At 44.9% G+C, this 57671-nt stretch carries 54 protein-coding genes and 1 pseudogene (1 of these 55 cut by a window edge); 25 read left to right on the top strand and 30 right to left on the bottom strand.

The annotated features are described in order from the left end of the window. Positions 1 to 532, bottom strand: the beginning of a protein-coding gene (locus DFP75_RS09120; protein ID WP_110574828.1) for a Gfo/Idh/MocA family protein. 680 nt of this gene lie to the left of the window's left edge; the window shows 532 of its 1212 coding nt (coding positions 1-532); its start codon is at positions 530 to 532; its stop codon lies off the left edge, out of view. Positions 533 to 635: 103 nt separating this feature from the next. Here DFP75_RS09120 and DFP75_RS09115 point away from each other — a divergent pair, with 103 nt between their 5' ends. Then, a complete protein-coding gene (locus DFP75_RS09115; protein WP_110574826.1) occupies positions 636 to 1526 on the top strand; it encodes a LysR substrate-binding domain-containing protein in 891 nt (296 codons plus the stop codon). Between the two features lie 85 nt (positions 1527 to 1611). On the opposite strand, the gene DFP75_RS09110 is transcribed toward DFP75_RS09115, so the two are convergent. Further along, positions 1612 to 2682, bottom strand: a complete 1071-nt coding sequence (locus DFP75_RS09110; protein ID WP_110574825.1) for a TRAP transporter substrate-binding protein — start codon at positions 2680 to 2682, stop codon at positions 1612 to 1614. 238 nt (positions 2683 to 2920) lie between these two features. Between DFP75_RS09110 and DFP75_RS09105 the strand changes: the two genes are divergently transcribed. Continuing rightward, the gene (locus tag DFP75_RS09105; protein ID WP_110575107.1) at positions 2921 to 3658 is read left to right on the top strand and encodes a GntR family transcriptional regulator; all 738 of its coding nucleotides are present in this window, start codon (positions 2921 to 2923) and stop codon (positions 3656 to 3658) included. A 75-nt stretch (positions 3659 to 3733) separates the two neighbouring features. Here DFP75_RS09105 and DFP75_RS09100 read toward each other — a convergent pair whose 3' ends face one another. The 5 genes from DFP75_RS09100 to araD form a co-directional block, all read right to left on the bottom strand. Then, positions 3734 to 4486, bottom strand: coding sequence for a TSUP family transporter (locus DFP75_RS09100; protein WP_110574822.1), 753 nt, complete (start codon positions 4484 to 4486; stop codon positions 3734 to 3736). Positions 4487 to 4549: 63 nt separating this feature from the next. After that, positions 4550 to 5836, bottom strand: a complete 1287-nt coding sequence (locus tag DFP75_RS09095) for a TRAP transporter large permease (RefSeq protein ID WP_110574820.1) — start codon at positions 5834 to 5836, stop codon at positions 4550 to 4552. A 3-nt stretch (positions 5837 to 5839) separates the two neighbouring features. Next, positions 5840 to 6388: a TRAP transporter small permease gene (locus tag DFP75_RS09090; protein WP_110574818.1), complete on the bottom strand. Its 549-nt coding sequence runs from the start codon at positions 6386 to 6388 to the stop codon at positions 5840 to 5842. A gap of 10 nt (positions 6389 to 6398) precedes the next feature. Beyond that, positions 6399 to 7166, bottom strand: coding sequence for an HpcH/HpaI aldolase family protein (locus tag DFP75_RS09085; RefSeq protein WP_110574816.1), 768 nt, complete (start codon positions 7164 to 7166; stop codon positions 6399 to 6401). Next, positions 7167 to 8888: an L-arabinonate dehydratase gene (gene araD / locus DFP75_RS09080; RefSeq protein ID WP_110574814.1), complete on the bottom strand. Its 1722-nt coding sequence runs from the start codon at positions 8886 to 8888 to the stop codon at positions 7167 to 7169. It abuts the gene before it with no gap. Between the two features lie 241 nt (positions 8889 to 9129). On the opposite strand from araD, the gene DFP75_RS09075 reads away from it, so the two are divergent. Together DFP75_RS09075 and DFP75_RS09070 are read left to right on the top strand one after the other, a co-directional pair. Then, positions 9130 to 10590, top strand: coding sequence for an NAD-dependent succinate-semialdehyde dehydrogenase (locus DFP75_RS09075; protein ID WP_110574812.1), 1461 nt, complete (start codon positions 9130 to 9132; stop codon positions 10588 to 10590). A 74-nt stretch (positions 10591 to 10664) separates the two neighbouring features. Then, the gene (locus DFP75_RS09070; RefSeq protein ID WP_110574809.1) at positions 10665 to 11429 is read left to right on the top strand and encodes an SDR family NAD(P)-dependent oxidoreductase; all 765 of its coding nucleotides are present in this window, start codon (positions 10665 to 10667) and stop codon (positions 11427 to 11429) included. An 83-nt stretch (positions 11430 to 11512) separates the two neighbouring features. On the opposite strand, the gene DFP75_RS09065 is transcribed toward DFP75_RS09070, so the two are convergent. Beyond that, positions 11513 to 12682 (bottom strand): lactonase family protein, encoded by a 1170-nt coding sequence (locus DFP75_RS09065; protein WP_181417015.1) that lies wholly within the window; start codon positions 12680 to 12682, stop codon positions 11513 to 11515. 290 nt (positions 12683 to 12972) lie between these two features. On the opposite strand from DFP75_RS09065, the gene DFP75_RS09060 reads away from it, so the two are divergent. Next, positions 12973 to 13641, top strand: a complete 669-nt coding sequence (locus DFP75_RS09060; protein WP_110574805.1) for a DsbA family oxidoreductase — start codon at positions 12973 to 12975, stop codon at positions 13639 to 13641. Positions 13642 to 13728: 87 nt separating this feature from the next. On the opposite strand, the gene DFP75_RS09055 is transcribed toward DFP75_RS09060, so the two are convergent. Next, complete coding sequence (locus DFP75_RS09055) at positions 13729 to 15189, bottom strand: benzaldehyde dehydrogenase (RefSeq protein ID WP_110574803.1); 1461 nt, start codon at positions 15187 to 15189, stop codon at positions 13729 to 13731. 328 nt (positions 15190 to 15517) lie between these two features. Here DFP75_RS09055 and DFP75_RS09050 point away from each other — a divergent pair, with 328 nt between their 5' ends. After that, positions 15518 to 17281, top strand: coding sequence for a sigma-54-dependent Fis family transcriptional regulator (locus DFP75_RS09050; RefSeq protein ID WP_110574801.1), 1764 nt, complete (start codon positions 15518 to 15520; stop codon positions 17279 to 17281). Between the two features lie 92 nt (positions 17282 to 17373). Here the strand turns inward: DFP75_RS09050 and DFP75_RS09045 are convergent, their stop codons facing one another. From DFP75_RS09045 to DFP75_RS09025, 5 genes are all read right to left on the bottom strand, one after another. After that, positions 17374 to 18138, bottom strand: coding sequence for a coniferyl-alcohol dehydrogenase (locus DFP75_RS09045; protein ID WP_245927019.1), 765 nt, complete (start codon positions 18136 to 18138; stop codon positions 17374 to 17376). Between the two features lie 304 nt (positions 18139 to 18442). Beyond that, complete coding sequence (locus DFP75_RS09040) at positions 18443 to 19036, bottom strand: Crp/Fnr family transcriptional regulator (protein ID WP_110574797.1); 594 nt, start codon at positions 19034 to 19036, stop codon at positions 18443 to 18445. Continuing rightward, positions 19011 to 19985: a DMT family transporter gene (locus DFP75_RS09035; protein ID WP_110574795.1), complete on the bottom strand. Its 975-nt coding sequence runs from the start codon at positions 19983 to 19985 to the stop codon at positions 19011 to 19013. The genes DFP75_RS09040 and DFP75_RS09035 overlap by 26 nt, the downstream gene beginning before the upstream one ends. Continuing rightward, on the bottom strand, positions 19982 to 20827 hold the full coding sequence (locus tag DFP75_RS09030; protein ID WP_110574793.1) for an arylamine N-acetyltransferase family protein: 846 nt from the start codon (positions 20825 to 20827) through the stop codon (positions 19982 to 19984). Before DFP75_RS09030 ends, DFP75_RS09035 begins: the two co-directional genes overlap by 4 nt. A gap of 185 nt (positions 20828 to 21012) precedes the next feature. Continuing rightward, positions 21013 to 22287 (bottom strand): ABC transporter substrate-binding protein, encoded by a 1275-nt coding sequence (locus DFP75_RS09025; protein WP_110574791.1) that lies wholly within the window; start codon positions 22285 to 22287, stop codon positions 21013 to 21015. Between the two features lie 188 nt (positions 22288 to 22475). Between DFP75_RS09025 and DFP75_RS09020 the strand changes: the two genes are divergently transcribed. The 6 genes from DFP75_RS09020 (at position 22476) to DFP75_RS08995 (ending at position 30393) form a co-directional block, all read left to right on the top strand. Next, positions 22476 to 25007 carry a hypothetical protein gene (locus tag DFP75_RS09020; protein ID WP_110574789.1) on the top strand — a complete coding sequence of 844 codons (2532 nt, stop codon included), beginning with the start codon at positions 22476 to 22478 and terminating at the stop codon, positions 25005 to 25007. Between the two features lie 98 nt (positions 25008 to 25105). After that, positions 25106 to 26191 (top strand): beta-galactosidase BglB, encoded by a 1086-nt coding sequence (bglB, locus tag DFP75_RS09015; RefSeq protein ID WP_110574786.1) that lies wholly within the window; start codon positions 25106 to 25108, stop codon positions 26189 to 26191. Positions 26192 to 26243: 52 nt separating this feature from the next. Continuing rightward, positions 26244 to 27335: an ABC transporter ATP-binding protein gene (locus DFP75_RS09010; protein ID WP_110574784.1), complete on the top strand. Its 1092-nt coding sequence runs from the start codon at positions 26244 to 26246 to the stop codon at positions 27333 to 27335. Then, entirely contained in the window at positions 27332 to 28321 is a 990-nt protein-coding gene (locus DFP75_RS09005) for a carbohydrate ABC transporter permease (RefSeq protein WP_110574782.1), read from the top strand. Before DFP75_RS09010 ends, DFP75_RS09005 begins: the two co-directional genes overlap by 4 nt. Before the next feature lie 2 nt (positions 28322 to 28323). After that, the gene (locus DFP75_RS09000) at positions 28324 to 29367 is read left to right on the top strand and encodes a carbohydrate ABC transporter permease (protein WP_110574780.1); all 1044 of its coding nucleotides are present in this window, start codon (positions 28324 to 28326) and stop codon (positions 29365 to 29367) included. Positions 29368 to 29370: 3 nt separating this feature from the next. Then, positions 29371 to 30393, top strand: coding sequence for a LacI family DNA-binding transcriptional regulator (locus DFP75_RS08995; protein WP_110574778.1), 1023 nt, complete (start codon positions 29371 to 29373; stop codon positions 30391 to 30393). Between the two features lie 54 nt (positions 30394 to 30447). On the opposite strand, the gene DFP75_RS08990 is transcribed toward DFP75_RS08995, so the two are convergent. After that, entirely contained in the window at positions 30448 to 30957 is a 510-nt protein-coding gene (locus DFP75_RS08990) for a GNAT family N-acetyltransferase (RefSeq protein WP_110574776.1), read from the bottom strand. 3 nt (positions 30958 to 30960) lie between these two features. Beyond that, entirely contained in the window at positions 30961 to 31923 is a 963-nt protein-coding gene (locus DFP75_RS08985; protein WP_110574775.1) for a helix-turn-helix domain-containing protein, read from the bottom strand. Between the two features lie 226 nt (positions 31924 to 32149). Here DFP75_RS08985 and DFP75_RS08980 point away from each other — a divergent pair, with 226 nt between their 5' ends. From DFP75_RS08980 to eat, 3 genes are all read left to right on the top strand, one after another. Beyond that, complete coding sequence (locus DFP75_RS08980) at positions 32150 to 33586, top strand: ethanolamine ammonia-lyase subunit EutB (RefSeq protein WP_110574773.1); 1437 nt, start codon at positions 32150 to 32152, stop codon at positions 33584 to 33586. Beyond that, the gene (gene eutC / locus DFP75_RS08975; protein ID WP_110574770.1) at positions 33583 to 34437 is read left to right on the top strand and encodes an ethanolamine ammonia-lyase subunit EutC; all 855 of its coding nucleotides are present in this window, start codon (positions 33583 to 33585) and stop codon (positions 34435 to 34437) included. Before DFP75_RS08980 ends, eutC begins: the two co-directional genes overlap by 4 nt. 74 nt (positions 34438 to 34511) lie before the next feature. Further along, positions 34512 to 35918, top strand: coding sequence for an ethanolamine permease (gene eat, locus DFP75_RS08970; protein ID WP_110574768.1), 1407 nt, complete (start codon positions 34512 to 34514; stop codon positions 35916 to 35918). A gap of 89 nt (positions 35919 to 36007) precedes the next feature. On the opposite strand, the gene DFP75_RS08965 is transcribed toward eat, so the two are convergent. Then, positions 36008 to 37444: an NCS1 family nucleobase:cation symporter-1 gene (locus tag DFP75_RS08965; protein ID WP_110574766.1), complete on the bottom strand. Its 1437-nt coding sequence runs from the start codon at positions 37442 to 37444 to the stop codon at positions 36008 to 36010. Positions 37445 to 37708: 264 nt separating this feature from the next. Between DFP75_RS08965 and DFP75_RS08960 the strand changes: the two genes are divergently transcribed. Genes DFP75_RS08960 through puuE form a run of 3 tightly spaced genes read left to right on the top strand, consistent with a single transcriptional unit; the run spans position 37709 to position 40075 of the window. Then, the gene (locus tag DFP75_RS08960; protein ID WP_110574764.1) at positions 37709 to 38374 is read left to right on the top strand and encodes a GntR family transcriptional regulator; all 666 of its coding nucleotides are present in this window, start codon (positions 37709 to 37711) and stop codon (positions 38372 to 38374) included. 7 nt (positions 38375 to 38381) lie between these two features. Continuing rightward, on the top strand, positions 38382 to 39113 hold the full coding sequence (locus DFP75_RS08955) for an aspartate/glutamate racemase family protein (protein ID WP_110574762.1): 732 nt from the start codon (positions 38382 to 38384) through the stop codon (positions 39111 to 39113). Positions 39114 to 39151: 38 nt separating this feature from the next. Further along, positions 39152 to 40075, top strand: a complete 924-nt coding sequence (puuE, locus tag DFP75_RS08950; protein ID WP_110574760.1) for an allantoinase PuuE — start codon at positions 39152 to 39154, stop codon at positions 40073 to 40075. A gap of 57 nt (positions 40076 to 40132) precedes the next feature. Here the strand turns inward: puuE and DFP75_RS08945 are convergent, their stop codons facing one another. After that, entirely contained in the window at positions 40133 to 40498 is a 366-nt protein-coding gene (locus DFP75_RS08945) for a cupin domain-containing protein (protein ID WP_110574757.1), read from the bottom strand. A 309-nt stretch (positions 40499 to 40807) separates the two neighbouring features. Between DFP75_RS08945 and DFP75_RS18790 the strand changes: the two genes are divergently transcribed. Further along, positions 40808 to 40948, top strand: a complete 141-nt coding sequence (locus tag DFP75_RS18790; protein ID WP_110574755.1) for a hypothetical protein — start codon at positions 40808 to 40810, stop codon at positions 40946 to 40948. A 22-nt stretch (positions 40949 to 40970) separates the two neighbouring features. Here the strand turns inward: DFP75_RS18790 and DFP75_RS08935 are convergent, their stop codons facing one another. The 6 genes from DFP75_RS08935 to DFP75_RS08910 form a co-directional block, all read right to left on the bottom strand. Continuing rightward, positions 40971 to 42197 (bottom strand): allantoate amidohydrolase, encoded by a 1227-nt coding sequence (locus DFP75_RS08935; RefSeq protein ID WP_110574753.1) that lies wholly within the window; start codon positions 42195 to 42197, stop codon positions 40971 to 40973. Next, complete coding sequence (locus DFP75_RS08930) at positions 42197 to 43417, bottom strand: pyridoxal-phosphate-dependent aminotransferase family protein (RefSeq protein ID WP_110574751.1); 1221 nt, start codon at positions 43415 to 43417, stop codon at positions 42197 to 42199. The genes DFP75_RS08935 and DFP75_RS08930 overlap by 1 nt, the downstream gene beginning before the upstream one ends. Positions 43418 to 43426: 9 nt before the next feature. Continuing rightward, complete coding sequence (locus tag DFP75_RS08925; RefSeq protein WP_110574749.1) at positions 43427 to 44245, bottom strand: sulfite exporter TauE/SafE family protein; 819 nt, start codon at positions 44243 to 44245, stop codon at positions 43427 to 43429. 119 nt (positions 44246 to 44364) lie between these two features. After that, entirely contained in the window at positions 44365 to 45957 is a 1593-nt protein-coding gene (locus DFP75_RS08920) for a gamma-glutamyltransferase family protein (protein ID WP_110574747.1), read from the bottom strand. Between the two features lie 6 nt (positions 45958 to 45963). After that, entirely contained in the window at positions 45964 to 47166 is a 1203-nt protein-coding gene (locus tag DFP75_RS08915) for an amidase (protein WP_110574745.1), read from the bottom strand. 177 nt (positions 47167 to 47343) lie between these two features. Then, complete coding sequence (locus DFP75_RS08910) at positions 47344 to 48162, bottom strand: MurR/RpiR family transcriptional regulator (protein ID WP_110574743.1); 819 nt, start codon at positions 48160 to 48162, stop codon at positions 47344 to 47346. A 348-nt stretch (positions 48163 to 48510) separates the two neighbouring features. Between DFP75_RS08910 and DFP75_RS08905 the strand changes: the two genes are divergently transcribed. Genes DFP75_RS08905 through DFP75_RS08890 form a run of 4 tightly spaced genes read left to right on the top strand, consistent with a single transcriptional unit; the run spans position 48511 to position 51377 of the window. Continuing rightward, positions 48511 to 49302, top strand: a complete 792-nt coding sequence (locus DFP75_RS08905; protein ID WP_110574742.1) for a transporter substrate-binding domain-containing protein — start codon at positions 48511 to 48513, stop codon at positions 49300 to 49302. Between the two features lie 10 nt (positions 49303 to 49312). Continuing rightward, entirely contained in the window at positions 49313 to 49975 is a 663-nt protein-coding gene (locus DFP75_RS08900; RefSeq protein WP_110574740.1) for an amino acid ABC transporter permease, read from the top strand. A gap of 36 nt (positions 49976 to 50011) precedes the next feature. After that, positions 50012 to 50662 carry an amino acid ABC transporter permease gene (locus DFP75_RS08895; protein ID WP_110574738.1) on the top strand — a complete coding sequence of 217 codons (651 nt, stop codon included), beginning with the start codon at positions 50012 to 50014 and terminating at the stop codon, positions 50660 to 50662. Further along, on the top strand, positions 50649 to 51377 hold the full coding sequence (locus DFP75_RS08890; RefSeq protein WP_110574735.1) for an amino acid ABC transporter ATP-binding protein: 729 nt from the start codon (positions 50649 to 50651) through the stop codon (positions 51375 to 51377). The genes DFP75_RS08895 and DFP75_RS08890 overlap by 14 nt, the downstream gene beginning before the upstream one ends. A 90-nt stretch (positions 51378 to 51467) precedes the next feature. Here the strand turns inward: DFP75_RS08890 and DFP75_RS18785 are convergent, their stop codons facing one another. Beyond that, positions 51468 to 51743 carry a GNAT family N-acetyltransferase gene (locus tag DFP75_RS18785; RefSeq protein WP_425451218.1) on the bottom strand — a complete coding sequence of 92 codons (276 nt, stop codon included), beginning with the start codon at positions 51741 to 51743 and terminating at the stop codon, positions 51468 to 51470. Positions 51744 to 51787: 44 nt separating this feature from the next. Between DFP75_RS18785 and DFP75_RS08880 the strand changes: the two genes are divergently transcribed. Further along, positions 51788 to 52654 carry a LysR family transcriptional regulator gene (locus tag DFP75_RS08880; protein WP_181417013.1) on the top strand — a complete coding sequence of 289 codons (867 nt, stop codon included), beginning with the start codon at positions 51788 to 51790 and terminating at the stop codon, positions 52652 to 52654. A gap of 12 nt (positions 52655 to 52666) precedes the next feature. Here DFP75_RS08880 and ilvA read toward each other — a convergent pair whose 3' ends face one another. From ilvA to DFP75_RS08855, 5 genes are read right to left on the bottom strand one after another with little or no spacing between them, the layout of a single operon-like run. Beyond that, positions 52667 to 54169 carry a threonine ammonia-lyase, biosynthetic gene (ilvA, locus tag DFP75_RS08875; protein ID WP_110574729.1) on the bottom strand — a complete coding sequence of 501 codons (1503 nt, stop codon included), beginning with the start codon at positions 54167 to 54169 and terminating at the stop codon, positions 52667 to 52669. An 8-nt stretch (positions 54170 to 54177) separates the two neighbouring features. Beyond that, positions 54178 to 55311, bottom strand: a complete 1134-nt coding sequence (locus DFP75_RS08870; RefSeq protein ID WP_146219954.1) for a hypothetical protein — start codon at positions 55309 to 55311, stop codon at positions 54178 to 54180. A gap of 2 nt (positions 55312 to 55313) precedes the next feature. Beyond that, positions 55314 to 55565, bottom strand: coding sequence for a 2Fe-2S iron-sulfur cluster-binding protein (locus tag DFP75_RS08865; RefSeq protein ID WP_110574725.1), 252 nt, complete (start codon positions 55563 to 55565; stop codon positions 55314 to 55316). Beyond that, on the bottom strand, positions 55558 to 56454 hold the full coding sequence (locus tag DFP75_RS08860) for a DMT family transporter (protein ID WP_110574724.1): 897 nt from the start codon (positions 56452 to 56454) through the stop codon (positions 55558 to 55560). The genes DFP75_RS08865 and DFP75_RS08860 overlap by 8 nt, the downstream gene beginning before the upstream one ends. Position 56455: 1 nt before the next feature. After that, positions 56456 to 57169: a 2OG-Fe dioxygenase family protein gene (locus DFP75_RS08855; protein WP_110574722.1), complete on the bottom strand. Its 714-nt coding sequence runs from the start codon at positions 57167 to 57169 to the stop codon at positions 56456 to 56458. 296 nt (positions 57170 to 57465) lie between these two features. Here DFP75_RS08855 and DFP75_RS18735 point away from each other — a divergent pair. Then, positions 57466 to 57636: pseudogene (locus DFP75_RS18735) on the top strand (amino acid ABC transporter permease); the annotation flags it as partial. Positions 57637 to 57671: the final 35 nt, after the last annotated feature.

Here is a 57671-nt window from a genome sequence, read left to right as displayed (position 1 = left end):
GCTCTAGCACTTCATGAATCGCTTCGGAATAAATAGATTTATAGCGGTATTGCAAACCAATTTGTAAAACCGCGCCGTATTCTTTTGCCATCTTGGTAATTTCATAGGCATCTTCCAACTTGGTCGCCATCGGCTTTTCCATGAAGATGTGTTTACCAGATTTGATCGCGACTTTTAAAACATCAAGGTGTGTAAAGTTAGGTGTACAGATTAAAATACCGTCAACTTCTGGGTCATTACAGGCCGCTTCTAGCGTTTCGTAGACTTTGAAATCTTCATCGGTGATTTTGGCAAATTCTTCTTTGGCAACTTTAACGCTACGTTCGTTTAGATCGAACACACCATGAATAGCAGAACGACCAACGCGAGTCGCCACGCGCATGTGCTCCATGCCGATCATACCGCAACCAATCAGGTTCACACGAAACTGTGCTGGCTCTTTGGCGAAAAAGTGACGCTCCTCTTCGTTGATATAATGAAAAGCTGGGCCAGTGTAGCTAAATAGTTGTCCGTCGATTTTTTCTCTGCTCATGATGTCTCACCTAACTTAGATTTATTTTGTAAGGCTAAGATAGGAAAAGCGCATCATTATGTCTAATATATGTTAATCACACACTTAATATGAAAAAGATATCATGCGCTTTAGAAAACTGAATTATTTTATTACCGTAGCAGAAGAGCTGCATTTTGGACGCGCTGCGGCTCGCTTACATATTGCCCAGCCACCGTTGTCACAACAAATCAAAGCCATTGAAGACGAACTCGGTGCTGTACTGTTTGAACGCAGCAGCCAAAAAGTCTCACTGACCCCAGCAGGAGAAGCATTGCTACCTCAAGCAAGAGCGCTTTTACAGAACTGGGAAAAGATACAAGAACAAGTTCGCAGCATTGCCAACGGCACCGCAGGCAACCTATCGCTTGGGTTTGTTTGGGCCGCTGGCACGCCGCATTTTTCCAAAGGCATTGCGCAATTCAAACAAGACAATCATGGCGTGACACTCAATCTAGAAGAAATGACCACAACCCATGCCTTGGATGCACTCAGAAGCGAAAAAATTGATTTGGCGATGATCTTCCTCAACCCCTTGATGGACATCACAGATTTAGAACACCAAGGCTATGAAACACAAAAACACCTTCTTGCCTTGCCTGAGAACCACCCGCTCGCGCAAAAAGACAGCGTGCCACTGAGTGATTTACACCAGCTGCCGTTCATCTCGTTTGTTAGACAAGCCCATCCGTCTTTGTACGACCAAATAATGCATCACCTGCATGCTGCTGGCGTTGAGCCTGATATTGTACAAATCGCCCGGCTGACGCAAACCACTCGAACCCTAGTTGCCGCCGGCGTGGGTATCGCACTTGTCCCAGAATCCACACAATTCGATCAACGAGAAGGTCTCACCTATCGCCCAATTGATGGCGTTTTACCAGAACTCGATATCCATTTTGTATGGCGTAAAAACAGCCTAACACCCTTGATGGAAAGATTAATCGCCCACCTTCAAGCGCAAGTACCAAGATAATCTGTCCAGACAAATTCCAGGCAAAAAAAAGCCAGTGCGAGCACTGGCCTAACGGAAAATAACCATTCAGAAGAGTGTATTACGATCAGTTCTGTGCCATATAAGCTTCATTAATAGAGGCTTCACAGGATTTAACCGCGCTCTCTGTGGTTTCAACCCATTTCGCACCATATTCATTAACGAACCAATCACGTACTGGTTTTGCTGCTTCTTGGAACTGCGCTTTTTCTTCTGCAGTCGGAGCATAAACTGTGCCGCCAGATGCTTTGAACTCGTTATACGCTTCTATTTGACGACGTTTGGGCATCACGGTTGTGACTTCACGTAACGCATCAAAACCATCCATCATGATGTGCTGAAGGTCTTCTGGCATATCTTTCAGTGAGTCGTTATTCATCCACCACATAGACGCCATATAGCCATGACCATCTAGCGTCATGTATTTAATATGTTCGTTAAATTTCATACCCATGATGTCAGTAATGCCGTTTTTAGTACCTTCCACCAAGCCAGTTGCCAATGAGGTATACACTTCTGGCCAAGGCACGGCTGTTGGGCTGCCACCCATGGCTTTCACCAGCTGCATCTGAATAGGGGAATTGATCGTACGGATCTTCAAACCTTTCACATCGGCAGGCGTTTTAATCAATTTATTGGTTGTCGCAAAGTTACGCCAGCCACCCGTATTACCAATCGTCATTAAGCGCATAGTACCTGTTCGATCTAGCAACTCTTTACGAATTGGTCCGACCAACATTTCATTATTCAAGGCACATTCAGCAACACGGTCTGTTGGAAATATATAAGGAATATCCAGCGCTTGGATCTCAGGGAAAACATTCGACAAACCACCTGTCGTGGTATTAAACACTTGGATCAAGTTAGCTTGCAGCGCTTCAATACATTCTGTTGGGTTACCACATAACTGACCGCCAGAATAAATATTAACGTGAATACGACCGTTTGAGTGTGCTTCAACATAATCTTTCAACACGACAGCGCCGTCATAATCTTCATCGCTGGTATTAGAAAGATGAACAATATTGAAATCATAATCAGCCGACAGTGCAGGCATGGCAGCAAGAGATAAGCTCGCCGCCATCAATGTTGGAACAAAAGCAGCTGTGGTCTTTTTTAGTAAAGCGGTTTTTTTCATTTCGAAGGCTCCGTTTTTTTATTCTTGGATCACTTTTTTATTCTGAGTCACGCAAGTGCTAAACAAATAAACAGGTCATTCATAAGCGAGTCTCAAAGGAGATTACTTTTAGAAAATGCACTATTTTCTTGCCATGACTTGTTTTATATCTTATATAAGACATAAAGTGCAAGAAAATAACAGATTTTTTTATTACGTCTGGTATTCTAAATTGATTCGAGAGACAGCAGGGCCAACAATGACAACCAGCACATCGCAGCCATCACCAACCTTCAAACCTTTGTATAAACAGGTTCAAGAGTTAATTACGGAAAGAATTATCGAAGGTTCTTGGAAGCCCGGTGAGATTTTACCAAGTGAGTTTCAACTTGCAGACCTACTGGGTGTTAGCCAAGGCACAGTTCGAAAAGCTCTTAACGCATTAACCGAAGATAACGTATTATTTCGTCGCCAAGGCGTTGGCACCTTTGTATCCGAACACACACTGCAAAAAATGATGTTCCACTTTTTTCATTTCAAAAGTGATAACGGTGATATCCCCGAGCTGCCTTACGCTCAATTACTCGAAACACAATTAATCACACCGGATGAACACTTACGTACTGTATTTGATCTCACGTCAGATGAAAAAGTGATTGAAATCCATCGTGTGCGTTCAATTAACAATACCGCGTCTATCCGTGAATTGATCTACCTGCCCCATCGTTACTTTGCCGATTTACACAAAGAAGAAAAGCTACCACATTCCCTGTATCACTATTATCAGCAGCACTTCAATATTACGGTACACAAAGCCACGGATAGACTTAAAGCGGTATTGGCCGATGATCAAGACCAAAGCGTTTTAAATATCGCTGCAGGACAACCGCTATTAGAAGTAATCCGCACTGCTCGCGCATTGGACGGACGCACCGTGGAATATCGAATCAGCCGCGCCAACAGCGAAGACCTACATTATCTTGTCGAACTCAATTAACAAGTAGAATACTCCAAAAAAAGAGCGCATCGCCAACAAGGTGAATGCGCTCTTTTTTGTTTAATAAAAACCGATTTAAAAGCCCTGCCACATCAAGCTAATACCCGACAACAACAACAAAGTGAATGCCAAGAAACGCATTGCTCTCGCAGAGATAGGCGCTGGAAACTTTCTTGCCATTAAGGTTGATAGCACAACGACTGGAAAACCAAGCGCACACAATAGCCAAGTATCAATATCAACGCCTTGAGTCAGACTAACAGACCCCACACGCAAGGCTGCGGTACAACAAAAGATTCCTAATAAGGTCGCACGTATTCTGACGTGGTCGTCTGGCTGGCGATACATCATAAAGGTAATAGGTGGACCGAAGGTCGCAAACATGCCCCCCATCACACCGCCAATCACACCACTGACGGCAAAAGCCCCAGCAGAGGATGCCTTTCGTATCCTATTAGCTTGAAGCATCATCACCAAGCTACTGATGACAATGCACAAGCCTAAACTAAATTTGAGCCAGCCTAACGCATTCTCCCCAAGGTAACCCAGAAGCCATACACCAAGATATATTGCAGGTAGGCAAGGTAAAATAAATCCCCAAAATGCTCGAAGATTTATCTGTTTCCAATGCCCACCATAAAGCCCAATTCCCGCATTGATAAGACTTAATACGCTTACCGCAAACGCCGTTACCTCAATGGGCGCTAAGCCTAATGCCGACACGCTGCTCACGACAATCAACCCAAAAGCAAAACCCGTCGTCGCTTGAATGTAGCTACCTAGCGCAAAAAACAATAATAGAAGCAGGCTCGAACTATCCATAAGCATAAAAGCCTTCCTCGTCTCTTCTGTACTCAAACACACTTAAACTCGCCAGTGCTGCCCCCTTCATCAGGAGGCAAAACCGAGCAAGCGAGGCAAGGTCATCGTTAATGCTGGGATATACGTAATGAGCAAAATAACAAAGATATGCACCGCCAAATAAGGCAACATTTCACGGCTAATCGTCTCTACACGTTCGCCACTTACACTGGACGCAACAAACAACACCAAGCCCATGGGTGGCGTCGTCAAACCTATGGTTAAGTTGACACACATCACGATGGCAAAATGCAATGGATCAATACCAAACTGTGTCACGATCGGCCCAAGAATAGGACCCAAAATAAGAATCGCAGGGCCTGCATCTAGGAACATACCGACAAACAACAGTAGCAAGTTAATAATCAGCAGTAGCAACAATGGATTCTCAGTCAAAGAAACCATGATCGCAGCGACTTTTTGTGGCGCGCCAGATAGGCTGATCACCGAAGAAAACGCCACCGCACTGCCGACAAGGAACAAAATCACCGCGGACGATTTCGCCGTAGCGTAAAACAAACTAGGCAAATTACTAACCGTCATGGTTTTCGACAACAAGCTAACTATCAAGGCATACGCTGCCGCAACCGCTGCCGCTTCAGTTGGTGTAAACACGCCCGACAAAATACCGCCAAGCAAAATAACTGGCGTCAACAACGGCCAAAAAGCTTGCTTTACCGCTGCGCCACGCTCCGGCCAAGTTGCTTTTTCAGAAGCTACTTTATAGCCACGACGACGCGCCAAAAACCATGTCATAGCCATCAAGCTAATACCAACCAAAAAGCCAGGGACAAGACCCGCAGCAAACAAGCCACCAACCGACACGTTCATCACAAACGCATACAGAATCATGATGCCACTTGGTGGAATAATCGGCCCAATCACCGACGATGCCGCCGTTACGGCCGCGGCAAAACGACGCGAGTAGCCGTTCTTTTCCATCGCTGGAATCAGCATTTTCCCCAACGCAGAACAATCCGCCACCGCAGAACCACTAAGGCCAGCAAACAACATGGAAGACAAAATATTGATTTGTGCCAAACCACCACGCAAATGGCCAATAAAGGCTTGGCTTACTTGCACAAGCGACAAGGTAATACCACTGCGGTTCATCACCTCACCCGCCAGCATGAAAAACGGAATCGCCATCAATGGAAAGCTATCAATACCGTTGTACAAACGCTGTGTCAGCAAGAGGTAGAACATCTCCTTGCCTTCTAGGAATAAACTGAGACCTGGCGCAAACAACAAGGCAAACGCAACAGGCATCCCCAAAAACATCACAGAAAGCAAAATCCAGAAAAATGAAATGCCCATGGATTACCCCTCGCTCTCGCTATCAGACAACACAAAATGGTCGTCATTGGATTCATTAAAAAGACGCGCAATACCAATTAGGAACAGCTCGAGATAGACCAACATCATGACGCCAAAACCAATCGGCATCGCCATGTAGGACCAAGCTTTGGTTATAGGCAGCGCTGTAGCCAACATGCGCGTTCCTTTTAGGGCGAAATCTAGGCTTTTATTAAACGCGTAATACAAAACAATCCCGACCAACACATACAACACCAACTCCAGCAGCAAGCTTAATCGTCTTGGTAAAGAGCCCAGAATAATATCGAGGGCCGCATGTTGCTTAGTACGGGAGACCACAGGCAGTGTTAGAAACGTCATCCAAACCATAAGATAACGCGCCAACTCTTCAGACCAAGGCAATGAGTCGTTAAGCACATAACGACAAAAGACCTGAACCAAAATCGAGGTGGTCATCACTGCAACCGCAGTGATTGCCAAATATTTGAAAACAAATACAAAAGCAGAATTCACCTGCCCTAGCAAAGTTATTATTCTTGTTAATAAAAGCATAGAGACACCTTTATGATTTATTCATTTGCGCCAAATGCGCTTTACACTGACCCAACATGTTAGCCAGATCATTGGCAATCGACACAAAACTAAAGCCAACTTCTAACGCCCATTTTGCATCGTTAGGCGTAGGCATAACCGTTCCTACAGGAATCCCAGCTTGATTACAGGCATTCACACAAGCCACGATTTTGGCACGCACATCAGGGTGATTTACCTGACCTGGCAAGCCCATTGTCATCGACAAATCTCCAGGACCAATGAATACTGCACTGACGCCTTCCACCTTGCCGATTTCTACCGCAAGTTCTAACGCCTCAACCGTTTCAAGCTGAGGTATCAAACACACCTGCTCGTTGGCCGCTGCAGGATAATCTTCACGAGTGGTATAACGCGCCGCTCGATGCATTTTGGCAAAGCCGCGCTTGCCCAATGGTGGGTACATGCTGGCTTGAACAATGGCTTTTGCCTCTTCAACCGATTCAACGAATGGGAAATACAAGGTCATACCGCCTTGATCCAATACTTGCTTAATCGCAATCGGATCATGGCCTGGCATACGAACCACCGCTGCGGTTGGCGTTTGCTCAACCGCACGTAAAATCGGCGTAGTATCGTGAATGCTGGCAGGGCTGTGTTCTAAATCCACCACCAAATAGTCATAGTTCAAAAACGCCATAGCCTCTGCGACCGTTGGGCTACCAGACAGCGTCCAGCCTCCAATCAACTTTTGACCATCCAGTAAACGCTGTTTAAATGGGTTAATCGTCTTGCTCATTTAGAATATCTCCGGTTCATCGATGACAGCGTCACCTTGTAAAAAGTCAAAATCGCACCCTTCGTTTGCTTGGGTGACATGGGTTGAAAACATAGCGCCATAACCACGAGCAAACTTTGGTGGTGGTGGTGCCCAAGCCGCTTTTCTCGCCGCCATTTCTTCGTCACTAATTTCTAAATTCAGCGTGCGCTTTTCCACGTCCAAGGCGATCCAGTCGCCGGTCTGAACAAAGGCCAGCGGCCCGCCAACATAAGATTCAGGCGCAACGTGTAAAATACAGGTGCCGTAATGGGTGCCGCTCATGCGCGCATCGGAGATACGAACCATGTCACGCACACCTTTTTGCAAAAGCTTTTTCGGAATCGGTAAACCGCCCCATTCGGGCATACCAGGACCACCAATTGGCCCCGCATTTTTCAGTACTAAAACAGTATTTTCATCCACATCAAGCTCAGGATCGTCGATCTGCGCTGTCATTTGCGCGTGGTTTTCAAACACCAAGGCTTTACCACGATGATTCAATAAATGCGGAGACGCTGCTGAGGGTTTACACACCGCGCCATCTGGGCATAAGTTACCGGTGATCACACCTATCGTACCGCGGTCATTGACTGGGTTATCTAAAGAACGAATCACGTCGTCATTGTAAATTTCCACGCCTTCCAAGTTCTCACCCAAAGTACGACCGTTCACATTACCTTGATCGAGATGCAAGAAATCTTTTAGGCGCGTTAATAAAGCAGGCAGACCACCCGCATAAAACAGGTCTTCCATTAGGTATTCGCCCGCCGGCATTAGGTTGGCGATGACCGGCACTTTACGCGCCCATTCATCAAACAAAGACATAGGCAGATCAATGCCTGCGCGTCCCGCCATGGCGATCAAATGGATAATGCCGTTCGTAGATCCGCCCAACGCCACATAAGTGACGATAGCGTTTTCAAAGGCTTCTTTGGTAGCGAGGGTTTTAGGTGTCAGGTCTTCAAACACCATCTTGGTAATACGTTCCCCAGCAAGGGAGCAAAGGCGTTGATGGGCAGAATCGGCCGCGGGAATGGTTGCTGATCCCGGCAAACAAAAACCCAACACTTCGGCCATAGAAGTTAATGAAGACGCGGTTCCCATAGTGTTACAGGTTCCTACAGAACGCGTCATTTTGGCTTCGAGTTCGAGCCAGTCTTCATCACTTAAATTACCCGCACGTTTTTCATCCCAATATTTTCGAGTATGAGTGCCCGTTCCTATTTTTTCGCCTTTGAAATTGCCGTTTAGGCTCGCGCCTGCAGGAATATAAATGGCGGGAATGTTCATACTGATGGCGCCCATTAATAGGCCCGGTGTGGTTTTGTCGCAACCGCCCATTAAAATCGCACCATCAATCGGATGACTGCGTAGCAGCTCTTCGGTTTCCATCGCTAGTAAGTTGCGATACATCATGGTTGTTGGCTTAACCATCACTTCACCAAGTGACATGGCTGGCATTTCTAATGGGTAACCACCGGCACGAATAATGCCTTCTTTCACAAACTGGGCACGCTCTCTAAGATGAGTATGACAAGTACTGATGTCGCTCCAGGTATTAATGATGCCTATAACAGGGCGGTTCATAAAATCGCTGCGCTTGTATCCAGTCTGCTGCGTTCGTTGTCGATGCGCAAAAGCTCGCATATTGTCAGGAGCAAACCAACGCTGACTGCGAAGGTCTTCGATACGTTTTGCCATGATGTAGTCCTGTTCTTTCAGTGTTTATTTTTATCGTTCGAGCGCTTAACCAACAATGATTGTTTACGGCTTCTTCAAACTTATGATATAACTCTTATATAAGACATAAGAGAAGTCAAGAACTATCCCATTACTCACTAAAAATAATGAACAAAAGTGGCAACAAAAAGCAGCGACTTGAAATAGACACAATCCATAGCAATCTAAAAATAAGACACATTCATTAAAGAGAGGTACCGCAATGCTTGAACTAAAGAACAAAGCACTCCTACAAACAAAATGTTTAATCAATGGAGAGTGGGTCGAATCTGCAGAAGGCAACACGCTAGATGTATTCAACCCAGCGACCGGTGAATTAGTAACAACCATTGCGAGCGTAGGTCCAGCCGAAACACAACAAGCCATCGCAGCGGCCGAAGCAGCGCAAAAAACTTGGAAAAAGAAAACCGCCAAAGAACGTGCGGCATTATTACGCCGCTGGCATGACCTACTAATGGAAAACCAAGAAGACTTAGCGAAGCTAATGACCGCTGAGCAAGGCAAGCCATTGGCAGAGTCTCGTGGTGAAATCGGCTACGCTGCGTCTTTCATTGAATGGTTCGCAGAAGAAGGCAAACGCATTTACGGCGACATGATCCCAACTTACGCACCAGATCGTCGTATTCTAGTCATGAAAGAACCCGTTGGCGTGTGTGCCGCTATTACACCTTGGAACTTCCCTGCCGCCATGATCACTCGTAAAGCGGGTCCTGCTCTTGCAGCGGGCTGTACCATGATCATAAAACCGGCTTCCGAAACGCCATTAAGCGCATTAGCAATGGGCGTTCTTGCCATCGAAGCCGGCATCCCAGCTGGGGTTATTAATATCGTAGTGGGTAAAGCGAGCCAAATCGCCAAAACCCTAACCGACTCTTCTGTTGTACGTAAACTGACCTTCACAGGCTCTACACCAATCGGCAAATTGTTAATGAAAGACTGTGCCGACACCATGAAAAAAGTCTCTCTTGAACTTGGTGGCAATGCGCCTTTTGTTGTCTTTGACGATGCCGATATCGACGAAGCGGTTAAAGGCGCCATGATGTCGAAATACCGTAACGCGGGCCAAACCTGTGTGTGTGCCAACCGCATTTATGTTCAAGCCGGTGTATACGACGCCTTTGTCGAAAAATTCGCGGCGCAAGTGGCCGCAATGAAAATCGGCCATGGCACTGAAAGCGGTGTCGAACAAGGCCCGCTGATTAACCGCGCGGCAGTGGATAAAGTTGACGAGCACGTACAAGATGCCATTAGTAAAGGCGGTAAAGTCGTCACAGGCGGTAAACACCATGAGCTTGGCGACAACTTCTACCATCCAACGGTTATCGCCAATGCCACGCAAGACATGTTGTTTGCCAAAGAGGAAACCTTTGGTCCTTTGGCCCCCGTCTTCAAATTTGAAACAGAAGACGACGTCATCGCCATGGCGAACGACACGGAGTACGGCCTAGCGTCTTATTTCTACTCTCGCGATATTGGTCGTATTTTCCGTGTAGCAGAAGCGTTAGAAACAGGCTTAGTCGGTGTGAACGCTGGCGTCATCGCTACAGAAGTTGCGCCATTTGGTGGTTATAAAGAGTCAGGTCTAGGTCGTGAAGGTTCTAAATACGGCATTGACGATTACATCAACACCAAATACGTTTGTGTTGCCGGTTTAGATAAATAGCGGACAAACCAAAATTTACAAAGAGTGCTCACTCCAACGTGAGCACTCATTTTTTGTCGATCGGAGAATAATACATGCCGACATTAACCAACCAGTATCCTTCCTTAAAAGACAAAGTCGTGTTTATTACTGGCGGTGGCTCAGGGATTGGGGAATATCTTGTTCATCACTTTATGGGGCAAGGCGCACGCGTTGCTTATATCGATATTGATGACGTTAGCTCTAACGCTTTAAACCAAAAACTGTGCGACGAATTTAACACCACACCTTGGTTTAGAAAAGTCGACGTCCGTGACATTGCTGCCTTGCAATCGGCCATTGACGACGCAGCACAAGAGCTTGGCAACTTAGACGTATTGATCAATAACGCGGGCAAAGATGACCGCCATAAAATCGAAGACGTTACGCCTGAATACTGGGACAACTGCCTAAATATCAATATGCGTCCGCATTTTTTTGGTATGCAAGCCGCAGCGAAATGGATGAAAGAAGGCGCAAGCATTATCAACATGGGATCGATCAGTTGGATGCGTGGCCGTGCTGGCATGGTGGGTTACACCACATCAAAAGGTGCGATTCACACCATGACACGCACTATGGCACGAGAGCTTGGCCCACGCGGTATTCGAGTTAACTCCATTGTTCCAGGCGCAGTAGTCACAGAACGCCAAAAAGCGCTTTGGCTAACGCCAGAGTTGGATCAAGAATTTATCGACGTACAATCCCTGAAATTTCGCATTCAACCAGACGATATTGTTGCCATGGCGCTGTTTCTTGCCTCCCAAGACAGCCGCGCCTGCGCAGGCCAGAACTTTATCGTAGATGCAGGTATTGTTTAGCCGCCTTAATTAATGAAAAAGCACTCTTCTGCTCTACATTAGGGTAAGAGCTAGTGGAGTGCTTTTTAGCTATCTATTAAGAGTTAAAGATCAACAATCTCAACCCAATTAGCCCCTTCACCAGTTGGCGCTTCATCAACCTTAGTGAGCCCGCCAGTCTCTACATCGACTCGATATAAACCTAAATTGGCGTCTTTTTCACCCGACACCACCATAAAGCGACCATCTTTACTGAGTGCAAAACCACGCGGTTGTTGCTCGACAGATGTCATGTTTTGGTAGCTTGGCAGGCCAGTTTTTTGGTCAATCGACAAAGTCGTTATGATACTTTTGGTTCTCTCAGACACATATAAAAAACGGCCATCAGAGGATAAATGCATATCAGCAGCCCAAACTTTAGGAAGGTCATTAGTGGCTTTTATAGAAGGCGGCACACCGTTTTCCAACGCTAATTCCTTAGCAGGAACACCTTCCGTTGCGCCTTTTAGCGTCAATAAACCAGACTTAGCATCATACTCGTAAGTCGTTACCGTTCCAGACAATTCCCCTAGAACATAAACGTAATGACCCTCTTTAGAAAAGACAAAATGCCTTGGGCCTGCGTATTGTTCCGTTTTAACTGCAGCAGGAGAATTTGGTGTTAATTGACCCGTTTGCTCATCAAATCGATACTGCCTTATTTCGTCATCGCCTAAGCTAGAAGAAAATACAAAACGATTGTCTGGGCTGGTATGAATAGCATGGGCATTTCGGCCTGCATCCAGTACTTGCTGCGCCTCATGACGAACCACACCGTTATCATCGATAGGACTAACACTGATTAAATTGCCGCCGTAAGACGCCGCAAATAAAAACCGCCCCGATTTATCCGTATCAATATTCGCCATACTCGAGGGTAAGTTCGCCTCACCTTCCTCTGCTAAATCCCCTGAAGCAGGATCAATGCGGTAGGAGATAACACGAAAAGGTTCAGAACGAATAGATGCGTACAAATGAGACTTATCAGGACTGACTGATAACGGCATTACATTATTACCGGTTTTTGTGCTGCCAAGCGGCACTAACTTAATCTCTTTGCCATCTACCTGCTTGTTATCTAGAAGGTACCAAGTGATCGTGCTGTCTTTAGCATTGGAAACATACACATACTGACTCGCATTAGTATTCTGAGACATCATTCCTAATCCTGTTGCGCTCATAAACAGTAATGCTCCAGAGAACATACCATTCATTGATTTGTTAAATATCGTCATTATTGTTTTTATCCTTGCCGAGCTAAACAAAAGCCTTTTGTGGAGCTGAACAGAAAGCACCATACCAGCAGCTCTAGATGTATAACATCATACAGAAGTAGAATCAGCAACAAACATTTTATGACCATGGCAGGTCTGTTCTTCGTTAAATTACTCAGGTTTGTGTAAATTATCTGCAATGGTCACTGGCGGCCGTCTTTTTCTCTTTTAATTCTTACACACGCCCCCATCTATTTTTCAATGCACAATTTTTAACCTTAGCCTTTTATTTACAAGCGATGGGAACCACTATGAAAGAGCCATTAGATATTCAATTTGTTTCCGATGTGATGTGCCCTTGGTGCGTTGTCGGTCTTGGTAATCTCAACAAAGCACTTGAGCAACTAAACGATAAAGTCGATGCCACTATCACTTTTCAGCCCTTTGAGCTAAACCCAAATATGCCAGCTGAAGGTCAGGACTTAAGCGAACATATCACGGAAAAATACGGCATTAATAAAGAACAGTCAGACCAAAATAGAAAAATGATTGAGGCCCGTGGCAAAGAAATCGACTTTGATTTTAACTTCAATTCTGAAAGCCGCATGCGCAACTCATTTGATGCTCACCGCTTGCTGCATTGGGCTCAGCTTGAAGGCAAACAGACAGAACTTAAAAACGCACTATTTAAAGCGCACTTTACCCACAACCAAGATGTGAGTGACCACAAAGTACTCGCCAACCTTGCCGCTAGCGTGGGCCTAGACCCAGCAGCTGCAAAAGGTATTTTGGATAAGAACCACTTTGCCGATGAAGTCCACCAGCAAGAGCAAATCTGGCAGCAGAATGGCATCACTTCGGTTCCAACCGTCATTATCAACAACGCCTACGCGATTTCTGGTGGCCAGCCAGCAGAAGTCTTCAAAAGCGCAATAGAAGAAGTGCTTGAGAAACAAAAAGCAGAACAAGCAAACGCTTGATAAAAAGCCCCGTGTTGTTTATCCATTCATTGGAAAAATAACGTGGGGCTTTTTAAGTTTAAAATAGCTTAGCCACTTTTACTTAGATTAAAATGGATAAGGCGTCGCATTTTGCTTAACCGTTACCCATTGCCAATGAGTATAAAGATCCCAATCCGCAGGGCCACAAACCGAATTGCCATTACCGGATGCACCACAACCACCAAAGGGGTTAATGCATTCATCATTAACGGTTTGATCATTGATATGCAGTAGACCAACATGCAACTGAGCCCCAATACGCTGCGCACGGGAAAGATCATTCGAGATCACCGCGCCCGCTAAGCCATATTGTGTATTGTTCGCCATCACAATCGCCTCCTCATCGCTTTTAAAGGTAACGATATTGACCACTGGACCAAAAATTTCCTCTTCAAAGGAGCGCATGCCTGGTTTCACATTGCTCAATACTGTTGGCGAGTAAAAAGGCCCGTCATAGGTGCCGCCCGCTTCTAATTTAGCGCCCGCCGCAATGGTGTCTTGTACAATGGCATGAACTTTTTCAAGTTGACGCTGATTAATCAGAGGCCCTAAAGCCACTTTCCCAGACACAGGATCGCCAACCGGTAAATGTTGCGCTTTTTCGACAATTTTTGCGGTTAACGCTTCTGCGATGCTTTCTTGAACCAAAATACGGCCAGATGCCATACAAATTTGCCCTTGATGGAAATACGCGCCCCAAGCAATATTGCTCGCCGCTACATCAAGATCAGCATCTTCCAAAATAATCAGTGAGCTCTTACCACCTAACTCAAGAGACACTTTTTTTAAGTTACGGCCACAAGCTTCACCCACTTTCCGACCTGCCGCAGTAGACCCAGTGAACGCCACCATACCTATTTCTGGTGCGGCACAAAGTGCTTCCCCAGCGTCTACTGCACCTGGGAATACTTGAAACACCCCCTTTGGTAAACCAGCTGCTTCTAAAGCAAGAGCGAGTATAAAACCACCCGTTACTGGCGTTTGAGGATCGGGCTTGGTCACCACAGCATTACCCACCGCTAAGGCAGGAGCAATCGACCGAATAGAAAGAATCATTGGAAAATTAAAAGGCGAAATAACACCCACCACACCAATCGCCTTACGTGTTGCATAAGACATGCGTTCAGGCCCAGCAGGTAGCGTCAGACCATTAGGCTCCAATGTCATATTGGCTGCCAATTGCAGGATTAATATGGCTTCTTTTACTTCGTGTTGGCCTTTAGGAATGATACCGCCCGTTTCACGAGCGATATACAAAGCAAGCTCTTCCGCATTATCTTGAATAAAAGTCGCGGCTTTATGAAACAAGGTAGCCTTGTCTCTCGGTGGGACTTTTACCCATTCTTTTTGCGCTTCCTGCGCCCGTTCGCATGCGGCATATACATCGTCTGCTGTGGCGATGGCCACTTCACTTAAAACCTTACCTGTTGCTGGCTCTATCACCTCTTGCTTATTTGAGGCCGCAACCCAATCACCTGTAAAAAACGCCCCAGACCATTTTTTGGATGCCAGTACGGATACCGTCATATCTGCTCTCCTATTTATTTTTATTGATTGGTTTATGACTAGAATGACAACTGCAATGCAGACAAATTTGCCTGTTATCCATTGCATATTTTTCGTTCTAATACTTAAAGCAATACCTATGCCGAAATATGATTATTTTCTTTTCACCCTACATAGAGTAGCTAAACCATTGATAAACATTGCATTTAAGCCGCATTAAAGAGAATCAACACGGTTTAGCATAGCTTAAATATTGCACAGCACACTTGACGATATCATCAAACGCAATCAACACTAGGAAAAAAGCAGTTGATCATTTCATCAAGCAGATGAAAGAGGAAAAATAATAATGACAAACTCGCATCGAATTTCCTTGGCAGATTTGGCTAAAAACAGCGAAAAGATCTTACTCAAAGGCAGCTCCCGTGAACTAGATAGCCAACACACTCCCACCGTAGAAGAGCTGACCGAATGCCTGTTTTTCTCGCCAGGAGATGGCCGTATTTGGTTAGACGATCAACGCATGCTGTTAATCCATAGTTCTTCATTTGGGCTCTTACGACGCGAAATGATTGACTCTCTTGGTCTTGATAAGTCTCGCGACATTCTCACTCGAACGGGTTATCTATCTGGCCTGCGCGACGCTGAGCTCATTCAAAAGCGTTGGCCCGATTCAGACCCCGCCTCCATTTTTGAAGCCGGTACTCACCTTCATGGTTTAGAAGGCGTTGTTAAAGTGGAAACGATTTTCTTTGAGTTTGATACTGAAAAGGGCCTGTATGACGGTGAGTTTTTTTGGCATCACAGCAGTGAAGACGAAGAACATATTGCTGCCTATGGCATTGGGAGCTCACCCGCCTGCTGGATGGAGTTAGGCTACGCCATCGGCTACGTCTCAGGCTTAGTGGGTTCTTTGGTAATTTTTCGCGAGGTAGAATGCCAGTCCATGGGACATTCCATCTGTCGAGTCGTCGGTAAATCTGCTGAACTTTGGGACGATATCGAAGACGACATTCGATTTCTCAACGTCACCACCAACGAAGCAGACATGCGTATAAAACCAGATACGCAGTTCGATAAGATGGAGTTGGATACACCGGATGATCAGCCCAAAATGATTGGCGTATCCGCTGCGTTTACCGCCGCGAATCATTCATTACAAAAAGTGGCACCAACGAATGCCACCGTTTTATTCACTGGCGAATCTGGCGTCGGCAAAGAGCTTTTTGCCAGCATGCTGCATAAGTTTAGCCGTCAAACAGGCCCTTTTGTGGCATTTAACTGCGCCGCCATTCCGGAAAACCTAATGGAAAGTGAGCTATTTGGTGTCGAAAAAGGCGCTTACACCGGCGCGACAAGCAGTCGCCCAGGACGTTTTGAGCGAGCAAACGGTGGCACTCTATTCTTGGATGAAATCGGCACGCTGAGCCTTGCAGGGCAAAGTAAATTATTACGGGTTTTACAAGAAAAAGAGGTAGAGCGAGTCGGAGGAGTCTCGGCGATTAAGGTCAATGTACGAGTCGTCGCGGCAACCAATGTCGACTTGCGCAAGGCCGTTGATAAAGGCGAATTCCGCGAAGACCTTTTCTTTCGTTTAAACGTATTTCCTATCCATTTACCGCCACTAAGAGATAGAAAAGCCGATATTCCACTGCTGGTAAACCACTTCTACCATCAGTTTTGTCAACAGCATCAAAAAGCCCCTTCGGGCATGACTCAATCTGCACGACAAGCGCTATTAAATTATGGCTTTCCGGGTAATATTCGTGAGCTACAAAATTTAATGGAGCGCGGTGTGATCGCTTCAGAAGAAGGCGAACCCATTGATCTGCCGCATTTGTTTAGAAATGAGTTTATTCCCGAAGACATTATCTATTCCGTAAATCACCAAGGCACGCTAAGCCATGTTGATGACAAAAAAGCATCCACAAACTCCCTCTTAGAATACATCACGCAATTTGTCGGCGGGGAAGATCATCTTGATATCGAAAAGCTTGAACAAAGCCTATTACAAGAAGCCGTCGATAATGCCCAAGGCAACTTATCAGAGGCCGCAAGGCGAGTTGGCCTAAGCAGGCCCCAACTGGCTTATCGATTAAAGAAGAATAAATAAGACCCAAACATTGCCATGCAAAATAAAAGAGCCCCATGAGGAAGCTAGATCACGGGGCTATCTTTTGCATCTGTCTGTCGTAGTAAACCTCATTAAAGATACGTTGAAGCTAAACCGCCATCCACAGGAATATTCACGCCACACACCCAGCGGGATGCATCAGAGCAAAGAAAGCCAATCACTTCAGCCACTTCATCCGAATACGCTGGACGAATCATTCGTTCTGCGTCTTTTTGGACACGTTCTTCGCCTAACATAGACACAAAGTCGCCTAAAATGGGCGTAAAAACAGGACCGGGAGCCACACAGTTCATGCGTACGCCATGATCACGAAACCAAGTAAAGGCTTGTTGCGTAGACCAAACAATCAGGGCTTCTTTAAAATATTGATAACAAGTTTCTTGTGGCACGGGATTCTTTTTCAGCCAAGCAGCGCCTTCTTCAAAATAAGAGGTGTCCGCTAACGCCTTATGCTTTTCTAAACGCTCTGGCCATTCAATACCCAAGACAGAGGCTACATTGACAATGCTGGCACCCTTAGTGAATCGAGGAATAAGCGCTTCCGTTAAATGACGTAAGCCCAGATAATTCACCCGACCAACCAAATCAGCGTCAGCCGTACCGGGAACACCTGCAATATTACAAAGAGCATCGATTTTTTCTGGTAATGAATCTAAAGCAGCATCAATCGCGGTAGGATTACCCAAATCTATTTGTACAAAGCCATCCAGCGTCATACTGGGTTCATTACGATCAATCCCTATAACCCGCGCACCGCGGAAACGAGCAAGCCTTGCTACGTCTGCCCCGATGCCAGAAGACACACCAGTAATTACGATCGTTTTATTCGTTAGCATTATCTTGTTTCTCCTTATTTTTGTTATGAAACATAGACAAAGTAGAAAGACGCTACTTTGTCAGTCCGCAACAAGGAGAATTGCATGGAGTATGCCTAAACAGAAAAGCAGCCATAAATTTTCTTAATAGCATTTCAAGGCATTGATACTCATAAGATTTTCTTATCTAGAAATAAACAAATGGATGAAAGCTCTGGCGCCGTGCGTCCCAATTCATTTCATCAAATGGTCAAATCCAATAAAACAGCTAGGGACAAAATTAATGATTTAAAGAAGTGATCAAGAGGAACAATCGCACCAACTATCAGTCTCGATGCCATTTCAGCTTCTGTCGAATTCTACTCAATGCCACCGGCGTAATTCCGATATAAGACGCAATTTGTTGCTGTGGAATCACATTTTTAAGTTCAGGATAGTCGGCACAAAAATCGAGATAACGACGCTCAGCAGAATGTTTTACAAAAGCATTTTCACGCTCTTCTTTAGTAATAAAAATACGTTCAAGAAATTTGGCGTAACACTCTAAAAAACCAATATCCTGACGCATCTGCTCGTAAAAAGCTCGCCAAGGATAAGAAGAGACCATGCAGTCTTCTAAAGCTTGAATTCCGAACAAAACACGTGCTTCGGTCACCATCGCCTTGGTTGAGCCAATGATTCTGGGACTCTTGGCAAAGGTTTGCGTGAACTCTTTCCCTTCATCAGAGACACTCACATAACGCACTAATCCAGAATGTAAAAAGAACAGACGATTCGCAAAATCCCCTTGCTGAAACAAATAATCGCCTTTTCGAATGACATGAATATCCATTGGCACCGTCAGTCTTTGCCAATCGATGTCATAGCCCAATTCGTTAAAATAGGCTTGAAAGCTATTTTGCAGTTGCATTCGATCCATGGGCTATTTTTACCTTGCTGAAATTGCCATCAATAAGAAACAGTGCGATAGCTAACAATACAATGCCAGAAGCGAAAGGCCAATCGACCAAGCTTAATAAACGCGATTGTGTCAGCGCGGTAAATAACGCCACCCAAACGGGTATCGTATAAGACATCGCAAGTAAGCGACTTGCCCCAACCGCCATCACCAAACGCTGCTGCAATACAAAGGTAAATAAGGTAGTAAACACCGTTAAATACAACACATTTACCCAGAAACCTTGCGACAACCATTGCACCTGACCAAGCTCCCCCCAAATCAACGCAATAGGCAGCAGCCACAAGGTGCCAAATAACATAATCATAAACGCGCCGGATAATGCCCCTAACGAACGGCCCCACTTTTGAACCGACACCACATGCAAGGCCAATAAGAAACACGCCCCAACAAAAATGTAATCACCGGAATGCCACTGAAATCCGTCGTTACCCTGAGCAGGAAAGCCTTTTGTAGAAACACCTTGTGTAGAAAACAACACAGTCATCGCGCCGATTGAGCCAAGAACAAACCCGACAACTCGCCACACAGGTGCGATTTCCTTGATCCAAGCTCTCGCAATCATCACACCAATTAAAGGAACCAGTGTATACAAAACAGACGTATTCAGAGGCGTAGTCGACTGCAACGCCACAAACAATCCGATGAAAAATCCCACCAACGCGCCGCTTATCACCACATAATGAAAAAGCCGCTGACGAGAAGCAAACAACGCCTTAAACTGCTCGGTTTTATTCAACTTAGCTCGCTGCCAACTGAACAACAACGCTGGCAACATAATCAACATTGCCAATAAAAAGCGAAACGCTGAAGTCGCAACCGGACTGGCGTATTCCACCATATGACCCGATACGATAAAAGAAGACGCCATCAACCAAGCCCACAGCAACAAGGTAAAAAATGAGCTCATGACGTTACCCCGACTTTATTTTCGGCCAAAATAGGCGCCACAAAGCGGATAAAAAGATGCTCAATCACAGCTGGCTCAAGGGTAATATCAAACTCAGAGCTCAAAATATTGCCCAATGATTCAGGGCTTTCAATTAACTGCTTGCGCTTGCCGTGGCGACCTCTAATCGTAAGTTCGGCATTCACCAAAGCAACCGTCTGGTCTTGCTTCTTCAAGGTCACCATCAAGTTCTTTAAAAACACAGCACTAGGATGTTTATGAGAATAAAAATGCCCCAGCGCGCAATCAGCATCGGTATAAACAGCGCTATCAAAGCGATAAAGGGTAAAATAGTCATCGGCCTTCACGACCTGCAAATCATACTCACCATTGCCTCTGCCTAGCACTCGATAACGATCTAAACCAGCCGTTTGCGGCGTGTTTATATCTAACCGCAACGGTGCAATCGGCCCATTACCACCAAAACCGGTATCGACCAAATAACTCACGCCTTCTAAGGTTAACAAGGTCACTCGATGCGTTCTGCCCGCTTCACGCTCAACATTATTATTCAGTACTCTTGCCAACTTAAGCTGCACGTCATAACCCAAGGCTTTTAATAGCTCAAACGTCAACTTATTATGCTCAAAGCAATAACCACCCAAACCGCGCGTCACTATTTTCTCGCTGATTGCCTCTACATCCAGAGAAATATCTTCCCCTAGCACCACTGCCAAACTATTAAAGCTATAACGAGCCACATGCTTTTCTTGCAACGCCATAACAAATTCAATGTTCAGCTGCTCCGGAACCGCCAACCCAAGGTCGGATACATAGTTTTGTAGACTTGGTGATAACAACATAATTTGCGCCCTTTAATAATGAACAAACATGGAATACAACCAAGATTACAGGAGCCGAGCAGATAAGGAATTAACATAGGTTAAGGAGGCTTCCTTTATATAGTCAGATTTTAGACAAAAAAAAGCAGCGTTTTACCGCTGCTCAAACTTTCGCCGTAGAAGCCTTCTTCATACTAGATAAAGCACTATTGCTTACTTAACTCCGCGTTACCTTTTGCAACATCGGAAGCCATTCTGTCATAAGTTTCCTCAAGGGTTAGTTCACCTACGATCAGCTGACTCATTCGTTGTACAGCGGAGTCATAGACGATATTGGCGCCTTTCGCTTTTTGAAGTCGACGGATGCTCTCAGTGACATTGCTTGCGTTATTTGCAAACACAGTCATCGCTGCTTTAGCGTTTTCATCATCAAGTTGGTAATTCAGGTTTTGTACATTTGCACCTGGGATAATAATAAACTCTTCTGCAAGCTCTCTTTGTACGGGCTCAGAACCCAAATACTCAATCAATTCAGCGACCGCTTCAGGGTGCTTAGTATGTTTAAATGCCGCCACATAAGTTGCTCCTGGCATAGGAATACAGCCACCATCACCACAAGGCGCATCCAAAGCACTCCATTCAAATGCATCACCTATTTTTTCTTTAAAAGGGTTTACCATCCAGTTACCCGCAAAATAGGTCACTACGTTGGCATTAATAAACTCGTCGCCCATATTTTTATAGCGAGTACCGCCTGCAGCTCCCCACATTTCTTTGGGGAAAGCCCCTGTTTGAGTCCAGTGATAAAGGTCTTTTATGTAAGCTTTGGTAGGCGCATCAGGGAAATTAAAGGTGCCATCATCATTAACAAAGTTGGCACCATAAGAATAGGCCGGTCCACTAAAACGGTGCCCTGAGCGGTCCATAGTGAAAGGAATATCGACGCCAGTTTTATCTGCTACTTTTACTGAAGCTGCAACAATATCAGCAAGCGTTGCACCTTTTTTAGGCAGCGGGACTCCAGCTTGTTCAAACAAGGTAACATTAACAAAAGGCTGGTTAAGAGTCTGTGATGCCACATAGCCACCAATCTTATCTGGGGCACTCTTTTCATCACGCAATAAACTCAATGTGTTGCCATGCAGTTCCGCAAAGCCATCGGGATCCTTCATATAAGGACGTAAGTCTAAAGTGAATCTTATGAGTGAATTATCCGCGATTTTCGCAAGATCAGGGCCTTCTCCTACAGACAGCTGTAAAGGCAGCTGTTCTTTGGATTGCGCATAACTGGTCGTAACGTACTCCACCGAAATATCTGGGTGTGCTTTATCAAACTTTTCTACCAACTCACCCATTTTTTTTACATAGTTAGGATCATCATCGGTAAACCAAAAAGTTAAATTTTGTGTTGCAGCATGTGCCTGTCCAGCCAATAACGATGCGGCTGCAAAAGTACTTAGAACAAGATTCAAACGAGCCATTTACTTCACCTCATTTTCTTTTTATTTGATCAAGGTAATGAAAATATTTTCATTAAAATAATTCAATACTTACTATTGATAGCGATTAGATTATAGACATATACTGAAAAAAATTGCCAAATATATTTAAAACATCATTTTAAATAAAAAAATAATGAAAAAAATTTCACTAAGATAAGAGACCCATAATGAATAAAAATAAAATCTATTGGGACCTTGCTACTAACAGCGCAATCAATCGCTGGGCTATGTCTCCTGCAGAAGAAACTTATTTTCCAGGCGAAGCCAGAACCATGCCTGACGCCGTAGACTATCGCTTTATTAACGGCTGGGTAGATACAGGGGATCTACCCTGTAGAGAAAGTTTGAGGGAACATATTGCTCAGCGGACCGTATCCCTTCCTAACGACCTTTCTTTCCCTGAAATCTATTTTGGCGGCGAAGACAATCGCGTAGACTTTTCCACTTTTCGCTTTCGCCCAACTTTAATAAAACGCTGGCTGACTTGCTCTTTATACTCCGAACAAGCCCAAGAAGCTGAGTTTTCCTTAGAAACTTGCGGCGGTGTCCACATTTGGCAAGATGGCGAAAAAGTGATTCAGCTTGACCATTATCAACGCAATGAACCAACAAGCCAGTCCTTCACCTTAAATCTTCCAAAAGGGAACTGTGAACTGATTGTCTTTTTGGAGGAATTACATGAGCGTGACGCTAGCTGCTACTTTGTCTTGACGCTTAAAAAAGGCGATCAAATCAAAACGGGGCTATCCCTTGAAATCGACGAAGAAGAAGTAAAAGAAATCGAGAAAACACTCGAAGGGTTACGCACTAACCAAGTATTTTATTGCAATGAAGATCTATTAATTCAAGCAGATTACAAACCTAAAAAAGCCACCAAAGTACAACTTGATACTGGTAGCTATCCAAGCGAAACCGTTACTATGAATGTATTGCTTGATGGCATGAAGATGCAAGAAGAAGTCAGCTTTTTCGTTGAAAAATCATTTTCTTCAGCCACTCTTTTTAATACAACAGGGCTAAACGCAGGTTGTATCTCTCTACGTTTCTTAGTTAAAACTGGACCTCTTACTTTTAGCCGCAGCCTTGGCACGACCATTTTACCACCAGCGATCGATGTTACTGCTGAGAACTTAATATCTCGTAAAGCACTCGCCTTAGAAACCATGCTCAGCCATGGCAAAGAAGAACCAGCCAGAGCCTTAGCTGCTCTGGCCTTAAAACAACAGCCAGAATTAGCCAGCCGCCTTATTGAACGAGCCCTACTGCCTATTAAAGAGCGCCACGATTGCGCGGATTTCTGGATATTGCCACTTCTTTGGATGTACAAAAGCTATGGTTACTCTCAACTCGAACCAGCCCTTTGGGATCAAGTCAAACACGAAGCACTAAACTTCCGCTACTGGTTAGATGAACCGGGCAATGATGTTATGTGGTTCTGGAGCGAAAACCATGTTTTATGCTTCCACGTTGCGCAGTATCTTGCCGGCAGCTTATTCGAAGATGAGATCTTCCCCAATAGTGGTAAAACAGGCAGACAACACAAAGCTCAAGCCCACGCTCGTTTAATACGTTGGTTTGACTCAATGGATGATCACGGGCTGGCAGAATGGAACTCAGCGGCTTACTACCCGATTGATTTTCTTGGCTTATTTACTCTAATGACCAATGCAGAAGACGACAGTTTGGTTTCTAGGGCTAAGCAGTTGATTGATCAGATTTTTATCATGGTCGCCCTTCACACCACTGGCAGCGTATGCGCCGGCTCTCAAGGTCGCATTTATGAAAAAGAATTACTAGCAGGACCAGCAACCGAGCTTGGATCGATAGCCGCCATAGCTTTTGGTGGACAATGGTATCCAGGCTACGACCGAGTAACCGCGTTATTAGCAGTGAGCGACTACCAACCGCCTCAGCTTTGCCAGCGTTTACTAAGTGTGCCTGCTGGAGAATCCATTTACTCAAGATACACGCAAGGCTTAGATCACAACGCGAAGATCACCCTATGGAAGTCTACGTCATTGCAGCTATCGACTGTATCCGACTACAAGACAGGACAAAAAGGCCACCAGCAGCACTTTTTAGATGTGCAAACCAACGCTCACCCATTGGCTCGTTTCTGGATCAACCATCCTGGTGATCTAAAAGTTTGGGGAGGTAGTCGACCTTCTTATTGGGCCGGCAATGGTGTTCATCCTAAAGTGGCGCAATATAAAAACATAGGCTTTATGATTTTTGACCAAAGAGCCTTCACTGACTCTATTAACTTTACCCATGCGTTTGTACCAGCGCCAATCTGTGACGAATTTATTGAAGAGTCTAATTGGCTGTTTGCTCGTTCTGGTTCAGCGCTAATCGGTATTTATTCGTCTCAAGCCTTACAACCACTAAAACACGGACTTTACTCTGGCTATGAGTGGCGTGCCTACAGTAATCATTCCGCATGGATAGTGATTACTGGAGAAATAGAAGAACACACGAGTTTGGCCCGTTTTCGTGAGCACTGCTTAGCACACGCCCCTGAATTCCAAGACGAAAACAACCAAGTCAGTCTAAATTATGACAATGGCACACTGACCTTAAACTACCTTTCTGGTATTCATCTAGAAGGCATACCTATCCCGTTTGCCCCCTTATCGCCAATACCACACTTAGCTTTTTGCAACACCGAACTTATACCTTGGCAGGACTTATCCTCATAACGTCTTTTATCACAATGTATTAGGGCTATTTATAAGCCACAGTTTATCAAGGCTCTGTTTATTAAATGATAGAGGCTAAGTATTTGGAGAGCACAAACATGCAAGCAAACATCAATACACATATTTTAAATGAGGCTTTAACATCATTGTCCAGAGGTTTTCGCTCACTTAAAGGCATAGGCAATGTCGAAGCAAAATCCAGTGATGATATTCTTTTCGACGAATGGGATTGGGAAGTTGGTGTCGGGTTATACGGTGATTTTCGTGATGCTAAAGAACGCAATGACCAAGCCGCACTTGAACGCATTGGCCGCTGGTATGATTGGCAGATCCAACGTGGTTTACCTCGCCGCCAAGTGAATTCCACTGCTCCTATGCTAACGCTAGCACTACTAGCTGAACACTTTCAACGGGATGACTGGAAAAGCATTGTCGAAGAATGGGCCGACTGGATTCACACAAAAATGCCAAAAACCGAAGAAGAAGGATACCAGCATCTCGTTAAAGAACGCGATAACGACGGTGAACTTTGGGATGACACCTTATTTATGGCCGCTTTGTTTATGGGAGCGGCAGGCAAACTTTGCCAACGCCCAGAATGGACACAAGAAGCACAATATCAGTATTTATGTCATATCCGCTTTCTTGGCGACACTCGAAGTGGCTTGTTTTACCATGGCTGGACTTTCCTTGGGCGTCACAACTTTGCCAACGCACTTTGGGCTCGAGGTAATGCCTGGCTAACCCTTTCCATTCCTGAACTATTCCGCATTCTTGAGCCACAAAGCGTCACCGCCCGACAGCTCAAAAATGTGTATTTAACACAAGTCAGAGCCCTAAAAGAATGCCAGCGTAAAGATGGCATGTTCCATACTCTGCTCAATGACCCTAGTTCACCTATTGAAGCATCGGCCACCGCAGCCATTGGTTATGGTTTACTGGCTGGCTGTCGCGAAGGGCTGCTAGACATTACTGAATACCAAGAAATGATTCATTTATGCCTAAATGCAGTGATCAAAAGGATCAATGAAAATGGCATTCTAGAAGAAGTTTCAGATGGCACGGCTATGGGTCACTCTTTAGAGTTTTATAAACAAATTGGCAACACCCCAACACCCTACGGCCAAGCACTTGCCTCACTCTTTCTATCTGAGTATCGGAGTTTTACTAACAAAACACACTAACACTCACATTAACAAATACTCTCATAACGATAAAAAAAAACAGGAGCAACACATGGCTGCCATTCAGCTCAAAAACCTTCACAAACGCTATGAATCTATTGATGTCATGCATCATGTCAATGTCGACATTGAAGATGGCGAGTTTGTCGCTTTAGTAGGGCCTTCAGGTTGCGGCAAGTCTACTTTATTACGTTTAATTTCTGGATTAGAAGACATTACTTCAGGAGAAATCCTATTTGATGGCAAAGTCGTTAATCGACTTTCTCCTGCTGAGCGAGAAATCGCCATGGTGTTCCAATCCTATGCTCTCTATCCGCATATGACAGTGAAAAAGAATCTTTCTTTTGGTCTTGAAAATCTCAATATGGACCGGGCCATCATTGAAGAGCGCATCCAAAAAGCAGCCAAGCTACTTGACCTTCTACCTTATATGGACAGAAAGCCTAGGGCTCTGTCTGGCGGTCAAAGACAACGAGTCGCTATTGGTCGAGCCATAGTCCGCAATCCAAAAGTATTTTTATTTGACGAGCCTCTGTCTAACCTAGACGCCAAACTACGCGTACAAACCCGCGGCGAAATCACTAAGCTTCATAAAAAGCTAAACACCACCATGATTTATGTAACCCACGATCAGGTGGAAGCCATGACCATGGCTGAGAAAATTGTTGTGGTAAACGCAGGTAAAATAGAACAAGTCGGCAAGCCACTAGATCTTTTCGAACGCCCTGCTAATCGTTTCGTTGCCGAATTTATTGGCTCCCCCAAAATGAACATGTTCAAATCTAAAATTACCAATGTGTCTGACAGTGGGATTGAAGTAACTTCCAACACTATTGATCACTTCTGTATTCCTGTCGCCTCAGAGAACGCCAAAATCGGCGACAGTGTCACCCTTGGTGTTCGGCCTTCACACATAGAAATAGCCGAGTCTGGAATTCCACTGGAAATCACTCAACTAGAATGTATGGGACATGAAACTTTTATCTACGGGTCACTCAAAGGAGAAAGCGAAGATCTAGTGGCACACCTCCCACATCATTTTGAGGCCGAAATTGGCGACACAATCTATCTCCGCTTCAGCTCCCAATTTATGCACGTTTTTTGTGATAAAACCGACCAAGCATTTAAGAGGATAGAATCATGAAAAACCTGTCCGCTTTCCTTTTCTCGATTCTCGATAAATTCATGCGTTTCATTGAATTGCCGACAGTCTATCTGCAGAAAAAGATAGGCGTGCAACGCATGGGCTACCTGTTTGTCGCTCCAAACATGGTGCTATTTTCTTTATTCGTTTTTTTACCTGTTGGTTTAGCCATAGCTTACGCCTTTACCGGCGGCACTAATATGCTGATCTGGGATCGTCCATTTATCGGCTTCGAAAACTTTTCTCGCCTACTCAACTGTGGCAGCTACATGGACCCAGCTAGTTGTGAGTTTGACCTATTTTGGACAGCGATTCACAACACATGGTGGTACACATTACTTAACGCCACAGGCACTTTAGTCATGGCGCTTATCACCGCAGTGGTGCTAAACCGCCTAACCAAAGGCAAAGCGCTTTTCCGCTCCATTTTCTTTTATCCGGTACTGCTTTCTCCTGTAGTTGTCGGTCTAATCTGGAAATGGTTTCTTGCTCGTGATGGGTTGCTGAACTCGTTGGTTCTAGACCTTGGTGGCGAACGCACCATTTTTCTACTGGAGGTCTGGTGGTCTCGCTTTTGGGTAGTTTATGTCTCTATATGGTTTCATATGGGCTTCTTTACTCTGATCATTTTGGCGGGCCTACAAGCCATTCCAAGAGACATTTACGAAGCTGCAAAAGTCGATGGCACGAGTGAATGGCGACAGTTCTGGCGTATCACCCTGCCATTACTCACACCAAACTTATTAGTGGTTGCTGTGCTCTTATTGATTCGATCAGTGCAAGTGTTCGATGAAGCCTGGGTACTGACAGATGGTGGTGGTCCCGGAACCGCAAACACCTTTATTGTGCAATTTATTTATCAAACCGCCTTCAGTTCAGAAGTTAGACTCTATGGTCTGGCATCTGCGGCATCGGTATTAATGGGCTTAGCCCTACTCGCGCTGACATTAATACAAGTCTGGCTAGCGAAAAAAGCGGAGTACTAATTATGCTTAAATTTTTAACCCGTACTCGTCATCACGGCAAAATGGACATTACCGATATTTTGTCTTGGCTTTGGCTAACACTCGGCACCGCTGTAATTGCCATTCCAATTGCTTGGGCTATGCTGTCATCACTTAAAACTGAAGCGGAAGTAAACAGTTTCCCACCTAGCCTCATTCCACAATCTACGGTAAATACTCAGGTAGAAGGCTACGACAAAGATCTTTCTGTTTGGAAGTGGACTCAACCTAATGGCGAAATCAAAAACGTCGCCTTAGTACGTCGCATCGGCATAAAAGCCACGGTAGTAGACATAGACAACCCTGAAAAAACGCTTCAAGTACCCACTTCAGAAATCACTCAACTAAAGGACGTAAATTTCCAATGGCAGAACTATACGGACCCTCTTGAACGTTTTGACTTTTTTACATACATCAACAACACGGTATTTGTCACCGTGGTCGCAACAATTTTGACACTACTGCTTAATTCTATGGCGGCCTTTGCTTTATCCAAGTATAAATTCCGTGGCAAAAACGCAATCTTCATGTTGATTTTGTCCACCTTGATGCTGCCACTTTCTGTCATAATGGTGCCCGCCTTCATTGTCATTGTCGGCTTAAATTTAGCCGATAATTTGTGGGGAGTTATATTTGCAACGGTCGCCACACCAACTGGTGTGTTTATGCTGCGCCAATATATGCTAACCATCCCAGATGATTTGATAGAGGCAGCACGAGTTGATGCGGCTTCAGAATTTCGTATTTACTGGCGCATAGTGTTACCGCTTTGTGCACCAGCTCTGGCGGTATTGGCCATATTCTCTGTAATATGGCGATGGAATGATTTCCTCTGGCCATTGATCGTGTTATCAAGTCCAGAGAACTACACGCTACAAATTGGGTTAAATGCTTTCCAAGGGCAATTCTCGGTAGAGTGGCACTATATTCTCGCGATGACCGTTATTGCACTGATACCAGTGACCATCGTCTTTCTTGTTTTACAAAAATACATTACTGAGGGCGTAGCAGGCAGTGGAGTCAAATAAACTATGAGTTTAAAGAAAATATCAGAAAGAAGTGGCGTTGCCATCAGTACGGTCAGTCATGTACTGAATGGCACTGCCAAAATCTCTGATGATGTTCGCCAACGAGTATTACAAATAGCCAAGGACATTGGCTATTTAGATTCTCGTATCAAACGCGCGCAGACACCGACATTGCGTAAAATCGCCCTGTTTGTAGATTCTGATCGCCTAAGGCAAACCGACGTCAACTTCGTCTCATGGACCATACTTGAAACACTGCGTAAGGAATGCGAGCAAAAGGGGGTCGAAATTGAACCCATTTTGATTGACGAACTTAAAGGTGACTACAACAAGATATCGGAGCGCATGACAAAGACAAAATGTGACGGTATTTTGGTGTATTTTGACGAAAACCAAAAGCTCCTAAATGAAGTCATCAACACCAATTTGCCCTGTATTTTGCTCGCAGGGCAAGAACCCGGCATGCACATTGGATCAGTCGGTATTGGCGATAGAAATGGGGCTCGTCTGGGCGTTGAGCACTTAATTGAGCTGGGGCACAGAAACATAGGCATTGTCTCTTGGCCAGGACGTTATACCATCAGGCAACGACTTGATGGCTTTAAAGAAGCCATTAACGAGCACCTCGAACTTGGCCTTTCAGCGACTGATATTCAACTGGACAGTTTCCAGCCAGACATTGCTGAAAAAGGCATGAGTAAGTGGTTAGAACAGCATCCCGATTTGAATCAGATCACAGCCTTCTTTTGTCTTGCCGATAACGTTGCCATTGGTGTCTTAAACGCCTTACAAAAGAAAGACATTCAAGTACCTCAGGATGTTTCCATTCTTGGGTTTGATGACGTGTTTGCAGGCCAAATGATGCAACCCGCGCTATCAACCGTTCATACGCCGCTGCATCACATTGCCCGTTGTGCTTTGGAAGAGCTAGAACTTCTCACCCGTCGCACAAGCAAAAATGCACCTGCACGAAGAGTAGAACTCGGCTGTCGTCTTATTGAAAGGCAATCGTGTAAAGCAATATAGAGAAAAGCGACTTTAAGCCAAGCCCAATTTCGCAAAAGCGTTGGGCTTGGCTTTTTAATGACTTCCACCAACTTCTTTTTCGAACCATTCAACATCCCAGTATTGCCCAAACTTTCGGCCCACTTCGAGGTAAACACCTACGGATTCAAAACCAAATTTTTCATGGATAATACGCGAAGCTTCGTTAGGTAAAGTGATACCTGCGTAGGCACGATGCACGTCTTCTGTTTCCAATTGCTCAAACAATTCAAGGTACAAAGCCGTTCCCAAACCTCGACCTTTGGTATTTGGCTTTAGATAAATACTGACTTCCACTGAGGTTTCATAAGCGCGCTTTGGTTTGAATTGAGCACTACAAGCATAGCCAAGAATGTCACCGTCTTGATCCGCTACCAGTAAACGATGTCGACCTGTGAGCGCAAATTGTGCGAACCAAACCGCTCTACCCTCTAGGGTATAAGGCTCTATATCAAAGGTCGTCGCCGTATTCACTATGTAGTGATTATAAAGATCGGTTAATGCAGGTAAGTCATCAATGACAGCTGGACGAATTTGAACGCTCATTATTTATACACCACTCCACTCTAATGTCTGCGAAGGCTGTTCGCCAAACAACTGTTTGTAGTCTTTGGCAAACTGGCTCATATGCCAAAACCCCCATTGCGCGGCGATGTCGCTGACTGCCTCGTCACTGTTTGCCTGCACAAGTGAACGACGCACGCCATTTAAACGACTGATGCGTAGATATTGGATTGGGCTGACGCCGAGGATGCTTTCAAAACTGTATTGCAGTGTGCGACGGCAGACATTGGTGACTTCACACAATTGCGTCACAGTGACCGGTTCATCAAGGTGGTGATCTAAGAACTGACGTGCCGTGTCTACAACGGTTTTACGGTGATAATAACTTTGTGTTTTCGCTGGCAGGGGCTCTTCAACTTTAAGCACTTCGAGCAACGCCATCATCACAATGTCTTGCTGTAATCGTGGCGGTGTTTCTTTATTTTGCAACGAAAGTAAACGCGCTAACACGAAGCGTACTTCGGCTAAGGTTTTATCTGGCACGCCAAGGCGTCCATGCTCGGTAAGTTCTTTCCAGTTAATATCCAAACCATGAATTGTCGCCATCTTGATCAACTTAGAGCGATCCACAACAAGTCCATACAAATCATAATCTTGCGGTGTCGATAACTGAAAATCACAGTCGCCCGGTCGGCACATAATATTATTGGGATGGATGGTTAAGCCGTTAATACGGCTTTCTTCTTGATCGGCAAGAGGAATCCCCAACCAAACAGAGTCTGGCCAAACGACACATTTTTGCTGCAATGCCTGACTGGTGTATTCACAAAAAACTTGTAGGCCATCAAACGGCAGCTCAACAATACGACCGTAAAAACTACCACGACTGGTTTGATCGTACTCTTGCTGCCAGTTAGTCAAATTACTCGCGTGCAAATCAGCATCATGCGCTTCCGATACATGAGGATAAAAGCACCCTTTTGGTGCATCAATCATTAAATTCGACATAATCACGCCTGTCCATGTTTGTTTGTTTCCTTCGTACTGAATAAAAAACTAACCTAACAAATTGAAATATATAGCCTTTTCTAATTTTGCCATTATTCGATAACGTCGTTTTATGGAATTCCGTAATGTTAACTTATGTCATCTGTGTTCAAGCTATGCAAAATTGACACCCTTTTCGTTTGCTTTCTTGAACCTACACCCTCTCAGTAAAGCGCGCGAGACCACTATGAGTACAATACATTCGACCTTTAAACTGAAAAAGTTTCAATTTACCAACACCGTCGGAGAACGCACCTTCGGCTTTGTCGATCTTGCGGACTTAATGGCGAAAGCGACACCTGCACGATCTGGTGATCGCTTGGCAGGCGTTGCCGCCGCTAGCGCCGAAGAGCGTGTTATCGCACAAATGACATTAGCCGATGTACCGCTAAGCCTTTTCCTTGAACAAGCGCTTGTTCCCTACGAAGAAGATGAAATTACCCGATTAATATTAGACGATCATGACAAAAACGCTTTTTCTTTGATTTCCCACCTTACTGTGGGTGGATTTCGTGATTGGTTATTAAGTGATTTAGCCACCAGCGAGATGCTTACTCAGATTCGCCCCGGTGTAACACCAGAAATGGCGGCCGCCGTGAGTAAAATCATGCGTAATCAGGATTTGATTCTGGTCGCGAAAAAATGCCATGTAAAAACCGCGTTTCGCAACACCATTGGTTTGCCTGGGCATTTGTCGACGCGCTTACAACCAAACCATCCAACCGATGATTTGACCGGCATCGCGGCCAGCATGTTAGACGGTTTGCTCTACGCCAATGGTGATGCGGTGATCGGCATCAACCCTGCCACCGACAACGTGCAGCAAGCCACGCGCTTGATTAAGATGATGGATGAAGTCATCCAGCATTATGAAATCCCGACCCAATCCTGCGTTTTAACTCACGTTACCAACACCATTGAATGCATCGAGCAAGGCGCACCAGTGGATTTGGTATTCCAGTCGATAGGCGGAACCCAAGCGACCAACGACAGCTTTGGCTTTAATCTTGCGAATCTGGCCGAAGCCCAAGACGCCGCCTTGTCGCTGAATCGCGGCACGGTTGGCAACAACGTGATGTATTTCGAAACGGGACAAGGCAGTGCCTTATCGGCCAACGCCAACCATGGGTTGGACCAGCAAACCTGCGAAGCGCGCGCTTATGCAGTAGCACGTAAGTTCAATCCACTTTTGGTCAATACGGTTGTCGGCTTTATCGGCCCAGAATATTTGTACGATGGCAAAGAAATTACCCGTGCAGGTTTGGAAGATCACTTCTGTGGCAAATTGCTTGGCTTACCCATGGGTTGCGACGTCTGTTACACCAACCACGCCGAAGCCGACCAAAACGACATGGATAATTTACTGACACTTTTAGGTGTCGCTGGTTGCACTTTTGTTATGGGCATCCCAGGTTCTGACGATATCATGTTGAACTACCAGACCACCTCGTTCCATGACGCACTGTATGCTCGCAAGGTTTTAGGATTGAAGCCTTCACCAGAGTTTGACCTCTGGCTCGCCAAGATGGAAATTTTCAAAAATAACGAGCAATTCACTCTTAATCACCAATTGCCCGATGCGTTTCATAAGTCCCTGAATCGTCTTATTGGAGGTCGCCCATGAGCCAGTCTGATAAGACTTTCCCAACGCACCCACATGCAGAGCCAGTTACGGAAAACGCGTGGAGCAAGCTGAACGCCTTCACCGATGCTCGCGTTGGTTTAGGGCGTTCAGGTATCAGTGTTCCAACCAGACATTTACTCGCTTTCCAGCTTGCCCACGCTCAGGCCATTGACGCCGTTCACACACAGCTCGATAGCGATGCCTTATCGCAGGCACTCATGGAACAGGATTGGGCGAAAGATTGGACGAAACACTGTGCCCCCCTAATGTTGCACAGTCGCGCGACGGACCGCGCAACCTATCTTCAGCGTCCAGATTATGGCCGCAGGCTAGACGAAGAATCTGCCAATAAACTAGACGAGCACAGAGCTTCCACTTCACAAGATTATGATCTTGCGATTGTGGTGGTAGATGGCTTGTCCTCTCTCGCAATAGAACAAAATACCCTACCTTTTCTGCAAGCCCTCTCCAGCCATATTAAAGACTGGAAGCTAGCGCCCATCTGTTTTGTAAAACAAGGTCGCGTCGCAATTGGTGATGATATTTGCGAACGACTAAACGCCAAGTGCGTTTTGGTGTTAATCGGCGAACGCCCCGGGCTTAGTTCCCCCGACAGCTTAGGTTTATACCTGACTTGGGGCGGCAAAGTAGGCTTTACCGACGCCTACCGCAACTGTATCTCCAACGTTCGCCCTGCGGGCTTGGTGTACCAAGAAGCGGCACGCAAAGCTTTTTATTTATTAAACGAAGCACGAACCCTGAAACTATCAGGCGTCAAACTCAAAGACAGATCAGACGATGATTTAATTATGGACACCAGCAAGGAGTCGAAGAACTTCCTAATCTCTTAGGGACAAGAAACACATAAGCCCATCGGGTAAAAATGACGGTTAAACCACTTAACTAGAGCATATAAGGAACGACAATGAGTGATCAATTAGATAAAGAATACCTGGCAAAACGCCAGTTAAAAAGAGGTTCCGCTGGCTGGATTCTGCTAGCGGGTTTGGGGGTTTCATACGTAATATCAGGCGATTTCGCAGGCTGGAACTTTGGTATTGCCGAAGCGGGCTGGGGCGGTTTTGCTATTGCGGCAGGACTCATGGCGGTTATGTATCTGACGCTGGTTTTATCCTTAGCTGAAATGTCTGCGGCCATTCCAGCAGCTGGCGGTGGTTACAGTTTTGCGCGCCAAGCCATGGGACCAACAGGCGGCTATTTAACAGGCTTAGCCGTATTAATCGAATACGCCTTGGCACCAGCGGCCATTGTTATTTTCATCGGTTCCGCGGTGGAAGCCCTCTTAGGCTTTAATGGACCTTGGGTTTATGCGGCGTTTTATCTGGTCTTTATTGCCATCCACTTGGCTGGGGTTGGTGAAGCACTAAAAGTTATGATGGTCATCAGTGGCTTGGCGGTTATCGCCATCTTAGCCACCGCGGTTGCCTTGATTGGTGATTTTGATACCAGCCGTTTATTCGATGTGGCCGTAACCGATGCGGCTGGAGCGTCTGAATTTATGCCAATGGGTTGGTATGGCGTTTGGGCGGCATTGCCATTTGGCATGTGGCTGTTCTTGGCTGTTGAAGGTGTTCCTCTTGCAGCGGAAGAAGCAAAAGACCCAGCGAAAGATGTGCCTAAGGGCATTATCGGCGCGATGATTTTCTTACTTTTCACGGCTCTTTTAGTGGTGTTTTTATTGGCGGGCGCCGCGGGTGCAGACGCCATGAGCAAAAGCGCAGTACCTTTGGTGGATGCCTTGAACTTTGCGGGTCACGGCACTCTGGCAACCGCGGTTAACGTCTTAGGGCTTGCTGGCTTAATCGCCTCTTTCTTCTCCATCATCTACGGTTACAGCCGTTTGGTATTCGCCTTATCTCGTGCCGGTTACCTTCCTAAAAGCTTGTCTGTTACCGATAAACGCAAAGTACCTTCTCGTGCTTTGATTGTCCCTGGCATTTTGGGCTTTCTTGCCTCTTTGACTGGCGAAGGCGATTTAATGTTAGCCATGGCCGTGGTTGGCGCGACTGTGTCTTATGCCTTGATGGCGTTAAGCCATATCTTATTGCGCATCAAGCAACCAAATATGGAACGCCCATACAAAACACCTGGCGGTATCTTCACATCGTCCGTTGCTTTCATATTGTCTCTATTGGCTCTAACTGGGGTTTACGCTTACGATCCACGTGCCTTTAACTACACTCTTATCTTGTTCGTGATTGGCGCAGCGTACTACTTCTTCTATAGCAAAAACCGCCTTGTGGCGAAAACACCAGAAGAAGAATTCGACATGCTGGCAGAGGCCGAAGCGGATCTTGCCGCCTCAGCTTAATTCGGTTTAATAGATCTCGTAACAACAAAAAGCCCCCGCATTTTTCAATACGGGGGCTTTTAATTGTCTAAACGTTTTCTTAACGTAAATTATGACTTCGCAAGGTTCATACTTTGCAAAGCAACACGCTCAGGCTCCATCATGTAACGATAAACCAACGCCGCGACAATACCGCCAATGAATATGGCGTAATTTGCCAAGGAACTAAAAACAAAGGTCGCTAAGATAGAAACAAAACCCGCAATCAACAAAGCATAAACACTCTTTTTATTCACCCCGTTCTCATACCAATAAGCCCCTTTTGGTGACTCTGTATACAAGGCTGCTATGTCGATGTTGCCTTTTTTGATAAAGAAGTAATCAACAATAATAATGCCATACAAAGGCCCGATCATCGCGCCCAATACATCCACTGTGTAATGGATCACTTCTGGGTTATTGAACAGATTCCAAGGCGTTAGCAATACAGAACCAAATGCGGCAATAAAACCACCCGCTTTAAAGCTAATTTTCTGTGGCGATACGTTGGAAAAATCAAACGCTGGCGCGACAAAGTTCGCCACAATATTAATACCCACTGTCGCAAAGATAAATGTCAATGCACCCAGTACCGTGATAAAACCAGAATCAAGACGTTTCACGGTTTCCACAGGGTCGGTAATCATCTGACCGAATACAGGAATCGAAGCCGAAACAATCACCACACTGAACAAAGAGAACAATACAAAGTTAACTGGCAAACCCAATAGGTTGCCTAGTTTCAATTTTTTATAGCTGCCGCAGTAGCGAGAGAAGTCACTGAAGTTCAACGTTGGCCCTGCAAAATACGCCGCCACCAAAGCAATCGCAATGAACATCTGAGCATAAGCATCCAGACCCGTTAAGTTAGATGAACTTAGGTTGAAACTGATGTTTTCCCAGCCAGCTAAATTAATCATGTAAATACACAAAGCAAACATAGCAATATAAATAGCAGGGCCAGACCAATCGATCACTTTACGGATCATGTCCATACCAAACATGAACACAACACCTTGAACAAGCCACATAGCAGTAAAGCCAATCCAGCCTAGATACGAAAGCCCTATAAAAGATTCATCGGCAAGCGATGCCATTTCAGGGAAGAAATAAAGCAATAAGATAATAAAGGAACTGGATGCCAGAAAGGTTTGAATACCGTACCAAACCACGGCAATTAAGCCACGAATGATGGCTGGAATATTAGCCCCGAACACACCAAAAGACATACGCGCTACGACAGGAAAAGGGATACCGGCTTTTTGTCCTGGTTTGCCCATCAAATTGGCAAACACCAATACGATTGAAATGCCCAATAGCAAACTGATAAATACCTGAATACCATTCAACCCTAAGGCAAACAAACTGGCGGCAAACACATAACCACCCACACTGTGCACATCAGACATCCAAAAAGCGAAAATGCTATACCATCCCCACTTTTGATCTTTCTCCGGCAATAGATCGCTATTCGCTAATCTAGGGCTTTGCTCAAATTCTTGCTTCATGGTCTCTTTCCTTTTTAATTGTATACAATAACAAATACAATTTATGTGCCAAAAACAGAAACAAAAGAACCTAAGAAAAATCACGCCTCATAGGACTAAAATCGCCATAAAAACGCACTAATGCGAGTCAAAAACAAAACAATCACACCATTATTGTGCAACATACTTGTGTTTTTATTTGAGATGTCCCCAACGAATTGTCGTGCTATATTATTTAACCAGCACATTTACTGAAAAAATTGTATACGATTAATAGAGACCATCATGTCCAATGACGAGAACATCTACAGACAAATATTAAAAGCGATTGTCGAGCACCAATTACCGCCTGGGGCGCGCTTACCAGAAGACCGTTTATCAGAGGCCTTTGGCGTAAGCAGAACAGGTATCCGCAAGGTATTGCAGCGACTCGCCTTAGAACATTTTGTGGTGATTGAGAAAAACAAAGGTGCGCAAGTAAACCGCCCAAGCAAAACCGAAGCGATAGAAGTACTAGACAGCCGTATTCTGATCGAACCACAACTCATTCCAGCTTTACTAACACACTGGGATACAGCGCAATCTGAACGCTTTCGCGCTATGGCAATAGAAGAAAAGCGCGCCGAAGAAAATAATCAACTCGCCGATGCCATTCAGTTAACGGCTCGCTTTCACTATGAACTAGCGACATTATCTGGCAATAAAGTACTAGCACATTTTGTTGAACAGCTTTGTTATCGGTCTTCCTTAATTTTAGCGGCTTACGGCACCCGTGGCAGTGTCGGCTGTGATTGTGGCGACCACTCTCAGTTGCTCGACATTCTTGATCAAGGACACTCAGACAAGGCACAAAACTGGATGAGCCATCACCTTAAACACATAAAATCTTCACTTATTCTCGAAACCAAACCTGAAGAAAACATTGATTTTCAAAAACTTTTTGGCCGCTAGGAGCACCATGCGAATTCAGCTCATAAACCCAAACACCAGTGCCGACATGACTCACGCGATGGCGCTGAGCGCCAAATCCGTTGCGCTAGATAGCACGCAAATTATCGCCTGCACTCCCGAACATGGCCCTAAAAGCATCGAATGCGCTTTTGATGAAGTCATCGCCAGCGCGGCGCTTCTTGATCTTATCGAACAAGGCAAGCAACAAGGTGTCGATGCTCACATTATCGCCTGCTTTGGTGATCCAGCATTAGACGCAGCAAGAGAACTGGCCGATGCCCCTGTTATTGGCATTGCAGAAGCGGGTTTTCACATGGCCAGCCTGATTGCCCATCGTTTTGGGGTTGTGACTACACTTTCTCGAACCTTGCCAGCGAGTGAGCATTTACTACAAAAATATGGTCATAAGCATCATTGCAGTGGCGTAAGAGCCACCGACATTCCTGTTTTGGCGCTAGAAAATATCGACCCAGCGGCTTACTTATTACTAAAAACGGAATGCCTTGCGGCCATAGAGCAAGATGGCGCAGAAGCCATTGTGCTAGGTTGCGCCGGCATGTCGAATTTGGTCAAACAACTCTCATCAGAACTTCCGGTTCCTATCATTGATGGCGTTGTCGCCGCCGTAAAACTGGCAGAATCATTGCATCAATTAGGTTTACAAACCTCTAAAAAAGGTCAATACGGACAGCGAGTTAGCAAAGCCTTTACTGGACGATATGCTCACTGGAGTCTATAACCGCTGCCAAATTACATAACCAATAACGGAACCAGACCATGAAACACTATTTAGAACGCGATTACGCGGGTTATGGCCGCCAAGGGCTGCCAAACGTAAAATGGCCAAACAATGCCCGAGTTGCTCTACAGTTTGTTTTAAACTTTGAAGAAGGCGGTGAAAACTGCGTTTTGCATGGCGATGAACACGCCGAAACCTTTCTATCAGAAATATTCGGTGCACAGCCTTTCAAAGACCGCCACATGAGCATGGAATCCCTTTACGAATATGGTTCTCGCACTGGTGTTTGGCGCATTCTAAATGAGTTCGAAAAGCGTGGATTACCACTGACGGTTTTCGCCATTGCCACCGCATTACAGCGCAATCCAGAAGTGGCAAAAGCCTTTGTCGAAGGTAATCACGAAATTGTTTGCCATGGATTAAAATGGATTCACTACCAAGACATGCCTATCGAACAAGAACGCGAGCACATGCAACAAGCTCTGGCGTTGATCGAAGAAGTCACCGGCGTCAAACCCATTGGCTGGTACACAGGACGCGACTCACCAAACACTCGCACATTGGTTGCAGAACAAGCACAACTCAAATACGACTCAGACAACTATGGCGATGACTTACCTTATTGGGTGAAAGTCGACACACCTGATGGTGGTAGCAAACCGCACCTGATCGTGCCGTATACACTCGACTGCAACGACATGAAGTTTTCCTCACCTTATGGGTTTAACCACGCAGAAGAGTTTTTCCAATACTTGAAAGACAACTTTGATTGTTTGTATGAAGAAGGCGCGACCGCACCAAAAATGATGTCCATCGGCATGCATTGCCGAACGCTTGGCAAGCCCAGCCGCATTATAGCGTTAAAGAAATTCTTAGATTATGTACAATCCCACGACAACGTCTGGATCGCCCGCCGCGAAGACATCGCCAACCACTGGATAGAAAATCATCCTCCAGCTTAAACATAAAAAAAAGCGGTTTCCTCATTGAGAAAACCGCCTTTTTATACTGTCCTTCGGTTAAAACACCACATCTTCCGGCACAGTAACAAAAATCGAGTGGCGAACTTCGTTGAACAAGGCTTTGCTGCAATGACCTTCGCCTTCGGTGTCTTCTAACAACACAACATCACCTGCGCCAAACTGACGAGTTTCGCCAGACGATACGGTAAACTCACAACGCCCTTTGATAATAAACAGCAACTGACGCTGCGGCGCTGGATGCCATTTAAAATCATAGTCACTTGGGGTTTCGCGAAACATCAGTTCCCCCACTGGGAAACGCTCTGACAAAAAACCAATTGGGCCACCATCACGGACATCTACATTCAAATCACCGAAGTGGCTTTTGCCCTGATCGTCGTTAAAAATGCGCGTAAATTTCATCGAATACCTCTTTATTGACCTTCATAACAAGCGTCCATGCAATTCAATTGGCTTACGTATTTATACTTGCTTGTTTGCTGTAATCATAAGCGTCCATGCAATTCAATTGGCTTGCGTATTGTCTCGTTCCTCGACACGTCAGCGCCAATTAAACGCATGGAAGCTTTTAGTCAGAGCCAAAGCGATTCTTCAACCGCCCATCACCAACTGCACCCAGAATCATGCTAGAGCGATTCTTCTAGTCCGCTCCGCTAAGTCATACCTAAGAAGGCTAGCTTCCCAGCATAACGTGAAAGCGATTCTTCGAGCTTGCTCGGGGAGCGAAACGTTATACTGGGGAGCCAACTTCACGTCCAATCGGGGAGCGAGGCGTTACGCCACACACAATCAGCTACTCTGCATAACGCCAGAGCGATTCTTCGAGCCTGCTCGGGGAGCGAGGCGTTATGATGAGTAGCTAACCACAAAAACTTTAGGCTAAATTCTGTAAGGCCTCGTGAAGTACAGCCAATGTTACGGCTACATCGGGCGTATCAATCGCTTCCGCTGGATGATGGCTAATGCCTTTTTCGCAACGCATGAACAACATCGCCACAGGGCAAATATCCGCAATCGCCATGGCGTCATGTCCCGCGCCTGAAAACAAAGTATGCACGGGAATATTTTGTGTTTGTATCGCATTGCGAAGCACGCTTTGCAGCTTGGCATCACAATGCACGGCGTTAGCAGCATGGGTTGCTTTTCGATCTATACGCACATTTCGACGGGCAGCAATAGCGTCTAACTCTTGCAAAATTTCATCGAGCGCGACATCACGCTTGTCATCGAACTCACTGCGAATATCAAGGGAAAAGCCGGTGTTGCCAGAAATGACATTCACGCCATTGGGTCGATTCTGAATGCGTCCAACCGTCGCAACAATACCGTGATTCTGTGCGACTTTTTCCACTGCAAGAATCATCTCACTACTGGCGCAAAGGGCATCTTGGCGCAGATTCATTGGCACTGTGCCCGCGTGTCCTGCCATGCCGGTGATATTAAATTCAAAGCGTTTTGCCCCAGCAATGGCACTGACCACGCCGACGGGCAAATCTAAATCTTCTAAAACTGGCCCTTGCTCAATGTGCAGTTCAAGGTAACCCAGTAAGTTGTCGGTTGCGATGGCCGCATTGGGAATGTTCGCGAAGTCCGATCCAAAATCTTTAAGTGCTTGCGATAAACTGATGCCATCGCTGTCTTTCACATCGGCCCAGCTTGCAGGCCATTGACCTGTTAAAGCCCGACTGCCAAGCAAGGTAGAGCTAAAACGCGTACCTTCTTCGTCGCCGAAGCCCACTACATCTAAGTGAAACGGCAAACGAACACCCGCGGCTTGCATCGCTCCGATCAAGGTCACTGGTGTGATAACGCCGAGCATGCCGTCGTATTGACCACCGTTTGGTACCGTATCCAAATGGCTGCCCATAATGAATCGCGGTGCATCAGGATCAGCGGCTTGCCAGCGTCCCCATAAATTGCCCGCTTCATCCTGCCATGTTTGCATACCAGCTTCTTGCATCCAGCCGCCCACCAGTCCGTTGGCTTGTTTATGCTCCTTGGTGAGATAACGACGATCTAGGCAATCGTCGCTTTGACTGATTTTGCCAAGTTCGTCACAGCGGTCCATGACCAACTGAGCGAGTTTGCCGTAATCTGTCATTATTTTTCTCCTGCGTAAACCGACATAGCCGCATCCACGGCAGCGCCTGCAGGCAACACAAAACCTGCACGTCGCAATACGGTTTCAAGCGACTGCAAGGTATGCAAAACAGCGTCTTGGCGAGCGTTGTAACCCATGGTGCCAATGCGCCACACCTTGCCTTTTAATGGGCCAAAGCTGGTGCCGATTTCGATGTTAAAAATATTTAGCAAGTCATGACGCACTTGCTCGCCATCAACCTTTTCTGGAATATGAATCCCTACCACGTTAGTCATCTTGTGCTTCAAATCACCAAATGGCTTCAGCCCCATAGCTAGAACGCCTTGCAACATGGCATTGCCTGCCAACTTATGGCGTTCGATAACTGCATCCTGACCTTCGGTCAATAACTGAATGGCGCACTCACGAGAGCCAAACAGCATGGTCGCCGCTTCCGTATGGTGGTTCAGACGCTCTTCGCCCCAATAATCCATGATCATTGGCAAATCAAAATAGTTCGACCGAATACGCATGCCAGACGCCCCTTGGTGATGAGCATCACGAATCCCCGCTTCCACATGGGCTCTTTTGCGCACACAAGACACAAAGCGGTCGCTCAAGGTAATTGGCGCGCTGCCTGATGGGCCACCAAGACATTTTTGCAGACCAACCGAAACCGCGTCGATTTTCCATGCATCGACTTCCAACGGATTACCACCGATAGACGCCGTCGCATCGGTGTAAAACAACACATCGTGAGCGCGACAAATGTCGCCCAATTCTTCCAGCGGTTGGAACATGGTGGTTGACGTATCGCCCTGCACTATTGCCAATAATTTTGGCTGAACCTTTTTGATCGCATCTTCAATTTGCTGCGGGTCAAAGACTTCACCCCAAGGCACTTCGATGGTATGCACTTCGGCATCCGCACGCTCGGCAATCTCTGCCAACAAGTGACCAAAACGACCAAAGATAGGAATTAACACTTTATCGCCAGGTTCTAGACAAGACACAAGTGCCGCTTCAATGCCCGCACGAGACGTACCATCGATCAAAAAAGTTTGCTGATTCTGGGTATTAAAAACACGACGATACAATTCCATGACTTCATTCATGTAATTCGTCATGGTCGGATCGTATTGCCCCACAAGCTGAGTCGACATAGCCGACAATACTCGTGGGTAACAGTTAATTGGCCCTGGACCCATTAATAATCTTGGTGGCAATGAAAGCGGCTGCATAATAATCTCCTAACCTAAAACCTGATAAAGCATTTTGATGCCAGTGAAAATCAACACAACCGCGAAGACTTTCTTCAACTTGGCCGCATCTAAACGGTGTGCTAATGCCGCACCAACAGGCGCGAATAATACCGTTAATGGAATGATGCACGCTGCGCCAATCAAGTTAACCAAACCGACAGTACCGTAAGGCGAGTCAATCGGGCTTTGTCCGAAGATCAACATGGTCAAGGCCGCTGGCAATGAAATAATCAAACCAACTGCTGCTGCGGTGCCCACAGCGCGGTGCGCAGGATAGTTACAAAAAGTCAGCATAGGAACAGTTAGCGTACCGCCACCGATACCAACCATTGAGCTAAAAAAGCCAACACACGTGCCCATCACACTTTGACCAGCATTACCTGGTAGGGATTTAAACATGCTGTCTTTTTTACCCAGCAGCATATTTAGCGCAGACAAAGTTGCGATAATACCGAACAGCAAAGTCAGCCATTGGCCATCAACTCGCGTTACGACAAAGCTACCCAGCATCACGCCTACGAAGATGAAAAAGCCCCAACGCTTCAACAAATCAAAGTCCACGTTGCCTTTGGCTTTATGGGCACGAATCGAACTAATCGACGTAGGAATAATCGTTGCTAGTGACGTTGCTGTCGCCACCAGCATGGCCGTATCCGCACTGACTCCCAATCCTTGATACAAGAAAAACAACACAGGTACGATAACGATGCCGCCGCCAACGCCCAGTAAACCCGCTAAAATCCCGCCAACCACACCCGTGGCCATCATGGCGAGAATCATGGAATAATTTTCCATTATGAATGACATTTTTCTGTTTGCTCCTAAGTAAAATAACCACAAAAAAGTATTACTAGATCAAGGTGTTACCAGACCATCGTAGTACTAATCGAACATAGTACTCGATAATCTAAAGCTCGATAATCACGTTACTTGATAAAATCACCAAAGATGGCTGAACCATCACTGCGCGGATCGGTTGCAGCATTGGTCTGTCCTTCGGGATGAAGAACCACTGCGCCAGCATGACCCATTAATTCATTTTGCGCGTCAACGATCACCAAATCGTGTCCACGCGCCGCCAATTCATCAGCGGCAATATCAGCAAAGTCACGCTCGACTTTTAAATTATGGCTAACATCGCCCCACGTCCTACCAAGCAACCAACGACCCTCGCTAATGGCCTGATCCAACGGCATCTGATGATAAACATAACGGCTAAACAAAGCGGCTTGCGTCTGTGGCTGGCCTTCGCCCCCCATGGTGCCGTAGCTCATACGACGACCATCGCTTAATTCTGCAAAAGCAGGATTCAAAGTATGGAAAGGCTTTAGGTTGGGCCCAAGCTCTTGCAAAGAGTCTTTTTCCAAAGAAAAAGATGAGCCGCGGTTGTTCCACACAATACCTGTGGAAGGACTCACCACACCGCTGCCAAATTCCCAATATAAGCTTTGAATATAGCTGACCATGCGGCCTTCACTGTCGCATGCCCCCATCCAAATGGTGTCGCCATGCTTAGCTTGATGAGGCCAAGGTTGCGCACGCTCTAACGCAATCTCGTGACACATTTTTTCCAGTTGCTCATCATCCAGTAAAGACGACAGGTCCATTGCTAAACGGGACTCGTCAGTGACAAATTGATTACGGGCAATAAAGGCTTGTTTGGTGCATTCGATTAACAAATGCGCCATGTCTGTCGCGGTTTTACCTTGCGTATAAAGTCTGTCGTACAGAGCCAGAATCAATAAAGACGCGATACCTTGCGTTGGTGCAGGTAAGTTATACAAAGTGCCAACGCTGGTTTTGACCTGCAAAGGAGTCACGCGTTTCGCTTGGTACGAATGGAAATCGGCTAAGCGAATCGGTGATTCTGCCATCGCCAAGTCTTTCGCCAAGCGCGCGGCAATATCACCTTGATAAAAATCGTTTAAGCCGTTGTCAGCAAGTTGCTCCAAGGTGTGTGCAAGCGCCGGTAAGGTTAAATTTTCGCCCTGCTCATAAATGCCACCATTCTTTAAAAAACAGTCCGCAAACCCTTGCACACTCAGCAAATCTAGCTGTGTTTTTTTACTGGCATCCACATAAGTTTTAGTCACCTTACTGCCGTTTTTCGCCAGCTCAATAGCGTCGCTCAGTAGGGTCGATAAAGGTAAGTTGGCTTGCCATTCTTGACTCACAGCTAAGGCCTCTTGCCAACCCGCTACTGCACCGGCCATAGTAACAGCCGCTTTGCCATTTCGTGCTGGAATGCTGTCATAGCCTTTATAAAAATCCAGTGTCGCCAATTGCGCCGCTTTACCAGAAGCATCGATGCCAATCGGTGCTTTGCCGGGCTCGCTAATCAACCAGAAACCATCGCCACCCAAGCCATTCATATGGGGATAAACCACAGCAATCGTTGCCGCCGCCGCAACCATGGCTTCTATCGCGGTGCCGCCTTGCTCGAGGATTTTTCGCCCTGTTTCTGTGACTTTAAAATGCGGAGCGGTAAAGGCGATTTCATTTTTTTTCACAGCATCCATGACAGACTACTCCATTAAGCGTTTTGCGAATTCAATTAATGCCAAATCAGTGCCTTTTGAACTCACCAAAGACAAGCCACACGGCGCACCATGTAAAGTACAAACTGGTAAATGCAACTGTGGAAGGCCTGCCAATCCAGCAATGGCAGTAATATCCATCAGCTGATTGCGATAAGCCGCAAGCTCTTCATCGGCCGCGTCAAATTGCGGGGCTAAGCCTGGCGTGGTGGGAATAATAAGCACCGCCCCTTCTATTTCATTTTCTAGCCAATTACTAAAGCGCTGTCTTTGCTGTTTCGCAGTAGCCACTTCCGCCTCAGAAATAGTTTGGCACCACTCGAAACGTGACTGAATATCTGGCGCAAATACACCTTCAAGACTGTCTAAGCTGTTAATCCATTTGCCATGTTGCTGCCAGATTTCTGCGCCTTGTAGGGTGCGAAATGTCTCGCTGGTTTTCCATGCTTTGGTATCGATTACAATAGAAGATTCGCTAGGCAAAAGACCTTGTTCGCGCCACGCTTTTAACTGCGTTTTTAACTCATCAACATGCGCGACTTGATCAATTAAATTCTTAGCAATCAATACGTTATTAAATTCTTTAGGCGGTTTATTTTTCAGTAAAGTGTTAGCCGTTCTTTCTAAGGTAAATAGGTCTCTGGTAAGCCAGCCAACCGTATCAAAAGACGGCGCAAGGGAGACCATGTTATCGACTGGAATAACGCCATGAGTCGGACGCAGTCCGAACAAACCATTGTAGCTTGCTGGCACACGAATCGATCCGCCTGTATCCGTCCCCAGTCCGATGTCAGCAAGGTCGGATGACACAGCCACCGCCGAACCCGATGACGACCCGCCTGGGAGACGATTTGGTGTCACCGGATTTGAGGGTGTTCCGTAATGAATATTTTGACCATTGAGGCTATAAGCCAACTCATCCGTAATGGTTTTGCCACTGAAAATGGCACCGTTATTCAACAAAGCAACAACGCTAGAAGCGGTTTTTGCTGGAATAGGATGAGTGGCAAGCCAAGTCGGATTGCCTGCGGAAGTGGGCAGCCCAGCCATATGAAACAAGTCTTTCACAGCCAAGCGTAAACCATTTAACGGCAAAGTAGGATTAGCCGATGAACTGTCGTTCCAAGCCGTTTCACTCAGGTTAAGCTCTTTAGGGGAGATAAAAGGATTTTGTACGATGAAATGTTTCATATGTCCTCCGCTTGTGTAGAACATATGAAACAATCGTTTCACCACTCTGTCAACTGAAACAAAAAAGAATTCTATTTTTTCTGCAAATGTGTCGCAAACAGTGTGGGTGTATTTTCTCTTAGAAATAAAACTTCAACGTCACAAAATACGACGTCACGAGCACAGTAGTCTTAATCGTTAAGGCTCCAATTCATCCAAATCTTCATACAAGGCCGAAATCGCCTGCGTCTGACGGCTAGCTGCATCACCCAATACACCAAACACACGATTACACAACATAGAGATCAAACTCATCGGTGCGGCGTAACTGTCGAACGGGCTTTCGTTTCCAAGGTGACAAAGCAACACATGGGACACTTGTTGGTTATAAACCTGCCCTGTTGGGTCGGTGATCAAAATGGTATGTCGGCCTTTCAACGCTTCTACGATCTGCTTGAACTGACGAGTGCGACGTCTAAAGCCGAGCAAGACAATTACTTCATCGTCGAGAATATCGTGAAGGTCTTCCCCTAATGTTTGACCTGGTTGTGGCAATAAACGCACAGAATGACGCACTTGTTGCAGTTGCTGACGAAAATGCAACGCCAAGGGATACGCATTACGAAAGCCAATTAAGGTCACTCGACTCGCGTTCGCTAAGCGTTCGCTGATCTCATTCAGAGTGTCTGGTCGCAAGCCTTCAAAGGTCAGGGATAAGTTTTTTAGCTCTTGAGACGTTTGATCCAAAGATGAGCCTTGGGTAAAAATCGGCACGCCGCTTTCGCGTAATGCCAATTGCGCCTGCTTCGCGCCTTGCTGAGAATCGTAGCCAAGTTGACGAAAGAAACGGCTCACGGTCGCTTTTGACGTGTTGGTGTTATCCGCAATCTCGGCCGACGTTTGACTCACAATCGCCAAGGGATTCTGTTGTAAGTAATTCGCTATGGATCGCGCTGATGGAGACAGAGTCGGGTAGGTCTGCTCGATCAGGGATAGCACATCCTGCTTTGTAGCCACGTGTTAACCTCTATTCGGGGAATATTTTGCTCTACGGTAATCGATTATCGTTAAGCTGCCAACTTAGATTAGTGCTTTGAGGCCTCGTTGTACGCTTTAACAGCAAGAAACAATGATGACGCACCAAAAAATCATCATCGCCCTATATTGGCGCATAAATTAAAGCCAATCCTCCCCATTTCATAGCAAACCCTTTTGATGATCGAGCTTGATGATGAGCGCTTTAAGTCCTCTTTGAAGTGTTTTGTTACATAAATCAATAGTTAAGAAACTTTTGTTTCATGTTGGCATGGGTGTTGCAAATTGTGTTTCAGGCATTCAACCAAATGAAACAGGAATCCCCCAACCATGAACAGATTAACAAAACTGCTTAGCAAAACTTTAATCATTGCGGCCAGCTTCAGTGCACTAAGCGCAAGCGCTGATGTACTACAAGATATCAAAGATCGTAATCTTATCCGTATCGCCGTGCCTCAAGACTTTCCGCCATTTGGTTCCATTGGCACCGATTTAAAACCTCAAGGTATCGATGTGGATATGGCTAATTACATCGCGACAGAAATGGGCGTGAAAGTTGAAATTGTCCCAGTGACGAGTGCAAACCGCATCCCTTACTTACAAACAAAAAAAGTAGACTTGGTTATTTCTAGCCTTGGTAAAAACCCAGAGCGCGAAAAAGCCATCGATTTTTCAACGCCTTACGCACCTTTCTTCCTAGGCGTATTTGGTTCTAAAGACGTAGCCGTGACAAAAATTGACGAGCTAGCCGACAAAACCGTTGGCGTTACCCGAGGTTCAGTAGAAGATTTAGAACTTGAGAAAAACGCCCCTAAATCCGTTAACGTACGTCGCTTTGAAGACAACAACACCACGCTAACCGCTTACCTATCCGGTCAAGTGAACTTAATCGCCACAGGCAACTTGGTCGCCGCTGAAATTGCAAAACGTCAGCCAAAACGCGCGCCAGAAAATAAGTTCATGCTGAAAGATTCTCCTTGCTACATTGGTATGGCAAAAGGCGAAACAGCATTACAAGCCAAAGTGAACGAGCTGATAAAAGGCGCCTTGGCATCTGGTGAACTAAACGACATTTCAATGAAATGGTTAAAAGCACCACTACCTAAAGGCTTCGGCGCATAAGGGTTTCGATATGTTGTATTTCTCTGATCTGCTGCAATACAGTGACGTGTTTCTCAGCGGCTTAAAAACCACCGTTGAGCTGACTGTACTGACGACGATCTTGGGAGTGGCATTGGGTACGGTCTGCGCGACCGTACGCCAATACGGCAACCGAGCGAGTCAACGAGTTGTCAGTGTCTATGTGGAACTTATCCGTAACACGCCATTTATTGTTCAGCTCTTTTTTATCTTCTTTGGCCTACCTGCTCTTGGCATGATGTTGTCGCCATGGCAAGCCAGCATGATCGCACTGACGATTAACCTTGGCGCGTACAGTGCTGAAATCATTCGCGCAGGCCTTGCCAGTATTTCAAAAGGTCAAATGGAAGCCGCTAAAGTGTTGGGACTTAACTTTCGTCAAACACTGACCCGCGTGATCTTCATTCCGGCATTTGAAAAAATTTATCCAGCTCTTACCAGCCAATGCATCATTGTGATGCTAGGTTCTGCCGTTATCTCTCAAATTTCGGTGCAAGACTTAACCTACGCCGCCAACCTTGTGCAATCACGTAACTTCCGTGCCTTTGAAAGCTATTTCGTTACCGCCTTGATGTACCTTGGTTTGTCTATTCTGCTGAGGTTTGCTTTTAATGCCTTAGGTAAACGCCTATTTGCTTATCGTACAGCCAATTAAACGGTTCTCGATGAAAAGCGAAATGAGGGAAACTCAATGATCGAATTTTCTAACTACGACATTCTGCGCAATCTATTGTTTGCGACACAATGGACGATTTTATTATCACTAGCAGCCTTTATTGGTGGCACAACCGTCGCACTGACATTAACCGCTTTACGTTTGACACGTAACCCTACAATACAGCGCATCGTAAAAGTGTATGTGGAACTCTTTCAAGGCACGCCATTGCTGATGCAAATGTTCTTGTGCTTCTTTGGCTTATCCATGCTGGGTTATGAAATATCCGCTTGGGGCGCGGCCATTTTGTCACTAACGTTTTTCACCAGTGCCTTCTTGGTAGAGATCTGGCGCGGCTGTATCGACACGCTGCCTAAAGGACAATGGGAAGCCAGCCGCTGTTTGGGGTTAAGTTTTTTACAAACCTTGCGTTTCATTATCTTGCCACAGGCTATTCGCGTGGCGACTGCACCAACAGTTGGCTTTTCAGTGCAAGTCATTAAAGGTACTGCATTGGCATCGGTCATTGGTTTTGTCGAACTGACAAAAGTCGGCACCATGCTCAATAATGCAACCTTCGAGCCGTTCAAAATATTCACTCTAGTCGCACTGATCTATTTCGTGCTCTGTTATCCACTGTCTTTGTACAGCAAGCATCTGGAGAAAAAATTCAATGTCTCTCGTTAACTTACATCAAGTCCATAAATACTATGGCGATCACCATGTGCTCAAAGGCATTGATCTAGACATCAAAGCGGGCGAAGTCGTGTCTATCATCGGCAAAAGTGGCTCAGGTAAAAGTACTCTACTGCGCTGCATCAATGGCTTAGAGCAATACCAACAAGGCGGCATTACTGTTGACGGTAAAGAAGTCACCACAGACGACATTCAGATGCGTCGTCTTGCGCTTAGCGTCGGTATGATCTTCCAAAACTTCAACCTATTCCCGCACATGACAGTGGGCGAAAACGTCATGCTTGCACCAACTATTGTGTTGAAAAAAAGCAAAGCCGAAGCCGAAGCCACCGCTCGCGCCATGTTAGAGAAAGTAGGACTGGCAGAGAAATTCGACAGCTTCCCAGAAAAACTTTCTGGCGGTCAGCAACAACGTGTCGCCATCGCCCGCGCCTTAGCCATGTCGCCTAAGGTGTTGCTGTGTGACGAAATCACCTCAGCACTCGACCCTGAGCTGGTTGGCGAAGTATTAAAAGTACTCGAACAATTAGCTAAAGAAGGCATCACCTTGGTACTGGTGACCCATGAAATGAACTTCGCCCGCGACGTCGGTAGCCGAGTTGTCTTTATGCACCAAGGCAAAGTCTGGGAACAAGGCGATTCAAAAACCCTCTTGTCCAACCCGCAGACAGATGAATTGAAACAATTTATCGGGGCCGTGCTTTAACATTTCAGGAATCAAGAATGGAATACAGTCAAGGCATCATTATAACGCTGGCAAATACGTCAGAATGCCTTGACTGTAGTTACCCATTTCCTACAAATCTATTTGGTAAAAATCCATGTTTTTACCTTTTGGATTAGGGAATAAATACTCCCAACCTGAGCGTTTATAGTGATGCAAAGCAGTCTCGTTAGCCCTACTGACACAAAGCATTGCTTTGCTACAACCTTCATCTCTCAATTGAGTGCGGATAAATTTTTGCAGTTCAGTGCCTAAGCCTAAACCTCGATATTCAGAGATCAAATAGATTAACTGAACATAACCAGTATCAACAGACCTAGAAAAAGATCTAACTTTAGGTTGCTTTATGTATGCAATCCCTAGAAAATTGTAAAAAATAATGGATGTATTTTATGGAACGTTCTTTCTTGCGAAAAAGTGGGGTTTCGTTGGAGCAACTGCGTTGTTTTGTATGTGTATACGAAACGCTAAATATCACTGGTGCAGCTCAAAGACTTGCGAAAACCCAATCTGCCGTGACAATCACCTTACAAAAATTTGAAGAGACAATAGGAGTTGAGGTATTCAACAGACGGCTGGGGAAAAATCTTGTCAGGGCGGATGGGGCTGAGAACATCTACATCAAAGCTGTTGATATACTAAAACGAGTTAATTCATTACATCTCCCAACGGATAGAGTAATTCGTGTCGGAATCCCAGATGACCTATCCACAAACAAAATGCTGCAAATTAATAGCTATTTCAATGAGTTTTATAACGATTCAACAGTATCATTAATAGTTGACAAGAATGAAAACCACGCACGAAATTATGTAAATGGTAATTTAGACTTTTATCTCCACAAAAAACTAAAAGTAAATAGTGAATCCTCTGAAGTTAACGGTGGTCGTTATCTATATACTTCCAAACTCATTTGGGTAAACAATAAGAGAGTTAATCTTGAACTACTAGAGTATCTACCTTTAGTGTCATTTCATGAGGGCTGTATACCTAGTGTTTGTCTTGAACATGCTTTGGCTATGCTGAAAATACCTTATAAGATTGCGTACAAGTCTTTCTCGTGGTATCAAAACATAGAAGCTATCAAGTCGGGACTCGGTGTAGGAATAATCCTAGATACTATGTACGATGATGAACTGACTATACTAGGAGCTAAAGAGGGTTTCCCAATGCTTTGGGACATTGATATTTACCTGATAGGTCAGCAAGACATCAGTACAAATGAACTTGCCGACGGATTAAAGATTATCTTTTCTTAAAAAACTAGTTAATTACAGCCCGAAGTCGATGAGCTGTATTTTATATGACTCACCGTCCTTAAAGTTAGAATAATCAGGCTCTGAGGACGAATCCACACCAAGAAGTAGACTGCATTCATGTTGACCATTTTGGCGATAATTGAGAGCAGTAATCTCAACATCAATGTAGATACGATTGAGAGTTGACAAAAGCTGGCCCTGTTTTTCTGGAAATTCAAGTCTGTAGAAACGCTCTGTCTCTACCGTAGAGCCAAACTTAGAGTCACCAATCATAAACCGTAGATGTGACTTTCCGATATCGGACTTGGTAAGATCCGTAATTGTATATCCAGCGGATGCAAGTATGTCTACCTTAGATTCAAGCAGTTCGCTGTCGTTGGAACTAAAACTCAAAATTATATTGGCACGTATATCGTATTTTGATTTTCTATATTTAATCTCTGTGATATTTACATCGTTAATGTGAGACAGTAGCTTAATTAGCTCCCCCTTACGCTCGGGCAAAACAATATGAAGTAGTTTCTCTCTCATCTGCCCCAAATTATAGCGTTGAGCAACATATTCTAATTTTTGAAAGTTAATGTTGCTGCCAGACAGGATAACAGCGACATTTTTTCCTTCCAAACCGTTCTCACGGAGATATTTGTTGGCACCAGCCAAACCAACTGCGCCACTGCACTCCGCCATTGCTCGGGTGTCCTCATGGATCTGTTGAATTGCAGAACAGACTTCATCATTCGCCACAGCAACATGACCGTCAATTTCTCCGCTACAAATGTTGTAGGGCAAATTACCAATCTGCCTCACGGCAACACCGTCGGAAAACGTACACACAGCATCGAGTTTGGTTACTTGCTTCTTCTTTAGAGATTCACCAAGGGTCTGTGCCCCTTCAGGTTCTACCGCGATGACCTTTGTATTAGGACTTAACGCACGCATGACTAGCAGCAATCCAGATAGCAGTCCTCCACCGCCGACTTGGACAAACAAGTAATCGAGTTCGTCGATTTGATTAAGTAACTCGACTCCAATAGTGCCTTGACCGTAGATGACTTCAATATCGTCGAATGGGTGAACCAATGTCATGTTATGGGTATTTGCCAATTTGATAGCATAGTCATAGGCATCATCATAGTTAACTCCTGTTAGTACGACATGAGCACCATACGCCCTGACTGCATCGACTTTAATTTTAGGTGTCACTTCGGGCATCACAATCGTCGCGTTAGCCCCCAATTCCTTGCATACCTTGGCCACGCCTTGTGCATGATTCCCCGCTGAAGCAGCTACAACTCCAAGATTCAGTTGATTTAGTGTCAGAGACATTATTTTTTGATAAGCGCCCCTAATCTTGAATGAGTTAATCGGTTGTAAGTCCTCTCGCTTGATGTACACATCATTAGAACAACTTTGAGACAACTTGTGCATGTAATCGAGTGGTGTTGGGGGCAGATAATCAAACACTGGAGACTTTACAATTTTATTTAGTATCCTAGTTGAAACGTCAGTAATCATGGTCACCTCTAATCTGCGTTAATTGTGCATTGGTTCACAAAGGATTGCTTTTGGGAAAGTTGTTCGAACACTATGCCAATGGCGTTGTGAAGACCCCAAACTTCCAAATACCGAGGTTCATTTTCGACAATTGTACCTATTGCTTCATTGCGCAATTCTATCGCATTAGTCCAGTTAACAACGATGGGATGTCGATGATGAAAGTCATGTTGTGGTAAGTCACCAACCAAGATAAATAGACGAACGGGGAGATGATAAAACAGGTTAACTAAGTACCATGTCGGCACGTTGTTTCTCACCGCCGGATAAGGCAATCCACAGAAACGTCCCCAAGAAATATCAGCGTAAAAATATTCTGTATTGCGGCGCTCCTCTGTATTGCCAAACCATAGATGTTCGCTACATATTTCAACAAATGCGGAAATCTGATAAAGCAAAATTAGTCCCAAAAACAGCAGTAATGCACCACTAATGTTGTTCTGACTATACATTTCGAAAACTAGCAGTGCGTAATAGACTCCAAAAAATAGCAATCGAACTGGACGCTTGAAATTCAAATTGTGAATCGCACGTTTTACCATGAACTTAAAATGAAAGAATGGAGAAAATATGCAAGACCATAAACCTAAAATGAGGTCAGACTTACTCATGCCATGAGTTAAACCACATGTTTCTAAAAAAATTAAGATCGGGTCGCTTTTCGTGGCGAAAGTCTCTGGAGAATGGTGAAGTTTACAATGATCCACCTTATAACTTTTAAAGTCTTGACTGAAAGTTATTATCGCACAGAATTCACCAATCAACATGTCTATCATTTCATTGCCTGACAAACGGTGGTGCACAGCCTGATGAATAACCACGGCGGCAAGACGTCGAGATGAAAAGAGAACTAATAGAGTACCAGCGAGTTGTACCGTAATGAGTTGCGAATAAATGAGGCAAGCTAACCCCATGAAAAAAGCAGCCAACACTACACATAAGTAGCTCCACCAACTAAAAATGGTGTTCAACCTCTTTTCTGAGTGTGCTTTACCGGTAAGCCAAGATGAAAAACGGCTTGGGAATAAACTTTTTTCGTACGAATTTCTTATTTTCTGGGATTGGGAAGGTGTAACTATTCCCCAGTTTTTTATCTTGGACATAATTATACCTTCTGACTTATATTTATATTACTATCTGGGTAACATTGACACGCTAGCAATATTTTATTATTACTTTTTACTTCACCTGAATTAAGAGTGATAGCACATTGACCACACACACCTGAACCACAATTGTATCTAATAGGAATTTTGTTCTCTATTGCAGACTGAAGTACGGTCTTTTTTGTACTACCTGTAAAAATTTTTTCGTTAAATATTATTTCAACCTTTTTGCCAGTAATCCATTCAAGCATTTTTCAATTTCCTTTTCGCTTTTAAATAATTTAATGAATTGTAAATAATTAATGATAACAGGATGATAAAAACGCCAGAGATCTCAGTCTCGGTTAAAACAAGATTATAGGCTAAAACATCAATAATCAGAGCAACTAAAGGATAGATAAAAGACATAATTGCGAGACTAGAGACATTTGACTTTTCATAAGCCCCATAAAGGAAAATGTACATGAAGCCTGTGTGAACTAGCCCTAAAACAATCAAATTATGAACATTATCAATATGTAAATTGAAATCATCTATGTCGAAAAAGCTCGCAAATACGAAGCAGCCTATTAATAAATGACACAAGGCAATAAATGTCGGAGTGAGATTACTTATTTTCTTCGTGTAAATGGTAGATAGCGCATATAACGTTGCAGCTATCATAGCGTTGACCACACCTGTTATTTTGATATCGTTTTGTTGTATATCCCCACCTAATACAATAGTTGTGAGACCGATAAATGAGACTGCCACAAGCATGAAGTGTTCTAGTTTCAGCCGTTCCTTCAACAAGACTGACCCTAGAATGATCAAAATAAAAGGCTGAGTGTTATAAATCACCGTGGTCAACCCCATAGAGAGCTCAATGTAGGACTTGAACAAAAACAACCAATTGAAAACTAGAGTCACCCCGCCAACCAGTAATCCGATACAAGTTTTCAAAGTAATATCTTTAGCGGACGGGTATTTTTTAAAAATAAATACATACAGGGTTAAGAAAATTGTACCAATGACACAACGAGCAAACACAATATTCTCTGATGCTTGCTGTGATTCCAAGGCAAAGTAGCCAATGGTCCCAGATATAAACATTGCTATAAACATATAACAACGGCCTAAGGTATCGTTAGAGTAGTTCATATTAATAGCTACCGTATACTTGTTGACTTAAATTTTCCAAGTTGATAAGCATAGTATCGCGACGTGCTGTTCCTTTAACTGAACCAGTAGGAGTAACGGCATGCTTCAAAGTTGGATCAACAATTAAACAATCCATGAAGTTCGTTAAACGAATAACGTTAGTAGGGAGGTCATCGAAACCTGAAATCACGTTGTCAGCACCAAGAGCATTCTCGGTTAATTGGATCAGATGAATGAATACCAAAGGCTCGTCATCTTGGTGCAACCAAACTGGAGAACTGTAAGATGCTTCACCTTCTTTCGCCTGATAACGAATGAAGTGGATGCTGATGTTCGCAGTTTGAACATCGTTAACTTCACAGTACTCTCTAATTAGTGGCTCGTGCTGACTGAAAATAGCCCTAAACGTAGTGTTGTTTAGTAATGACTCGTCGATAATATTAAAAGTACGACTCATACCACCATTTAAGTCATTTGCTTTTCCTGATGCAAAGTAGCTTTGTACCTCGGACTTGGTAAGTTCTCGACTAATATAGTCATATTCTATTTTTAACATACCGCGAGTTCTTACTGGAGAATAAGGGTCTGACTTTACATTACCATCGAAAAAATTTCGAAACTCTGAAATTTCATTAAGTTCTAGTTGATGATCAGATAATAAGTCCTCACCTTTTAAAAATTTAAAACCCTTTACATAAGGATATGGTGTTTTCATGATAACTCCTTGGTTTAATTAAAGTCGACCAATCCTAAGAGCTAATGAAAAATAAGAAAAATTCTATTTTTAAATAGAATATTAATTTTTTTTATAGGGTGATAAGGTGCGAATTCAACTCAGAAGTGCAACACTCCAAAAGTCACAACTATGTAGGATGGAAAAAGCTAAATTAAGGTGCTATTCCCCTGACGCTTACTTTTCACCCTGTTTAGTGGTTTTTGAGCGGATTAATCTTTTGTAGCTCGTATCACTTGATCGATTCTGAGAGCAAACAGCATGTCATTTTTAACCAGGCCTCGGTAATTGGTTTTGTCGAACTGACTAAAGTCGGCACCATGCTCAATAATGCAACCTTCGAGCCGTTCAAAATATTCACTCTAGTCGCACTGATCTATTTCGTGCTCTGTTATCCACTGTCTTTGTACAGCAAGCATCTGGAGAAAAAATTCAATGTCTCTCGTTAACTTACATCAAGTCCATAAATACTATGGCGATCATC

The sequence above is a fragment of the Marinomonas alcarazii genome, assembly GCF_003208215.1.
Lineage (GTDB): Bacteria > Pseudomonadota > Gammaproteobacteria > Pseudomonadales > Marinomonadaceae > Marinomonas > Marinomonas alcarazii.
This window is presented reverse-complemented; position numbering and strand designations above follow the sequence as displayed.

Bases quoted from the DNA above. Each gene is read 5' to 3' on its own strand.
- DFP75_RS09115 (WP_110574826.1), top strand. From the start codon at position 636: ATGCGCTTTAGAAAACTGAATTATTTTATTACCGTAGCAGAAGAGCTG.
- DFP75_RS09110 (WP_110574825.1), bottom strand. From the start codon at position 2,682: ATGAAAAAAACCGCTTTACTAAAAAAGACCACAGCTGCTTTTGTTCCA.
- DFP75_RS09105 (WP_110575107.1), top strand. From the start codon at position 2,921: ATGACAACCAGCACATCGCAGCCATCACCAACCTTCAAACCTTTGTAT.
- DFP75_RS09100 (WP_110574822.1), bottom strand. From the start codon at position 4,486: ATGCTTATGGATAGTTCGAGCCTGCTTCTATTATTGTTTTTTGCGCTA.
- DFP75_RS09095 (WP_110574820.1), bottom strand. From the start codon at position 5,836: ATGGGCATTTCATTTTTCTGGATTTTGCTTTCTGTGATGTTTTTGGGG.
- DFP75_RS09090 (WP_110574818.1), bottom strand. From the start codon at position 6,388: ATGCTTTTATTAACAAGAATAATAACTTTGCTAGGGCAGGTGAATTCT.
- DFP75_RS09085 (WP_110574816.1), bottom strand. From the start codon at position 7,166: ATGAGCAAGACGATTAACCCATTTAAACAGCGTTTACTGGATGGTCAA.
- araD (WP_110574814.1), bottom strand. From the start codon at position 8,888: ATGGCAAAACGTATCGAAGACCTTCGCAGTCAGCGTTGGTTTGCTCCT.
- DFP75_RS09075 (WP_110574812.1), top strand. From the start codon at position 9,130: ATGCTTGAACTAAAGAACAAAGCACTCCTACAAACAAAATGTTTAATC.
- DFP75_RS09070 (WP_110574809.1), top strand. From the start codon at position 10,665: ATGCCGACATTAACCAACCAGTATCCTTCCTTAAAAGACAAAGTCGTG.
- DFP75_RS09065 (WP_181417015.1), bottom strand. From the start codon at position 12,682: ATGACGATATTTAACAAATCAATGAATGGTATGTTCTCTGGAGCATTA.
- DFP75_RS09060 (WP_110574805.1), top strand. From the start codon at position 12,973: ATGAAAGAGCCATTAGATATTCAATTTGTTTCCGATGTGATGTGCCCT.
- DFP75_RS09055 (WP_110574803.1), bottom strand. From the start codon at position 15,189: ATGACGGTATCCGTACTGGCATCCAAAAAATGGTCTGGGGCGTTTTTT.
- DFP75_RS09050 (WP_110574801.1), top strand. From the start codon at position 15,518: ATGACAAACTCGCATCGAATTTCCTTGGCAGATTTGGCTAAAAACAGC.
- DFP75_RS09045 (WP_245927019.1), bottom strand. From the start codon at position 18,138: ATGCTAACGAATAAAACGATCGTAATTACTGGTGTGTCTTCTGGCATC.
- DFP75_RS09040 (WP_110574797.1), bottom strand. From the start codon at position 19,036: ATGGATCGAATGCAACTGCAAAATAGCTTTCAAGCCTATTTTAACGAA.
- DFP75_RS09035 (WP_110574795.1), bottom strand. From the start codon at position 19,985: ATGAGCTCATTTTTTACCTTGTTGCTGTGGGCTTGGTTGATGGCGTCT.
- DFP75_RS09030 (WP_110574793.1), bottom strand. From the start codon at position 20,827: ATGTTGTTATCACCAAGTCTACAAAACTATGTATCCGACCTTGGGTTG.
- DFP75_RS09025 (WP_110574791.1), bottom strand. From the start codon at position 22,287: ATGGCTCGTTTGAATCTTGTTCTAAGTACTTTTGCAGCCGCATCGTTA.
- DFP75_RS09020 (WP_110574789.1), top strand. From the start codon at position 22,476: ATGAATAAAAATAAAATCTATTGGGACCTTGCTACTAACAGCGCAATC.
- bglB (WP_110574786.1), top strand. From the start codon at position 25,106: ATGCAAGCAAACATCAATACACATATTTTAAATGAGGCTTTAACATCA.
- DFP75_RS09010 (WP_110574784.1), top strand. From the start codon at position 26,244: ATGGCTGCCATTCAGCTCAAAAACCTTCACAAACGCTATGAATCTATT.
- DFP75_RS09005 (WP_110574782.1), top strand. From the start codon at position 27,332: ATGAAAAACCTGTCCGCTTTCCTTTTCTCGATTCTCGATAAATTCATG.
- DFP75_RS09000 (WP_110574780.1), top strand. From the start codon at position 28,324: ATGCTTAAATTTTTAACCCGTACTCGTCATCACGGCAAAATGGACATT.
- DFP75_RS08995 (WP_110574778.1), top strand. From the start codon at position 29,371: ATGAGTTTAAAGAAAATATCAGAAAGAAGTGGCGTTGCCATCAGTACG.
- DFP75_RS08990 (WP_110574776.1), bottom strand. From the start codon at position 30,957: ATGAGCGTTCAAATTCGTCCAGCTGTCATTGATGACTTACCTGCATTA.
- DFP75_RS08985 (WP_110574775.1), bottom strand. From the start codon at position 31,923: ATGTCGAATTTAATGATTGATGCACCAAAAGGGTGCTTTTATCCTCAT.
- DFP75_RS08980 (WP_110574773.1), top strand. From the start codon at position 32,150: ATGAGTACAATACATTCGACCTTTAAACTGAAAAAGTTTCAATTTACC.
- eutC (WP_110574770.1), top strand. From the start codon at position 33,583: ATGAGCCAGTCTGATAAGACTTTCCCAACGCACCCACATGCAGAGCCA.
- eat (WP_110574768.1), top strand. From the start codon at position 34,512: ATGAGTGATCAATTAGATAAAGAATACCTGGCAAAACGCCAGTTAAAA.
- DFP75_RS08965 (WP_110574766.1), bottom strand. From the start codon at position 37,444: ATGAAGCAAGAATTTGAGCAAAGCCCTAGATTAGCGAATAGCGATCTA.
- DFP75_RS08960 (WP_110574764.1), top strand. From the start codon at position 37,709: ATGTCCAATGACGAGAACATCTACAGACAAATATTAAAAGCGATTGTC.
- DFP75_RS08955 (WP_110574762.1), top strand. From the start codon at position 38,382: ATGCGAATTCAGCTCATAAACCCAAACACCAGTGCCGACATGACTCAC.
- puuE (WP_110574760.1), top strand. From the start codon at position 39,152: ATGAAACACTATTTAGAACGCGATTACGCGGGTTATGGCCGCCAAGGG.
- DFP75_RS08945 (WP_110574757.1), bottom strand. From the start codon at position 40,498: ATGAAATTTACGCGCATTTTTAACGACGATCAGGGCAAAAGCCACTTC.
- DFP75_RS08935 (WP_110574753.1), bottom strand. From the start codon at position 42,197: ATGACAGATTACGGCAAACTCGCTCAGTTGGTCATGGACCGCTGTGAC.
- DFP75_RS08930 (WP_110574751.1), bottom strand. From the start codon at position 43,417: ATGCAGCCGCTTTCATTGCCACCAAGATTATTAATGGGTCCAGGGCCA.
- DFP75_RS08925 (WP_110574749.1), bottom strand. From the start codon at position 44,245: ATGTCATTCATAATGGAAAATTATTCCATGATTCTCGCCATGATGGCC.
- DFP75_RS08920 (WP_110574747.1), bottom strand. From the start codon at position 45,957: ATGGATGCTGTGAAAAAAAATGAAATCGCCTTTACCGCTCCGCATTTT.
- DFP75_RS08915 (WP_110574745.1), bottom strand. From the start codon at position 47,166: ATGAAACATTTCATCGTACAAAATCCTTTTATCTCCCCTAAAGAGCTT.
- DFP75_RS08905 (WP_110574742.1), top strand. From the start codon at position 48,511: ATGAACAGATTAACAAAACTGCTTAGCAAAACTTTAATCATTGCGGCC.
- DFP75_RS08900 (WP_110574740.1), top strand. From the start codon at position 49,313: ATGTTGTATTTCTCTGATCTGCTGCAATACAGTGACGTGTTTCTCAGC.
- DFP75_RS08895 (WP_110574738.1), top strand. From the start codon at position 50,012: ATGATCGAATTTTCTAACTACGACATTCTGCGCAATCTATTGTTTGCG.
- DFP75_RS08890 (WP_110574735.1), top strand. From the start codon at position 50,649: ATGTCTCTCGTTAACTTACATCAAGTCCATAAATACTATGGCGATCAC.
- DFP75_RS08880 (WP_181417013.1), top strand. From the start codon at position 51,788: ATGGAACGTTCTTTCTTGCGAAAAAGTGGGGTTTCGTTGGAGCAACTG.
- ilvA (WP_110574729.1), bottom strand. From the start codon at position 54,169: ATGATTACTGACGTTTCAACTAGGATACTAAATAAAATTGTAAAGTCT.
- DFP75_RS08870 (WP_146219954.1), bottom strand. From the start codon at position 55,311: ATGTCCAAGATAAAAAACTGGGGAATAGTTACACCTTCCCAATCCCAG.
- DFP75_RS08865 (WP_110574725.1), bottom strand. From the start codon at position 55,565: ATGCTTGAATGGATTACTGGCAAAAAGGTTGAAATAATATTTAACGAA.
- DFP75_RS08860 (WP_110574724.1), bottom strand. From the start codon at position 56,454: ATGAACTACTCTAACGATACCTTAGGCCGTTGTTATATGTTTATAGCA.
- DFP75_RS08855 (WP_110574722.1), bottom strand. From the start codon at position 57,169: ATGAAAACACCATATCCTTATGTAAAGGGTTTTAAATTTTTAAAAGGT.